Genomic DNA, 57671 nt, shown 5'->3' on the forward strand with positions numbered 1-57671 from the left:
GGTCGGTGGAGAGCTGCGAGAGGTAGCCGGCGCCGCGGTGGACGCTGCCGTAGTACGGGGCGTACGCGGCGACGTCGTCCCAGACCCGCTGGAGGGCCGGGGCGCTGGCGGCGTAGTCGAGGGCGGCGTAGGTGACTTCACCGCCGGTGACGAGCGGAACGGTGACGTCCTGGCCCAGAACGGGCAGCGGGGCACAAACCGACGGGTCGAGGGCAGCGGTGGAGACAGACATGGCGAACTCCCGTAACAGGCAGGCGAAATCTGCGCGCCTGCGGGTACACGGCGGCGCGGAGAGGGAAGGAAAAGGGTGCGCTGAAGAAGGGCGGTCAGCTCAGGGCGTGAAAAGCCCTGGGACGAGCCCTAACGCATTCGCTTGCTCACAGAAGGCTCCCTAGGGACCAGGACCCCGGGGGCTGGCATCCGCTGGATGCCGAGGGGCCCGCGCTTGCCGCAGACCTCGCTGCCTACGGCCTGGTCTTCACCCGGGGCACCCCGCCACGGACGGAGGGTTGCCGGACAGCGGGCCGGGGCCGTAGTCGCTGTCACTCATGACCTGCGCAGCATCTTGCCATACGTATGCACACGCGCAAGGGCGCAGTCCGGCATCCGGACTGCGCCCTGTGTCACACCGTGTGCGCCGGAGGTGTCTCTCAGGCGTTGCTGGCCGCCACCCAGCGCTCCAGGGCCCGCTTGGCCGCCCCGGAGTCGATGGACTCGGCCGCCACCGCGATCTTCGCCGCGAGCTGTTCGGTCAGCGTGCCGGGGCCGGGGTCCAGGGCGACCAGGGCGGCCGCCGAGTTGAGCAGCACCGCTTCCCGTACCGCGCCCCTCTCGCCGTCCAGCAGGCGGCGGGCCACATCGGCGTTGTACGAGGCGTCGGCGCCGCGCAGCGCCTCGACCGGGACGATGGGCAGCCCCACGTCGCGCGGGTCGAACGCCTCCTCGCGGACCGCGCCGTCGCGCACCACCCAGACCCGGGAGGTGGCGGTGGTGGTCAGCTCGTCGAGCCCGTCGTCACCGCGGAAGACGAGGGCGGAGTTGCCACGGTCGGCCAGCACGCCCGCGACGATGGGCGCCATCCGGGCGTCGGCGACCCCGACGGCCTGGGAGCGCACCTGGGCCGGGTTGGTGAGGGGGCCCAGGATGTTGAACGTGGTCTGCGCGCCGAGCTCCTTGCGGGCCTTGGCGGCGTACCGCAGGGCGGGGTGGAACTTCACGGCGAAACAGAAGGTGATGCCCGCCTGCTCGGCGACCTCGACGACCCGCCGCGGGGTCAGCTCCAGGTTGACGCCGAGCTTCTCCAGTACGTCGGAGGAGCCGCTCGCCGAGGACGCGGCCCGGTTGCCGTGCTTGACGACCTTGGCGCCGGTGCCGGCGATGACGATCGCGGACATGGTGGAGATGTTGACGGTCTTGGCGAGGTCGCCGCCGGTGCCGACGATGTCGACGGTGCGGCCGGGCACCTCGATGGTGTTGGCGTGGGCGTACATCGCGCGGACCAGGCCGGTGACCTCGTCGACGGTCTCGCCCTTGGCCCGCAGCGCCACGGCGAACCCGGCGATCTGCGCGTCGGTGGCCTCGCCGCTCATGATGCGGTCCATGGCCCAGGCGGTCTCCTCGGAGCTGAGGTTCTCGCCGCGCAGCAGGGGGTTCAGGAGGCCGGGCCAGGAACGGTCCGCCACGCTGTCGCCGCCGTTCGGGGTCACAACGTTCATGGTCCGCTCCAGGGTCCACAGCCGGTCAGAAGAGTCGGCTCCACCCTATCCAGCCCCGGGGACCGCGAAGAGCCCCGTCCATCGAATGGACGGGGCTCTCACGGTGGCGATCAGGTCAGGGGATCAGTGGTGGCCGTGGCCCTCGCTGATCTCCTTGTACTCCTCGGCGCTCGCCTTGGGGATCTGGTTCCCGTCGGCGAAGTACCCCTTGCTGAGCTTGGCGCGCAGCCTCTGGACCGGGGAGATCTTGCGCTTGACGCCGTTCTCGTCGACCGCGGGGCCGAGTTCGAGCGGCTTGTACTGCTCGTGCGCCGTGAGGGTGTGCAGCTGCCCCTGGCTGAGCGGCTCGTGGATCTCCACGAACTCACCGTGCGGCAGGCGCTTGATGATGCCGCTCTCGCGACCGTGCAGCACCTTCTCCTTGTCGCGGCGCTGGAGGCCGAGGCAGATCCGCTTGGTGACGATGAACGCGATGACCGGTCCGGCGAAGAAGAAGATCCGGACGAACCAGGTGATCGAGTTGATCGACAGGTGGAAGTGCGTGGCCCACAGGTCGTTTCCACCGCCGACGAGGCCGATGAAGTACACCGTGATCCAGGCGACGCCGAACGCGGTCCGGGTCGGGGCGTTGCGCGGGCGGTCCAGGATGTGGTGCTCGCGCTTGTCGCCGGTGATCCAGGACTCGATGAACGGGTAGAGCGCGATGGCACCGAGCACCAGACCGAAGGCGATCAGCGGGATGAACACGCCCAGGACGAGCGTGTGGCCCCACAGGTTGATCTCCCAGCCCGGCATCACCCGGACCAGACCCTCGGCGAAGCCCATGTACCAGTCGGGCTGGGCGCCGGTGGACACCTGATCGACCCGGTACGGGCCCAGGGCCCAGATCGGGTTGATCGTGGCGATGGCCGAGATGGCCGCGATCACGCCGAAGACGAGGAAGAAGAACCCTCCGGCCTTCGCCATGTACACGGGCAGCAGCGGCATGCCGACGACGTTCTTGTTGGTCCGGCCGGGGCCCGCGAACTGCGTGTGCTTGTGGTAGAAGACCAGGATCAGGTGGGCCACCAGCAGGCCGAGCATGATGCCCGGCAGCAGCAGGATGTGGATCGAGTAGAACCGGGCCACGAAGTCGTGGCCGGGGAACTCGCCGCCGAACAGGAACATCGAGATGTACGTGCCGACGATCGGCACGGACAGGATCGCGCCCTGGGTGAAGCGGACACCCGTACCGGAGAGCAGGTCGTCCGGGAGGGAGTAGCCGGTGAACCCGGTGAACATGCCGAGCACGAACAGCAGGAAGCCGAAGAGCCAGTTGATCTCGCGCGGCTTGCGGAAGGCGCCCGTGAAGAAGACGCGCATCATGTGCACGAACATGCCGGCCAGGAAGATCAGCGCGGCCCAGTGGTGGATCTGCCGGACGAGCAGACCGCCGCGGACCTCGAAGCTGATCTTCAGGGTCGAGGCGTAGGCCTCGGACATCCGGATGCCCTGCATGGGCTCGTACGGACCGTGGTAGACGATCTCGCCCATGCTCGGCTGGAAGAACAGCGTCAGATACACACCCGTGAGGATGATGATGATGAAGCTGTAGAGGCAGACCTCACCGAGCATGAAGGACCAGTGGTCCGGGAAGATCTTGCGCATGTTGGCCTTGGCGAGGCCGTAGATGCCCAGCCGGCCGTCCGCCCAGTCGGCAACCCGCTCGCCGGCCGGAGCCTTGCGCCCGCTCGCCGGTTCGGCGGCGGAGGGGTTCTTTGTCGCAGTACTCATCCGCGCTCCCAGAAGGCAGCACCGACGGGCTCGTCGAAGTCGCCGAGCGCCTCGAGGTTGCCCTCGCTGTTGACACCGATCCGCAGCTGCGGAAGCGGGTGGCCGGCCGGACCGAAGATGACGCGAGCGCCGTCGGAGAGGTCGAAGGTGGACTGGTGGCACGGGCAGAGCACGTGATGCGTCTGCTGCTCGTACAGGCTGATCGGGCAGCCGACGTGGGTGCAGATCTTGGAGAACGCGACGATGCCCTCGTGGGCCCAGTCACGCTGGCGCTTGTCCTTGATGTCATCCGGCTCGATGCGGACGATCATCAGGGCGGCCTTGCCCATCTGCGTCTGGAAGTCGTGCGACTCCGGGTCGAGCCCCTCAGGCATGGCGAAGGCCAGCGACCCGACGGTGATGTGCTCGGGGCGCAGCGGCTTCATCGTGTTCATGTTGATGAGCTGCTTGCCCTCCGCCCAGAGAGTGTTACGGAGCTTCTTCTCCGGCAGCGGACCGAGGTCGCGCAGCAGGACCACGCCGGAGAGCGGCACCAGGGCCAGCGCACCGAACATGGTGTTGCGGATCAGCTTGCGACGGCCGATCGCGGACTCCTCGGCGCCGGCCGCGAAGTCGGCCATGACCTGGGCCTTGACCTCGGGCGTCGCCTCGATCGGGTGACGCTCGGCGGCGACCTCGACGTCGGACATCAGGGTGCGCGCCCAGTGGACGGCTCCCGCTCCGATGAAGAAGAGCGCCGCGCCCAGGGTGAGACCCAGGGAGAAGTTGAGCGCGCTCACATGGCCGAACGGCCAGATGTAGACGATCTTGTCCACCGGGAAGATGACGTAGGAGGCGATGAAGCCCACCGTCGCCAGCATCGAGAGGGTGAACATGAGCGCGACGGCCCGCTCGGAGCGGTTCGCGGCGCGTTCGTCCAGGTCCTGGATGCGCGGCTTGTGAGCCGGCAGCCCCGGGTCGGCGAACGGGTCGTCCGTACCCTCGACCGCGCCGTGCGCGGTCTCCTGCACAGCGGGCAGGCTGTCTTCTGGAATCTGTTGGCTACTCATGACTTCTTGGCCTTAGCGGTGTGGGCCGCGACCCAAACGGCGACTGCGACGAGCGCGCCGAGTCCGAAGATCCAGGCGAACAGACCTTCGCTGACCGGACCGAGACCGCCGAGGGCCAGACCGCCGGGGCTCTCCGTCTCGTCACCGTTCACGGACTCGATGTACGCGATGATGTCCTTCTTCTCCTGCTCCGGCATCGTCGTGTCGGGGAAGGAGGGCATGCTCTGCGGGCCGGTCTGCATGGCCTCGTAGATGTGCTTCGGGCTCACACCTTCGAGGTCCGGTGCGTACTTGCCCTCGGTCAGGGCTCCGCCCTTACCGGTGAAGTTGTGGCACTGGGCGCAGTTGGTACGGAACAGCTCGCCGCCGTTGGCGACGTCCGCGCCCGCCGGGTCGACCTGCTTGTCGGTCGGGGTGACCGGACCGGCGCCGAGCGACGCGATGTACGCCGCGAGCTGGTCGATCTCAGCCTGGCTGTAGATGACCTTCTTCTTCGGTACCTGGGCGCCCGGCTGCTGCGCGGGCATGCGGCCCGTACCGACCTGGAAGTCGACGGCGGCGGAGCCCACGCCCACGAGGGACGGCCCGTCGGTGGTGCCCTGACCGCCGGTTCCGTGGCAGCTGGCGCAGCCTACGGAGTAGAGCTTCTTGCCCTCTTCGATGGCGAGGGACTGGGCGGTTTCATCGGCCTGCGCCTTGCCCGCAGGCGCAAACGCGGCGTACAGCCCCCCGGTAGCCGCCAGCGCGAGGAGTAGTACGACGACCGCCGCCAGCGGATGGCGTCGTCGTGCGGAGAGCTTTTTCACGGATTACCCCGGTGTCAGGATCTTCTGCGTCGATGGTGGGCGGGTGCGAGCCCGGGTTACTTGATCATGTAGATCGTTGCGAACAGGCCGATCCATACGACATCGACGAAGTGCCAGTAGTAGGACACGACGATGGCGGCGGTGGCCTGATCGTGGGTGAACCTCTTGGCCGCGTACGTTCTGCCGAGGACCAGCAGGAAGGCGATGAGACCGCCTGTCACGTGCAGACCGTGGAAGCCGGTGGTCAGGTAGAACACCGAGCCGTAGGGGTCGGACGAGAGGGAGAGCCCCGCGTCCTTGACCAGCTCGGTGTACTCCAGGACCTGGCCGCCGATGAAGATCGCACCCATCACGAACGTGATGATGAACCAGGTGCGGAGCTTCTTCACATCGCCCCGCTCGGCGGCGAACACGCCGAGCTGGCAGGTGAGTGAGGAGAGCACCAGGATCGTGGTGTTCGTCGCCGAGAACGGGAAGTTCAGATGATCGGACATCTCCTTCCAGTAATCGGGTCCCATCACCGATCGCAGGGTGAAGTACATCGCGAAGAGGGCCGCGAAGAACATCAGCTCGGAACTCAACCAGATGATGGTTCCGACGCTGGTGAGGTTCGGCCGATTGACCGACGGGTGCGCGTGCCCGGTTTCTACTGTCGTTGCTGTCGCCACGACCGACATTATGTCGGTCGCTTATCCCGCCCTCACCCCGGGGGGTGCCGTTCGGTGTGTCCGTACCGTCCGCAGGGGTCCCACCCTGCGCCGAACGGCCCATCGCAACGTCGTCATTACCGGTGCTGACGGCCGGTCGGGCGGAGTACGATCCGCGCATCGGTGCATGCCCCGAGAGCCCCGACGACGTCGATGTCACGGAGGAACAATGCAGGCGACCGCCACGGTCCTGGTCTACAGCGACGACGCCAACATCCGCGAGCAGGTGAGGCTGGCAGCCGGTCGCAGGCCTGCCGCGGACGTCCCACCGGTGGAGTTCCTGGAGTGCGCGACGCTCCCGGCCGTCCTGAAGGCGCTGGACGGCGGCGGCGTCGACGTCTGTGTGCTGGACGGGGAGACGGCTCCCGTCGGCGGCATGGGCGTCTGCCGCCAGATCAAGGACGAGATCTTCCACTGCCCGCCGGTCCTCCTGCTGATCGGCCGCCCGCAGGACGCGTGGCTGGCCACCTGGAGCCGTGCGGAGTCCGCCGTGACGCTGCCGGTGGACCCGGTGGAGTTCGCCGACGCCCTGGCGGCGCTGCTGCGGCAGCGGCTCGCCGTGGAGGCGTGAAGAGCGGCCTCGGACGCCTGAGGCACGGAGAAGCCCCCACGGCCCGCAGGCGGACGTGGGGGCTTCTCGGCAGCCTGCGGGCCCGGACGGTCAGACGTGGGGCCGCAGCCGGGCGGTCTGGAGCGTCTGCGGGCTGTCCGGCGCGCCTTCGTTCAGCGCGCTGCCCTGCTGCCACTTCTCCCAGGAGAGGTTCCAGTCGCCGAACCCGTTGCCGAACGGGTCCATGTCCTCGCCCTCGCTGCCGACGACCTTGACGATGTCGCCCTCGCGCACGGTGTCGAAGAACCATTCGGCGTTGCTGGTGCTCATGCCGGTGCAGCCGTGGCTGACGTTGGCGTTGCCCTGGGAGCCGGTGGACCAGGGGGCGGCGTGGACGTACTCGCCGCTCCAGGTCACCCGGGTGGCCCAGTAGACCGGCAGGTCGTACGACTCCGAGGAGCCGGCGGCGATGCCGATGGACTCGCCGCGCATCCGTACGAACTGCTCCTTGGCGAGCACCACCTTGACCCCGTTGCGGGTGGAGAAGCCGGGCTTGCCGGTGGTGACCGGAATGGTATTGATCACTTCTCCGTTGCGGAGCACCGTCATGGAGTGGTCCGAGGCGTCGGTGACGGCCTCGATCCGATCGCCGGTGGTGAGCTTGAGGGGCTTGGCCTCGGCTCCGTAGAGCGCGTTGGTCACCTTGATGCCGGCCAGATTGGAGCGCACCTCGACGGTGGCGTTCGCCGGCCAGTACTCCTTCGGGCGGTAGTGCAGCTTCTTGTCGTCGACCCAGTACCAGGAGCCGGTGGTGGCCGGGGTGGAGCGGACCTTCAGGGCGCGCTCGACGGTGGCCCTGGACGCCTTGTCGGTGATCGGAGCGCTGAGTTCCGCCGTGATGGGCTGTCCGACGCCGTAGGTGCCCGCCTCCGGGCCGAAGGCGACCTTCAGCAGCTTCTTGGGCGAGGAGGTGTCGAAGGAGAGCGTACGGACGCCTGGGGCGCCGTCGCCGTTCTCGGTGGAGACCCTGACGGTGTATCCGGTGCCGGCCGCGAGCGGGGCGGTGGAGCGCCAGCGCCTGCCGTCGGCGGAGAGTTCGCCGGCGAGGTGACGGCCGCCGGTGTCCACGGCGCTGACGTCGGTGATGCGCCCGTCGTCACCCTTGACGGTGACTTCCAGTGGCTTGTCCGGGTCGGCCTTCTCGTTGTCGGAGGGGCCGTTGAAGGAGACCTGGTCGCCCGCGTCGTAAGGCTTCGTCGAGAGCGGGTCGCCGTCGGGTGAGCCACATGCGGTCGCACCCGCGGCGAGGGTCACGACCAGGAGGGTGCAGCTCACTACGGTGCGGATGCGTGGCGTGTGGTTCATGCGCTCCACGCTAGGAAGGTTCCCCCGTTCCAGCGCGCTCAGTGACTGCAAACGGGCGAAAGGCCCGCGTCGCTTGCTGCGGCGCGGGCCTTTCGTGGTGTAGCGCGTGTCACCGGCGGTGCGGTGGCACGGGGTGCGGTGTCACTGGGTGCGGTTCTCGCCCCGGTAGTACTCGAAGACCCAGCCGAAGAGGCCGATCAGGAGCAGGGGGGCGGAGAAGTAGAGCAGCCACCAGCCGAAGACGACGCCCATGAAGGCGAAGGCTCCGCCGACCGCCAGGGAGAGCGGCTGCCAGCTGTGCGGGGAGAAGAACCCCAGCTCGCCCGCCTCGTCGGCGACATCGGCTTCCTTGTTGTCCTGGGCCATCGCGTCGACCCGGTTGGCCGTGAAGGCCAGGTAGAAGCCGATCATGATGGCCAGGCCGAAGGCCAGGAAGAGGGCCGTGGTCCCGACCGGCTCCTTCGACCACACGCCGTACACGACGGCCATGCCGAGGATGAAGACGCTCAGCCAGATGAACATCTGTCCCTGGATCTTCACTTGCCTGCCTCCTTGCCGCCGGCCAGAGCCTTGTCCGACTCGGAGTCATGGCCGAGCTGCTCCAGCGCGGTGATCTCCGGGTGGTGCAGGTCGAACGCCGGGGATTCGGAACGGATCCGCGGCAGCGTGAGGAAGTTGTGCCGCGGCGGCGGGCAGGAGGTCGCCCACTCCAGCGAACGGCCGTAACCCCACGGGTCGTCGACCTCGATCTTCTTGCCGTACTTCGCGGTCTTCCAGACGTTGTAGAAGAACGGGAGCATCGACAGGCCGAGCAGGAACGAGGAGATCGTCGAGATCGTGTTCAGCGCGGTGAAGCCGTCGGCGTCGAGGTAGTCCGCGTAACGACGCGGCATGCCCTCGGCACCGAGCCAGTGCTGCACCAGGAACGTGCCGTGGAAGCCCACGAACAGCGTCCAGAACGTGATCTTGCCGAGCCGCTCGTCCAGCATCTTGCCGGTGAACTTCGGCCACCAGAAGTGGAATCCGGAGAACATCGCGAAGACCACGGTGCCGAAGATGACGTAGTGGAAGTGCGCGACGACGAAGTACGAGTCGGAGACGTGGAAGTCCATCGGGGGCGAGGCGAGGATGACGCCGGTCAGACCACCGAAGGTGAAGGTGATCAGGAAGCCGACGGCCCAGAGCATCGGTGTCTCGAAGGACAACGACCCCTTCCACATCGTGCCGATCCAGTTGAAGAACTTCACGCCTGTCGGTACGGCGATGAGGAACGTCATGAAGGAGAAGAACGGCAACAGGACACCGCCGGTGACGTACATGTGGTGCGCCCACACCGTCACGGAAAGGCCGGCGATCGCGATCGTCGCGGCGATCAGACCGATGTAGCCGAACATCGGCTTGCGGCTGAAGACCGGGATGACCTCGGAAATGATTCCGAAGAATGGCAACGCGATGATGTACACCTCTGGATGTCCGAAGAACCAGAAGAGGTGTTGCCAGAGCAATGCGCCGCCGTTGGCGGCGTCGAAGACATGCGCACCGAATTTACGGTCCGCCTCCAGCGCGAAGAGCGCGGCGGCGAGAACCGGGAAGGCCAGCAGGACCAGAACACCGGTCAGCAGGACGTTCCAGGTGAAGATCGGCATGCGGAACATCGTCATGCCGGGGGCGCGCATGCAGATGATCGTGGTGATGAAGTTGACCGAGCCGAGGATCGTGCCGAAGCCGGAGAAGGCCAGACCCATGATCCACATGTCGGCGCCGACGCCCGGCGACCGGACCGCGTCCGAGAGCGGGGAGTAGGCGAACCAGCCGAAGTCGGCCGCACCCTGCGGGGTGAGGAACCCGGCCACCGCGATGAGCGAGCCGAAGAGGTACAGCCAGTACGCGAACATGTTCAGCCGCGGGAACGCCACGTCGGGCGCGCCGATCTGCAGCGGCATGATCCAGTTGGCGAATCCGGCGAACAGCGGCGTCGCGAACATCAGCAGCATGATCGTGCCGTGCATCGTGAACGCCTGGTTGAACTGCTCGTTCGACATGATCTGCGTGCCCGGACGGGCCAGCTCGGCGCGCATGAAGAGCGCCATGAGTCCGCCGATGCAGAAGAACACGAACGAGGTGACCAGGTAGAGCGTACCGATCGTCTTGTGGTCGGTGGTGGTCAGCCACTTCACGACGATGTTTCCCGGCTGCTTGCGCCGCACGGGCAGCTCGTCCTCGTACGAGTCGTCTGCCGGAGCGGCACCCTGAGGTTCGTTGAGAATGCTCACAGTTGGTTCTTCTCCGCATTCCTGGCCGGGTCCGTCTGCGCGATCCCCGCCGGCACGTAGCCCGTCTGGCCCTTCTCAGCCAGCTCCTTGAGGTGCTGCTGGTAACGCTCCGGGGAGACGACCTTGACGTTGAAGAGCATCCGGGAGTGGTCGACGCCGCAGAGCTCGGCGCACTTGCCCATGAAGGTGCCCTCGCGGTTGGGGGTCACCTCGAACACGTTGGTGTGGCCCGGGATGACGTCCTGCTTCATGAGGAACGGCACCACCCAGAAGGAGTGGATGACGTCACGCGAGGTGAGGACGAAGCGGACCTTCTCCCCCTTCGGCAGCCACAGGGTCGGGCCCGGGTTGCCGTTCTGCGGGTTGCGGGTCCCGGGGATGCCCACGTCGTAGACGCCGCCGGCGCCCTCGGGGAAGTCCTTCTGGAACTTGTCGGGGATGGCGTTGAGCTCCTTGGGGACCTCGGAGCCCGCTGCGGGCTGGCCATCCACCTTCTCGATGTAGTTGAAGCCCCAGCTCCACTGGAAGCCGACCACGTTGATGGTGTGGGCCGGCTTGTCGGAGAGCTCGAGGAGCTTCGACTCATCACGCGCGGTGAAGTAGAAGAGCACCGAGACGATGATGAGGGGAACCACTGTGTACAACGCCTCGATGGGCATGTTGTACCTGGTCTGCGGAGGTACCTCCACCTTGGTCCGGCTACGCCGGTGGAAGAAGACGCTCCAGAGGATCAGCCCCCAGACAAGGACACCCGTGACGAGCGCTGCCGCCCACGAGCCTTGCCAGAGGGAGAGGATCCGAGGGGCCTCTTCCGTTACCGGGGTGGGCATACCGAGGCGGGGAAAATCCTCCCAGTTGTATGAACAACCGGAGGCCGTCGCCAGGACCAGGCCCGCAGTCAGCACCTGCGGCAGCTTCCGCCGCATCGGGCGCCGCGACGAGCGGTCGGAGCCGTTGGGACTCACGTAGCGCCTTCCCGAGAGTCTCGCCCGCACGGTCGGCGCGCCCGTATGTCTCTGGTCGGTCGCCGGCCCTGACGCGGGCAGGGGTTTGGATGTTTATGCGGACCAAACCCTACTGGACGCTATTTGGGGTCGCGCGGGGAGGGTGCCCAACGCGCCGCCCGACACCCCCTTGGGGTGGAATGCGGGCCTCCGTACCTCATCTGACGCCCCCTCGCGCGTCCGGGAGGAGGCGGCCCCCGGCGAGGTGAGGCCGGGTGCGGGCTAGCGTGGCGGGGTGCCCTACTTCGATGCCGCCTCCGCCGCCCCCCTGCACCCCGTCGCACGCCAGGCGCTGCTTGCCGCGCTCGACGAGGGCTGGGCCGATCCCGCCCGGCTGTACCGGGAGGGGCGGCGGGCCCGGCTGCTCCTGGACGCGGCCCGGGAGGCGGCCGCGGAGGCCGTCGGGTGCCGCCCCGACGAGCTGGTCTTCACCTCGTCCGGGACGACGGCGGTGCACGCGGGAATTGCCGGGGCTCTTTCGGGGCGTCGGCGTGTCGGCCGCCATCTGGCCCACTCGGCGGTCGAACACTCGTCGGTGCTCCATGCGGCGGCGGCCCACGAGACGGCGGGCGGTTCGCGCACCGAGGTGCCGGTGGACCGGTTCGGGGCGGTGGACCCGTCGGCGTTCGGCGGGGCGCTGCAAGCGGACACCGCACTGGCCTGCCTCCAGTCGGCCAACCACGAGGTGGGCACCGAGCAGCCGGTGGCCGAGGTCGCCGCGCTCTGCGCCGAGGCCGGGGTGCCGCTGCTGGTGGACGCGGCCCAGTCGCTCGGCTGGGGGCCGGTCCCGGCCGGCTGGTCGCTGCTGACGGCGAGCGCGCACAAGTGGGGCGGACCGGCCGGGGTCGGGCTGCTCGCGGTCCGCAAGGGGACCCGCTTCTCGCCTAAAGGTCCGGCCGGGGAGCGGGAGTCGGGACGGGCGCCGGGGTTCGAGAACCTGCCGGCGATCGTGGCGGCGGCGGCCTCACTGCGCGCGGTACGGGACGGGGCGACGGCGGAGGCGGTACGGCTACGGGCCCTGGTGGACCGGATCCGGAGCGTGGTGGCCGAGCGGGTGCCCGATGTGGAGGTGGTGGGCGATCCGGTGCGGCGGCTGCCGCATCTGGTCACCTTCTCCTGTCTCTATGTCGACGGGGAGACCCTGCTGCACGAGCTGGACCGGAGAGAGTTCTCCGTTTCGTCCGGTTCGTCCTGCACGAGCAGCACGCTGACGCCGAGCCATGTGCTGAAGGCGATGGGGGTGCTCTCGGAGGGGAACGTCCGGGTGTCGCTGCCGCCGGGCACGGCCGGGGCGGACGTGGACCGCTTCCTGGAGGTGCTGCCCGAGGTGGTCGCGGAGGTACGGGAGCGGCTCGGGGCCCCGGTGTCCGCGCCCCCCTCCCCCGCGCCCGCCGCCTCCCTGGTGGTCGACGCGCTGGGCCGCCGCTGCCCGATCCCGGTGATCGAACTCGCAAAGGTGATCGGAGAGGTAGCGGTGGGCGCCACGGTGACGGTGCTCGCCGACGACGAGGCGGCGCGGCTGGACATCCCGGCCTGGTGCGAGATGCGCGGTCAGGAGTACGTGGGCGAGGAGCCGGCGGACCGGGGTTCGGCCCATGTGGTCCGCCGGCTCTCCTGATCAGGCCAGGTGCTGCATCAGGCCAGGTGCTGCTGGACCTCGGCGGCGGCCTCGTGGCCGTACGCCTTGGTGAAGCGGTCCATGAAGTGGGTGCGGCGCAGGGTGTACTCCTGGGTGCCGACCGTCTCGATGACCAGGGTGGCGAGCATGCAGCCGACCTGGGCTGCGCGCTCCAGGCCGACGCCCCAGGCGAGGCCGGAGAGGAAGCCGGCGCGGAAGGCGTCGCCGACGCCGGTCGGGTCGGCCTTGGTGTCCTCCTCGGGGCAGCCGACCTCGATGACCGGCTCGCCGACCCGCTCGATCCGGACACCGCGGGCGCCGAGGGTGGTGACGCGGTGGCCGACCTTCGAGAGGATCTCCTCGTCGCTCCAGCCGGTCTTGGACTCGATGAGCCCCTTCTCGTACTCGTTGGAGAAGAGGTAGGTGGCGCCGTCGAGGAGGATGCGGATCTCCTCGCCGTCCATCCGCGCGATCTGCTGCGAGAAGTCGGCGGCGAACGGGATGTTCCGGGAGCGGCACTCCTCGGTGTGGCGGAGCATCGCCTCGGGGTCGTCGGCGCCGATGGAGACGAGGTCGAGGCCGCCGACGCGGTCGGCGACGCTCTTCAGCTCGATGAGGCGGGCCTCGCTCATCGCGCCGGTGTAGAAGGAGCCGATCTGGTTGTGGTCGGCGTCGGTGGTGCAGACGAAGCGGGCGGTGTGCAGGACCTCGGAGATACGGACCGAACCGGTCTCGACGCCGTGCCGGTCGAGCCAGGCGCGGTACTCGTCGAAGTCGGCCCCGGCGGCGCCGACCAGGATCGGCTTCGTGCCGAGCAGCCCCATGCCGAAGCAGATGTTGGCGGCGACGCCGCCGCGGCGGACGTCGAGGTTGTCGACCAGGAAGGAGAGGGAGACCGTGTGCAGCTGATCCGCGACCAGCTGGTCGGCGAAGCGGCCGGGGAAGGTCATGAGGTGGTCAGTGGCGATCGAGCCGGTGACTGCAATACGCACGGGGAGACTGCTCCTGCGGAAGGCGAAGGGCCGTGAGTGCGCCCTCCGGGACGACGTGACAGTTCACGCTACCGGGTGAGCCGACCTCCAGGAAAAGGGAAAACTACCCGATAGTAGGGCTTTCTACCTGAGATCGCCCGTGGTTACGGTGCGGATATGTCGAAGCACACCGCATTGCCCGAGTCGGAATTGAGCCTGGCCGCACTGCGCGGTGACTGCGCGCGGATGGCGCCGCACTGGACGGCGCCGGTGAAGAGCGCCCCGGACCCGGTGAAGCCGTCCCTGATCAGCGGGGTGACGATCCCGCCCTCGTCGGCGCGGCTGATCGACGCGATGTCCGAGTACGGGGACTGACGCCCGCCAAGGACCGGAGAGGGACCGGCCGGGCGGCATCGCTTTTCGGCCCTTCCCCGCCCCTCCGGGCGCACATCGCGTGTGCCCGCGCCCCGCGGCTCCCCCGGCCGGTGGAACCGTACGCTCCTCGGCTCCGTCCCACCGGTGTCCCCGTCCGGGGGACACGCGGTAGGCGCCGCGACGGCAACGCAGGCGAAGGAGCGATCCGGTGAGCACCGAGCGACCCGACAACGACGTGACCGGCCCCCGGCGGCGGCGTCCGCCGCTCGCGGTGGCCTCGGTGGCCGCGGCCGTCCTGCTGGCCGGGGGCGGCGGGGCGTACTGGGCCTCGACCGCTTCGAGCGAGGGCGACAAGGCCGACAGCGGTACGGCGGCGAAGAAGTCGGCCCCCCTGCTGGCCCTGGACGCCCCGGCGGACGGCCCGGGTGGCACGTCCTCGGCCTCGGACTCCCCGCCCGCCGGTATCGCCCCCGGCGAACCGGACCCGGGCGGCCCGCCGGTGATCTACCGGGCCGCGGGCGAGCTCCCCGACGGTCCGGACGAGGCGGCCGTCCACCAGGCGAAGGGCACGGTGGCGTCGGCCGATGTCGCCCGGCTGGCGAAGGCGCTGGGCATTCCGGGCTCGCCGCGAACCGAGGGCACCTCGTGGGTGGTCGGCGACGACGACGGCCCCGGCGCGCTCCTGAAGGTGGCCAAGCAGGCCCCGGGCACCTGGACGTTCGCCCGCACCACCCCGTCCAAGCCCTGCGAGCCGGGAAAGATGTGCGCGAACGGCGCCACGGAGCCCGGCGGTGACCCGGTGAGCGAGAAGGCGGCGAAGGCGGCCGCGGCCCCGGTGCTCAAGGCGGCGGGCCAGGACGACGCGGCGCTGAACGCGGGCCAGCTCATGGGCGACGTCCGCGTGGTGAACGCCGACCCGAAGATCGGCGGGCTTCCGACCTACGGCTGGTCGACCGGGGTCCAAGTGGGCCCGGACGGCAAGGTGACCGGCGGCAGCGGGCATCTCAAGGCGCTGGAGAAGGGCGCCACCTACCCGGCGGTCGGCGCGGACGAGGCGCTGAAGCAGCTGAACGAGGCGAGCAAGGGCAAGGGCGACGGCGGCCGGGACATCGGCGGCTGCGCCACTCCCGTACCGCTGGAGGGCGAGCCGAAGCCTCCCGCCGATCCGCAGTGCGTGCCGTCGAACGGCAAGCGGGCGCCGGTGACGCAGACGGTCGAGGACGCGGTGTTCGGTCTCGCGCTGAACCACGTGGACGGCCGGCCGACGCTGGTGCCGTCCTGGCTCTTCACCGTCCGCCAGGCGCCGGGCGGCCCGGAGAACACGGTCACGCAGGTGGCGGTGGACCCGAAGTTCATCGAGAAGCCGGAGCCGCCGACGACGCCCTCCGGGGACCGGAAGGTGACCTCGTACGGTGCGGACGGGCGGACCCTTGAGGTGACCTTCTGGGGCGGGGTGTGCAGTACGTACACGGCGAGCGCGAAGGAGAGCGCGGGCCAGGTGCGGATCACGGTGACGGAGAAGCCGCAGGAGGGCAAGAAGGCCTGCATCATGATCGCCAAGGAGCTGACCCGGACGGTGACGCTGGAGCAGCCGCTGGGCGACCGCACGGTGATCGACGCGGCCTCGGGCGGCGCGGTGCCGCGCGGCTGACGCGGACCTACGCACCACACGGCGTACGGAGGCGGCCCCGGGAATCACTCCCGGGGCCGCCTCCGTACGCCGTGCTCGCGGCGCTTAGCTGAACGAGTCGCCGCAGGCGCAGGAGCCGGTGGCGTTCGGGTTGTCGATCGTGAAGCCCTGCTTCTCGATGGTGTCGACGAAGTCGATGGAGGCGCCGCCCAGGTACGGGGCGCTCATACGGTCGGTGACGACCTTGACACCGTCGAAGTCCTTCACCACGTCGCCGTCGAGCGAGCGCTCGTCGAAGAAGAGCTGGTAGCGCAGGCCCGAGCAGCCGCCGGGCTGAACGGCGACGCGCAGCGCCAGGTCCTCGCGGCCTTCCTGCTCCAGCAGGGCCTTGACCTTGCCTGCGGCGGCGTCGGACAGGAGGATGCCGTCGCTCACGGTGGTGGTCTCGTCCGATACGGACATCTGCTTCTCTCCCGGGTTGTACGGACTGCTTGCCGACGGTTCAACCGTCTCAGCGCCGGAATCATTCCGGGCCAAGCGCGTGTCTGTTCCTTTTCATGCTCGCACACCCGCTCGCCCGGGGGATGCGTCACATCGACGCTATCGGCATCGTCAAAGTGACACGAAGCGGCTATCATAGATAGCGTCAAACAGACGAAAAGGCGCGTTCGCCGAAGCCGCAGAGCAGAACGCAGAGAAGAAAGGGTGCGTGACGTGACCACGGCCCAGCCCCTGGACGTAACTCCCACACCCCTCGCGCTGCTGCTGCTCGGCCGCGAGGCCGACCCGAGGAGCGAGCGCGGCGTCGAATGCCCCGGCGACCTCCCCTCCCCGTCCGACCCGGACCTGGTGGAGCGCGCCCGTGCCGCGAAGGAGAAGCTCGGGGACAAGGTGTTCGTCCTCGGCCACCACTACCAGCGCGACGAGGTCATCCAGTTCGCGGACGTCACCGGTGACTCGTTCAAGCTGGCCCGCGACGCGGCCGCGCGCCCGGAGGCGGAGTACATCGTCTTCTGCGGTGTGCACTTCATGGCCGAGTCCGCGGACATCCTGACCACCGACGCCCAGGCGGTCGTGCTGCCCGACCTGGCGGCCGGCTGTTCGATGGCCGACATGGCGACCGCCGAGCAGGTCGCCGAGTGCTGGGACGTGCTGACGGAGGCCGGGGTCGCCGACCGGGTGGTGCCCGTCTCGTACATGAACTCCTCCGCCGACATCAAGGCCTTCACCGGCAAGCACGGCGGCACGATCTGCACGTCCTCGAACGCGAAACGCGCCCTGGAGTGGGCCTTCGAGCAGGGCGAGAAGATCCTTTTCCTCCCCGACCAGCACCTGGGCCGCAACACGGCCGTGCGGGACATGGGGATGAGCCTGGACGACTGCGTCCTCTACAACCCCCACAAGCCGAACGGCGGCCTCACCACCGAGCAGCTGCGGGACGCGAAGATGATCCTGTGGCGCGGCCACTGCTCGGTCCACGGCCGCTTCTCGGTCGAGTCGGTCGAGGACGTCCGGGCCCGGATCCCCGGGGTCAACGTGCTGGTGCACCCGGAGTGCAAGCACGAGGTCGTCGCCGCCGCGGACTACGTGGGCTCGACGGAGTACATCATCAAGGCCCTGGAGGCGGCCCCGCGCGGCTCGAAGTGGGCCATCGGTACGGAGCTGAATCTGGTACGCCGCCTGGCGAACCGTTTCGCCGACGAGGACAAGGAGATCGTCTTCCTCGACAAGACGGTCTGCTTCTGCTCGACGATGAACCGCATCGACCTGCCGCACCTGGTCTGGACCCTGGAGTCGCTGGCCGACGGCAAGCTGGTCAACCGGATCGAGGTCGACCCGGAGACGGAGAAGTACGCCAAGCTCGCCCTGGAGCGCATGCTGGCGCTGCCGTAACGGACGCTGTTCCCTGCCGGGAGCCCCGGTATGCCGCAGGTCGGCGTACCGGGGCTTTCACGTGTCCCGGGGGCCGTGGCCGGGATGCGCCCCCGGTCCGGCCGGTTCTTCCATACGACAGCCGATGACACCAGCGCGTAATTACGCTGCTACGCACCGCAGCGAATCTTCGCGCGGGTGAGAACGGCGAGGACGGTGGGGCGGGCATGAACCACGAGGACCGCGGGACGGGTGCGGGCGAGGAGACGGGGGCGGAGGAATCGTCTGCCGACGCGTTGGCACGGGCGGAGGCAGACGTACGGGACCGGCGGAGCGAGGCCGAGCGGGACCCCGCCGCCGGGCTGCCCGCGCTCGCCGGGGCTCTGCACCGGCTCTCCGACCTCCGCGCCGCCGCCGGGGACCGCACCGGCGCGCTGACCCCGGCGAAGGAGGCCGCCCGGATCTACGCCGAGCTCGGCATGAAGCGCCCCGGGGACTACCAGGCGGAACTGGCCCTGACCATGGGCGCCCTGGGTGACCGCGTCGCCGGCACCGGGGACGCGGCGGCCGCCCTGCCGTTCGCGCAGCAGGCCGTACGGCTCCAGCGCGAGCTGGTCGAGGAGCAACAGCCGGGCGCGTCCGTCCCGGCGCTCGCGGCGTACCTCCTGACCTACGCCGCGCGGCTCGCGGACGCGGGGCAGGCCGTGGATGCCGTGCCCGGTGCGGAGGAGGCGGTCGCGCTCCTGCGCGGGCTCGCCGAGGAGGAGCCCGACGCCTTCCTCCCCCGGCTCGCCTCGGCTCTCCATGCCCTCGGCCATCACCGCGCGGCCGTGAGCGACGTCTCCGGGGCGATCGACGCGGGCGAGGAGGCGCGCAGCCGCTTCCGCGTACTCGCCACCCTGCGGCCCGAGTTCCGTCCGGAGCTGGCCACCGCGCTCGACGGTCTCGCTGCTCACCTCACCAGGTCCGGCGACCCGACGGGCCGCCGGACCGCGGAGGACGCCGTCGCCCTGTACCGCGAGCTCGCGGCGGAGCGCCCCGAAGCCTTCGGTGCCGGCCTCGCCGCCGCCCTGGGCACCCTTGCCGGGAGCCCGCCCGTCACGGGTGGCCCGGGGGAGACCCTGTCCCCGGCGCGGGAGGCCGTCGAGCTGCTGCGCGACCGGGGGGACGCCTTGCTGCCCGAGCTGGCCCGCGCCCTCCAGGTGCTCGGCACGCATCTGGAGCGGAACGGGGACGCCGAGGGGGCGGTGGAGGCGTTCTGGGAGGCGGTGGCCCTCCATCGGTCCCTCGCACTGGAGACCCCCGGCAGCACCCCGGACGCTCCCCCGGTCTCCGCTCTCGTATCCGCCCTGGACGACCTGGCCCGGGCTCTCCTCCGTACCGGCGAACACGCGGCGGCGATCGAGGAGTTCGACGAGAGCGTCAAGGAGTTCGCCCAGGCCGATCCGGCGACCGCCCGGCGGCTGGCCGTGGAGCGGAGCGCCTTCCTGCTGCGCTGCCCCGCCCCCTGGCCCGCGACCGGGGTGGTCGAGCTGGTGAACCGGCTCGACGAGGAAGCGGAGGGGGCCGGCGGCCCGGACGCCGTGACCGTACGGGCCCGGCAGGCGCTGCGCGGTCACGGTGACACCGCGGCGGTGCACACGGCGTGGGAGGAGGAGACGTTCACGCCCGTGCCGGACTGGCTCGCGCTGTCCCGGGAGACCCTGGACCTCGTCAGCGCCTGGATGTTCGCGCCGAACTGGCCCCGCTCCCGCGACTTCTGGTCGCGGAACGCCGAGGTCCTCGGCGGCGCGCAGGCGGCGGTGGCGCTGGAGGAGCTGGCCCTTCTGCACCCGGGCGGCGCCCGGCGGCACGCGCTGCTCCGCGAGGCCGTCCTCGTCCACGGGGTGACCGCCGCCTACGATCCGCTGATCCTCCAGGAGCAGTTGGCCCAGTGGCTGGAGTGCGCGGACTGGAAGGAGTCGCGGGCCTATCTGGAGGAGCACCCGCGCCTCCTGGCCGTCCAGCCGCCCGAGGACACCCCGCTGGCGCACGTGGCGATGCTCGACATCGGCCGCGCCGAGGGGCTGGACGCCGCCTACCGTCTCGTCGAGGACCGCGTAGCCCTCCAGGCGTACGTGGCACGGGCGTTGGAGGCCGGGGACGGCGTCGCGCTGATGCACGGCGGGGGCATCGAGGGGCAGGTCTTCGGCGACCGGCTCTCGTCGCTCACCCACGCCCAGGTGGCGCTGGTCCTCGCGGGGGCCACCGAGGGCTTCGAACCGGACGACCTCGCCGCGCTCCTGCACAAGGCCCCGGAGGAGACCCGGGCCCGGCTGGTGCGGGAGACGGTCTCCGTGAGCACCCGGCTCCCCGAGCAGCGCAAGGAGATGGGGCACCGGATCGTCCGGGCGCTGGGCGGGGACGCCTGAGAGCCGCCGTACGGGGCCGTACACGCCGCCGCCGTACGCACGTGAGCGCCGCAGTGTACGCGGCAGGGGCCCGGCCCACGCGGGTGCGTGGACCGGGCCCCTGCCCTCGGGTTGCGCCTGCGGGTCAGGCCTGCGCGGTCTCGGCCTCGCGGGCCTCCTCCGGCTCCGGCTGGTCCGGTACGCCGGCCTTGGCCGCGCGCTTGGCGGCCTTCTTCTTGGCGCGGCGCTCCTTGCGCAGCTCGACCATCGCGTACAGCGTCGGCACGAGCAGCAGGGTCAGCAGCGTGGAGCTGATCAGACCGCCGATCACCACGACGCCCAGCGGCTGCGAGATGAAGCCGCCCTCGCCGGTGACGCCGAGCGCCATCGGGAGCAGGGCGAAGATGGTCGCGAGCGCCGTCATGATGATCGGACGGAAGCGGTGGCGGCCGCCCTCGATGACCGCCTCCATGATCCCGAGCCCCTGGGCCCGGTACTGGTTGATCAGGTCGATCAGCACGATCGCGTTGGTGACCACGATGCCGATGAGCATCAGCATGCCGATCATCGCGGGGACGCCCAGCGGGGTGCCCGTGATGAGCAGGAGGGCCAGCGCGCCGGTCGCCGCGAACGGCACGGAGACCAGCAGGATCAGCGGCTGGACGAGCGACCGGAAGGTGGCCACCAGCAGCATGAAGACGATCGCGATGGCCGCCAGCATGGCGAGGCCGAGCTGCATGAACGCTTCGTTCTGGTCCTCGGTGACGCCGCCGATGGTGGCGGTGGCGCCTTCCGGCAGGTCCAGGGCGTCGATCTTCGTGGCGAGATCGGTGCTGACCGCGCCGGTGTTGTCGCCGACGGGCTTGGCGGTGACCGTCGCGGAGCGCTGTCCGTCGATCCGGGTCATCGAGACCGGGCCGGGGACGACCTTCACGTCGGCGATGTCGCCGAGCTTGACCGGGCCGAGCGGCAGGGCCTTCAGCTCGGCCACGGTGGCGGCGGGCTTCGAGGACCGGATGACGATGTCGCGCTCGGTGTCGTCCAGCGTCGCGGAGCCGGCGGGCGTACCGCGGACGGCCCCGGCGACGATCCCGCCCAGGGCGGCGGAGTCGAATCCGGCGGCGGCCGCCTTGTCGTTGGCGGTGACCGAGATGCGCGGGACGCTCTGCGCCAGGTCGCTCTGGACGTCGGTGACGTCCTTGAGGGTGGCGACCTCGTCACGGACCGCCTCGGACGCCTTCTTCAGGACGTCGGCGTCGGCGGCCTTGACCACGACGCTCAGGTCCTGGGAGCCGAAGCCGTCGCCCGCGGCGATGGTGGTGTCGCCGATGCCGTCGAGCTTGCCGAGGGCCTCGTCGATGCGGTCCTGGGCGTTCTCGTAGTCCGCGGCGTCCTTGAGGGTGACCTGGTAGGAGGCCTGGTTGGAGCCGGTGCCGCCGCCGAAGGCGGCCATGAAGCCGGAGGAGCCGACGGTGACCTGGTAGTCCTTGACTCCCTTGTCGTCGGTCAGGACCTTCTCGACCTTGCGGGCGGCCTCGTCGGCGGCTTCCAGGCTGGTGCCGGGGGCGAGTTCCTGCTTGACGGTCAGGACCTCCTGCTCGCCGGCGTCGAAGAAGTTCGTCTTCAGCAGCGGGACCATGCCGAAGGTGCCCAGCAGCACGGCGACGGCGATGACGAGGCTGGTGATCCGGCGGCGGGTCGCGAAGCGCAGGACCGGGACGTAGATCCGCTGGAGCCTGCTGGCCGCTTCCTTCTCCTCGGCCAGGCGCCGGGCCTCCGCCGCGTCCTCGGAGGTGCCCTTGGGTGCGCGCAGGAACCAGTACGACAGGACCGGCACCACGGTGAGCGAGACCAGCAGGGAGGCCAGCAGCGCCGCGGTGATGGTCAGCGAGAACGAGCCGAAGAGCTGGCCGACCATGCCGCCGACCAGACCGATGGGCAGGAAGACCGCGACGGTGGTGAGGGTCGCGGAGGTGACCGCTCCGGCGACCTCCTTGACCGCGTTGATGATCGCCGCGTGGCGCTCCTCGCCGTAGCCGAGGTGGCGCTTGATGTTCTCCAGGACCACGATCGAGTCGTCGACGACCCGGCCGATGGCGATGGTGAGCGCGCCGAGGGTGAGCATGTTGAGCGACAGGTCGCGGGTCCAGAGCACGATCAGCGCGAGGACGATCGAGAGCGGGATGGAGACCGCGGTGACCAGCGTCGAGCGGATCGAGGCGAGGAAGACCAGGATCACGACGACCGCGAAGACCAGGCCGAGCGCGCCCTCCGTGGTCAGACCCGAGATCGACTTGGAGACCGCGGGGCCCTGGTCGGAGACGACGGTCAGATCGGAGCCGGCGCCGAGGTCCTTGCGGAGGTCGGGCAGCTTGTCCTTGACGGCGTCCGAGATGGCGACGGCGCTGCCGTCCTTGTCCATCGTCGCCATCACGGCGAGGCTCGGCTTGCCGTTGGTGCGGGTGATGGAGACCGCCGCGGACGGCTCCTGCTTCACCTCGGCCACGTCACCGAGGCGCACCGGCTTGCCCGGCGCGTCCGCGCCGCCCGCCGGGTCCTTGGCGACGACCTGGAGGTCCTCGATCTGCTTCAGGGACGTGTAGGAGCCGCCGACCTGGATGGTGCGGCTCTTGCCGGACTCGGAGAACGAACCGGCCGGGACGGTGGCGCCGCCCGACTGGAGGGCCTGGGCGAGCGTGCCCGCGTTCAGACCGGCCGCGGCGAGCTTCCGGTCGTCGGGGACGACGGAGACCTGGAGGTCCTGGACGCCGTCCACGGTGACCTGGCCGACGCCCTCGATGTCCTGGAGGGCCGGGACGACCGTGCGGTCGAGCCGGTCGGCCAGCGTCTGCTGGTCCTCGTCGGAGGTGACGGCGAGGACCACGGTCGGGATGTCGTCCGTGGAACCGGCGACGACCTGCGGGTCGACATCGGCGGGCAGCTGGGCGCGGGCCCGGTTCACCGCCTGCTGGATGTCCGCTACGAGCTGCTTGGTGCCCTCGTCGCCGAAGTCGAAGGTCGCCATGATGAGGGCGTTGCCCTCGCTGGCGGTGGAGGTGATGGACTCGACGCCGTCGACGGCCTTGAGGGAGTTCTCCAGCGGTTCGACGACCTGCTTCTCGACCACATCGGGAGACGCACCCTGGTAGGGCGCCAGCACCGAGACCATCGGCAGTTCGATGGTCGGCAGCAGCTGCTGCTTGAGCTGCGGGATCGCTATCGCGCCGAAGACCAGCGCGACGATCGAGATCAGCCCGATCAGGGCCCTTTGCGCGAGGCTGAATCTGGACAGCCAGGACATGGGTGGGTCTCTCTTCTGTGGCGTACGCGGCGAGGGGCGGGGAGGGGAGAACATCGGGGACCACCCCTCCAGCCCAGTCCTACGATCTCCGCTCCGCGCTGCCGAAACGTCGCCCGCCGGGCTGCTTTCTTATGCCGCGCATACCGCAGGTGGAGTACACCGCCGTACACCCGTGCCGTCTCCGGGTCAGTCCGCGCGGGGACGCACCAGGCCCGATTCGTAGGCGATGACCACCAATTGCGCCCGGTCGCGGGCTCCCAGTTTCGCCATCGCCCGGTTCACATGGGTCTTGACGGTGAGCGGGCTGACCTCCAGCCGCTCGGCGATCCGGTCGTTGGGGTGGCCGCCCGCGACCTGCACCAGCACCTCGCGTTCGCGGCCGGTGAGCGCCGCCAGCCGCTCCGCGTACTCCGCGCTGTCCGGCCCCTCCTGCGAACTGCCGCCCTGGGCCAGGAACGTGGTGATGAGCCCCTTGGTCGCCGCCGGGGAGAGCAGGGCCTCACCGGCGGCGGCGATCCGGATGGCGTTGAGGAGTTCGTCCGGCTCCGCGCCCTTGCCGAGGAAGCCGGAGGCTCCGGCGCGCAGCGACTGGACCACGTACTCGTCGACCTCGAAGGTGGTGAGCATGACCACCCGCACCGCGGACAGCTCCGGGTCGGCGCTGATCATGCGGGTGGCGGCGAGTCCGTCGGTGCCCGGCATCCGGATGTCCATGAGCACCACGTCGGCGCCCGTGGCGCGGGCCAGCTCGACGGCCTGGGCCCCGTCGGCGGCCTCGCCGACCACCTCCATGTCCGGCTCGGAGTCCACCAGCACCCGGAACGCGCTGCGCAGCAGCGCCTGGTCGTCGGCGAGCAGCACCCTGATCGGCGCCTCCCGCGCGTCGGGCGTCGTTGCCGGAGTCGGCTGGGTCATCGGCGGAGCCCCGTCCCGCCCGCTGTGCCCGGCCGCTCCGGTTCACCCGTGCGGGCCTCGACCGGAAGGATCGCATGGACCCGGAAGCCGCCGCCGTAGCGAGGTCCCGCGGTGAGGGCCCCGCCGAGGGCGGTGACGCGTTCCCGCATGCCGACCAGGCCGTGGCCACCGCCGGCGGATCCGTCGTTGTCTCCCGGGCCGCCGTCGGCCGGCCCGGCCCCGGGGCGCCGGCCGGCGCTCCCCCGGCCGTTGTCGAGCACGGTGACCTCGGCGGTGGTGCCCACCCGTACGACGCTCACCTCGGCCTTGGCCCCGGCGCCCGCGTGCTTGCGGACGTTGGTCAGGGCCTCCTGGATGACCCGGTAGGCGGCGAGATCGACGGCGGCCGGCAGCCGGTCGCGGTCGGCGCAGGCCACTTCGACGGGGAGCCCGGCGTTGCGGAAGGTGGTGACCAGTTCGCCGAGGACGGCGAGTCCGGGGGCCGGTTCGGTGGGCGCCTCGGGGTCGCCCTGCTGGCGCAGGAGGCCGACGGTGACCCGGAGTTCGTTGAGGGCGGAGCGGCTGGCGTCGCGGACGTGGGCGAGCGCCTCCTTGGCCTGGTCCGGGCGCTTGTCCATGACGTGGGCGGCGACCCCGGCCTGGACGTTGACCAGGGCGATGTGGTGGGCGACGACGTCGTGGAGGTCCCGGGCGATCCGCAGCCGCTCCTCGGCGACCCGGCGGCGGGCCTCCTCCTCCCGGGTGCGCTCGGCGCGCTCGGCCCGCTCCCGGATGGCGTCGACGAACGCGCGCCTGCTGCGTACGGCGTCCCCGGCGGCGGAGGCGAGACCGGTCCAGGCGAAGACGCCGAAGTTCTCCTGGCTGTACCAGGGGGTCGAGCCGAAGACCATCGCGGCCGCGGTGAGCCCTCCCATGGACAGCAGCCCGACCCGCCAGGTCGTGGGGCGGTCGGTGCGCGAGGCGACCGTGTAGAGGGCGATGACGGTGCTCATGACCACCGGGGCGGGCGGGTCCATCAGGACGTACTCGACGGCCGCGAGCGCCGCGGTGACCGCGAGGACCTGCATCGGGCGGCGGCGCCGCAGGACGAGGGCCGCGGCGGTGAGGGTCATCAGGAGGACGCTGAACAGCTTGGGGGTACGGGCCCCGAAGGCGGGCGGCCCGTGGCCGTCGCCCGGGTCGGTGAACGAGCTGCAGATCATCGCGACGAGGGTGCAGAACGCCAGGGTCGCGTCGAAGGCGAGCGGATGTTCCCGGAGCCAGCGGCGGGCGCGCGCGAAGCCGGACGAGAGGGTGGTCACGTCCAGCAACGGTACGCGGCCGGTCCTCGGCGGCGTGAGCCTTCCCCCACGAGAGAGCCGCCGGAAGCACCGCTGCCCCGCGGCCGGCGGACCGGACGCGGGGCAGAGAGGGTGCTGGGTGCTGGTGGGGTCAGTTGGGGATGAGCCCGTCGTCGCCGAGCATGGCGGTGACGTCTTCGAGGGTGGCGTCGGGCGCCGGCAGGATCAGCTCGGACGGCTCCAGGGAGTCGTCCGGCAGCGGAGTGCCGAGCTCGCGCACCTTGTCCAGGAGTGCGTGGAGGGTGGTGCGAAAGCCGGGGCCGTCGCCGCTCTCCATCTCCTTGAGCAGGACGTCGTCGAGTTCGTTCAGCTCGACGACGTGACTGTCGGCCAGCTTGACCTGGCCCTCCCCCATGATCCGTACGATCATGACGCTGCCCTTACTGCTTGTCGAACTTGTGCGGGGACGACTGCTGCGACTGCTGGGAACCGTCCTGGGCGCCGCCCTCGATGGCCTGCTGCGAGGACGAGGGGCCGCCGGCCAGCTCGGCCTTCATGCGCTGCAGCTCCAGCTCCACGTCGCTGCCGCCGGAGATCCGGTCCAGCTCGGCGGCGATGTCGTCCTTCGCCGTGCCGGTCGGGTCGTCCAGGGCGCCGGAGGCGAGCAGCTCGTCGATGGCGCCGGCCCGCGCCTGGAGCTGCTGCGTCTTGTCCTCGGCCCGCTGGATCGCGAGGCCGACGTCGCCCATCTCCTCGGAGATGCCGGAGAAGGCCTCGCCGATCCGGGTCTGGGCCTGGGCCGCCGTGTAGGTGGCCTTGATGGTCTCCTTCTTCGTGCGGAAGGCGTCGACCTTGGCCTGCAGACGCTGCGCCGCCAGGGTGAGCTTCTCCTCCTCGCCCTGCAGCGTGGTGTGCTGCGTCTCCAGGTCGGTGACCTGCTGCTGGAGGGCGGCGCGCCGTGAGAGCGCCTCGCGCGCCAGGTCCTCACGGCCCAGCGCCAGCGCCTTGCGGCCCTGGTCCTCCAGCTTGGACGACTGGCCCTGCAGCTGATTCAGCTGCAGCTCCAGGCGCTTGCGGGACGTCGCCACGTCGGCGACGCCGCGACGCACCTTCTGAAGCAGCTCCAGCTGCTTCTGGTACGAGTAGTCGAGGGTCTCGCGCGGATCCTCGGCCCGGTCAAGGGCCTTGTTTGCCTTCGCGCGGAAAAGCATCCCCATACGCTTCATGACACCGCTCATGGGCTTCGCGCGCCCCCTTCTGACGGACTGAGCTCCAGCACTCCCGATAGGACCCAGAGTACGGGCCCTGTCTCTATTACCGCACTGTTCAAGTCCTGATGTGCTCCTCCCCAAGGACGACTGCACCCGGCCGGTGCTCCCGCCCAAGGTGTAGGTGAGGCCCCGGGACCGTCCCGTGACGGACTGCGGAACAGCCGGTAAACGCCCGTATCGGCCGGTCGGGGCCCTTGTGGGCACCCCGTCCGTTGCCGGATCGTGCCCGCCCGGGTCACCGGGTCCGCGCGCCGACCCCGTACCCTTGGGTTTTGTGTTCCGTAGCCGTGCCAAGACAGAGAAGGCCCCCACCGACAAGGTGACGGCGGACCTCTCCCAGCAGCCCCGCGACCCGCAGGCTCCCAAGGGTCGCCCCACCCCCAAGCGCAGCGAGGCCCAGACGCAGCGGCGTCGTGCCGCGTCCGCGGCGCCCGCCGACCGCAAGGCGGCCATGAAGCGCCAGCGCGAAGCGCGCCGCGCCGACCTGGCCCGCCAGCGTGAGGCGCTCGCGTCGGGCGACGAGCGGTTCCTCCCGGTCCGCGACAAGGGCCCGGTGCGGCGCTTCGTCCGCGACTACGTGGACTCGCGCTTCTGCGTCGCCGAGTGGTTCCTGCCGCTCGCCGTGATCATCCTGATCCTCAGCGTGATCCAGGTGCAGAACATCCAGAGCATCTCGCTGCTGCTGTGGCTCGGTGTGATCATCCTGATCGTGATCGACTCGATCGGTCTGTCGATCCGCCTGAAGAAGCAGCTCAGCGAGCGCTTCCCGGACACCCCGAAGCGCGGGGCCGTGGCGTACGGCCTGATGCGCACGCTGCAGATGCGCCGCCTGCGGCTGCCGAAGCCGCAGGTCAAGCGCGGAGAGCGGCCCTGAGCACGGAGGCCTCCGGCTTCACCGGGGTCTCCTCGGCGTGGCTGGCGGGTCTCGGCGGCGTACGCAACACGGTCCGCCAGGAGCTGGTCGCCCGGCAGCTGGACGAGCAGATAGCCGGACGGTTCCCGGTGGGCCGTCGGCTGCGCATTCTCGACGTCGGCATGGGCCAGGGCACCCAGGCACTGCGCCTCGCGCGGGCCGGTCACTCGGTGACCGGTCTGGAGTCGGACGCGGAGATGCTGGCCTCGGCCCGGGCGGCCCTGGCGAGCGAGCCGGAGGGCATCCGGGAGCGGGTCCGGCTCATTGAGGGCGACGGCCGGGAGACCGGCGTGCACTTCCTGCCCGGCAGCTTCGACGTGGTGCTGTGCCACGGCGTCCTGATGTACGTCGAGGAGCCGGACCCGATGCTGGCCGGGCTCGCCCGGATGCTGGCACCGGGCGGTCTGCTCTCCCTGCTCGTACGGAACGCGGACGCGCTCGCGATGCGCCCGGGACTCGCCGGTGACTTCGGCGCGGCCCTGGCCGCCTTCGACACCGCCGCGTACACCAACCGCCTCGGCCTCACCGTGCGTGCCGACCGGCTCGACGCCCTGCGGGCCACGCTCGCCGGGATCGCCGCCCCGCTGCACGCCTGGTACGGGGTGCGGGTCTTCACGGACAACGTCGGCAACGACGCGGAGCTGCCGGCCGAGGAGCTGGAGCGGGTCCTGACCCTGGAGGACCGGGCCGGGCGGACCGACCCGTACCGGGGTGTGGCGGCGCTGCTGCATCTGTGCGGGGTACGCGGCTAGCCGAAGGCCGGCGGGCCCGTTCGGCCCATCAGTACGGGCACCCGAACGGGCCCGGCACGAGACTTTCGGACATGGACTCCCACCCCTCCCGCAGCCGGGCGCGCAGGCTGCTGCTCCCCCTGTCCGCGGCCGTCTGCGCCATCGCCCTGGCGGGCGGCTGCTCCGGTACGAGTCCGGCGGCCCCGGCCCCCGAGGCCAGTGCGTCGGGTACGGCGCAGGGTGCGGTGAAGCGCGCCCCCGACGATCTGGAGAACGCCTACCAGGACGTCATCAACGACGTACTGCCGTCGGTGGTGCAGATCGACGCCTCGGAAGGGCTCGGCTCCGGGATCGTGTACGACGACAAGGGGCACATCGTCACCAATGCCCATGTGGTCGGTGACGAGAAGACGTTCAAGGTCAGCGTCGCCACCGGGGAGGCGGTGCTGAACGCCTCGCTGGTCTCCTCCTACCCGGAGCAGGACCTGGCGGTGATCAAGCTCGACGAGGTGCCGGACGGGCTGCGGGCCGCGAAGTTCGGCGACGCGGAGAAGGTCGAGGTCGGGCAGATCGTCCTGGCGATGGGCTCACCGCTGGGCCTGTCCAGCAGTGTCACCCAGGGCATCGTCTCCGCGCTCGGCCGGACGGTGAGCGAGAGCCGGTCGGGCGGCGGCACGGGCGCGACGATCGCCAACATGGTGCAGACGTCCGCGGCGATCAACCCGGGCAACAGCGGCGGTGCGCTCGTGAACCTCGACAGTCAGGTGATCGGCATTCCGACCCTGGCCGCGACCGACCCGCAGATGGGCGACAGCGCGGCGCCGGGCATCGGCTTCGCGATCCCTGTCTCGATGGTGCGGACGGTCGCCGACCAGATCATCAAGGACGGCAAGGTCACCGACTCGGGCCGGGCGGCGCTGAACATCACCGGCCGCACGGTCGTCGACGACAACTACCGCCCGGCCGGGGTGGCGCTGGTCAGTGTGGAGCGGGGCGGCGCGGCGGCCGACGCGGGGCTGCGGCCCGGGGACACCATCACGAAGATCGGGGACGCCGAGGTCACCACGATCACCTCGCTCTCCGAGGCGCTGGCGGGCGAGAAGCCGGGCGGGAAGGTGACCGTGACGTACACACGGGACGGCGACAGCCGGACGGCGGAGGTCACGCTCGGGGAGATCTGATCCCCGGAGCCGGGCCGGATCCGGGGAGGGGCGGTACGGGGTCTCCCGTACCGCCCCTCCCCGTGTGCCGGGCGTCAGGCGCCGTCGGCCTGCAGGCTCATCGGGCCGTAGATCTTGGTGGTGTCCTCGAAGAGCGTCACCTGTGCGGCACCGCCCTCCAGGAGCTCTTTCCAGTACTCACCGATCCAGGACTCCGCATCGCCCTGGGTGGTGAACTCCTCCGGCTGCAGCGCCGGCTCCGTCTCCGTACCGTCGGACTTCTCGAACCGCCACGTCCACGCCATGTCCGCCTCCTGGGTCACGTTGCTGCCCGAAGCCTAGCCGGGCGGGCGGCCTGAGCGGGGACACGGGAGGATCAAGGTGTGGAACTGACACTGCTCGGCACCGGAGCCCCCGACGGGCTGCCGCGCCCCTCCTGCCCCTGTGCGGTCTGCGCCTCGGCCCGCGGCCCGTGGGCGCGGGCCGCGACGGCGTTGCTGGTCGACGACGCGCTGCTGCTGGACCTCACCCCCGGCGCGATGTTCGCCGCCGCCCGGGCGGGGCGCTCACTGGGCGCGGTCCGCCAGGTGCTGCTGACCCACCCGCACGACGGGCCCGCCGTCGAACTGCCCGCCCTGCTGCCACCCGCCGGGCGGGTCCCGGACGGTCAGGTCCTGACGCTGATCAGCGGGCACCGGGTGCGGGCGGTGGCGATGGACGCCCCGGGGACCGGGTACGAGGTGACCGCCCCGGACGGCGAGCGGCTGCTGTACCTGCCGCCGGGCGCCGCCCCCTCCGGGCTGCCCGAGCGGGTGGAGGCGCCGTACGAGATGGTCGTCCTCGATGCCATCGGGCGCCCCGACGCGGTGGCCCGGCTGCGGGCGGTGGGCGCGGTCGGGCCGACCACCGAGGTGATCGCGGTCCACCTGGACCACGACGCCCCGCCGGGCCCGGCGCTGGAGCGGCGGCTCGCGGCGGCCGGGGCGCGGGCGGTACCGGACGGGACGACGCTGGTGGTGGGCGAGTACCACGCGGTGCCGGACGTGCCGCGCCGGGTGCTGGTGACGGGGGGCGCGCGGTCGGGGAAGTCGCTGGAGGCGGAGCAGCGTCTGGAGACGTTCCCGGAGGTGGTGTACGTGGCGACCGGCGGCCGCCGCGACGGGGACCCGGAGTGGGCGGCCCGGATCGGACTGCACCGGGAGCGCAGGCCGGGCGCCTGGCGGACCGAGGAGACCTGCGAGCTCACGGAGCTGCTGGGGGCGGACGGGCCGCCGCTGCTGATCGACTGCCTGTCGCTGTGGCTGACCGACGCGATGGACCGGGTGGGGGCCTGGGAGGACGAGCGGTGGCACGACGGCGGCGAGGCGGCGTTGCGGAAGCGGGTCGCGGAGCTGGTCGCCGCGGTGCGCGGGACCCTGCGGCCGGTGGTGCTGGTGACCAACGAGGTGGGGTCGGGGGTGGTCCCGGCGACGGCGGCCGGGCGGCGGTTCCGGGACGAGCTGGGGCGGCTGAACGCGGCGGTGGCGGCCGAGTGCGAGCAGGTGCTGCTGGTGGTGGCGGGGCAGGTGCTGGTGCTGCGGGGGTGAGGGGGTCGACGGCCGGGTGAGGGGGCGTCAGTGTTCGGGGCCCCGGCTCCCGTGGGGTGCGGCGGGATGGCCGCTTCCGCAGCTCGCGGCCCGTTCCTCCCCCGGGGCCGACCGGTACTGTTCCCGGCAGGGCGTGTCCGGCGGACACGCCCCGGGGCCCGCCGCCGGGTCCCCCGACCCGGATCCGACCTGACGACCCGCGAGGCAGACCTCCGTGAACCTGGACGACTTCTCCGACCTGATCCAACGCCCCGACGGGGGTGTGCGGCGCGATGCCGAGGAGCGGCGCGAGCGGCTGACCGTCCCCCCGGGAGCGCTCGGGCGCCTGGACGAGCTGGGCGAGTGGCTCAGCGCCGCGCAGCAGTCCGTGCCGGTCAGGGCCGTCGAGCAGCCGCGTCTGGTGCTCTTCGCCGGTGACCACGGGGTGGCGGAACTGGGCGTCTCGGGCCGGTCGGCAGGCAGTGCGTACGAGCTGGTGCGGGCGGTCCTGGACGGGTCGAGCCCGGCCGCGGTGCTGGCCCGGCGGTTCTCGGTGCCGACGCGGATCGTGGACGTCTCCCTGGACTGCGATCCGGAGCTGCTGCCCGAGTCCGTGGTGCGGCACCGGGTGCGGCGGGGTTCGGGGCGGATCGACGTCGAGGACGCGATGACCGCCGAGGAGGCCGAACAGGCCATCCGCCTCGGCATGGCGATCGCCGACGAGGAGGCGGACTCCGGCACCGATCTGGTGGTGCTCGGCGACCTCAGCGTGGGCGGCACCACGGCAGCGGCCACCCTGGTCGCCGCCCTCTGCGGAACGGACGCCTCCGTGGTGACCGGGCGCGGCGGTGCGGGCATCGACGACCTGGCGTGGATGCGCAAGTGCGCGGCGATCAGGGACGCGTTGCGCCGGGCCCGGCCGGTGCTGGGCGACCAGGTGGAGCTGCTGGCCACGTCGGGCGGGGCGGACCTGGCGGCGATGACGGGGTTCCTGCTGCAGAGCGCGGTGCGCCGGATGCCGGTGATCCTGGACGGGGTCGTCTCGGCGGCCTGCGCGCTGGTGGCGCAGCGGGCGGCGTTCCGGGCGCCGGACTGGTGGCTGGCCGGTCAGGTCAGCGGGGAGCCCGCGCAGTCGAAGGCGCTGGACCGGATGGCGTTGACCCCCCTGCTGGACCACGGGGTGACGGTGGGCGAGGGCAGCGGTGCGCTGCTGGCCCTGCCGCTGGTGCAGGCCGCGGCGGCGCTGGCCGCCGAACTCCCGGAGCGTGAGCCGGAGAAGGCTGTGGAAGCGGACGACGAGACCGAGGCCGAGGAGGCGTCGGAGGCCGAGGACGCGGCGGCCGTCGACCGGGCCTGAGCGCCGCTCCCCCACCGCGCGGACGAGAGCGGCGTCACTCCGGCGCCGCTCAACTTCTCGCCGCCCCGGCCCGTCTTCGGTAGGGATCCGACCGACGCCTGACGAACCGACCGACTGACCGACCGGGGGCCCGTTCCATGCTGTTCGTGACGAGCGGATGAGCCTCTCCCCGGCGCTGCGCCGGGCGGCCGTACGCGAGTGGGGCCCGCTGTTCACCGCCGTACGGCAACGGCTCGCCGAACACGGGGTGCGGGCGCTCGCGCTGACGCTGAGCGCGGTGGCGCTGACGGCCGTGATCCAGGTGACGCAGAACCAGGCGTGGGGCTACGGACCGGTGCGGAGCCTAGGAGCCGTACGGGCCGAGGACCCGCTCCCGCTCGCCCTCCTGCGGACCCCGCTGTCGCTGTTCGTGCCCGCGCTCGATCTGCCGGTGTGGGGCGCGCTGGCCCAGATCCTGCTGGTGTTCGGGGTGGCGGAGGTGTGCCTGGGGCGGTGGCGCACGCTCGCGGTGGCGTACGGGGCGACGCTGGCCGGGACGCTGTACGCCCGGATCGGCGTCGCCCTCGGGCCGGGGACGTTCCCGGGGCTGCCCGCCTCGGACGCGCAGGTGGTGGACACCGGCCCGTCGGCGGCGGTCGTCGGGCTCGCGGTGTACGTCTGCCACCAGCGGCGCGCCTGGATCACCGGGGCGCTGGTGGTCCTCGCGATGGTGGTGGAGGTCCTGGTCAAGGACAACCTTGCGGGCCGTGAGCATCTGGCCGCGATCGCCGCCGTCCTGGTGGTGTGCGGCGTACGGGAGTGGCGCGGGCGGCGGCGTGATCCCCGGGACCCCGGCGCGGCGGTCAGGACTTACCGGCGGGCGGCAGCGGGACCCGGTCCGGGGCGCCGCCGATGAGGTCCTGGAACTTCCGGCGCGGCCCGGCCCACCGCACGTCGTGGTGGTAGGCCCGCAGCATCGCCCGGGAGCGGGCCCGGTGGCGGTGGCGGTAGAAGCGCCGGGCCCAGAGCGAGGTGGGGCGGGCCAGCCGGATCGCGCCGACCAGTGCGACGAACGGGACGAGGGTGCCGAGCACCGCCATCCGCAGTTTGCCCTTGAACAAGGAGATCAGGACGAAGCAGAAGTTGATCACGTACGTCGCGATGAGGCCGAGCCTGCCCTGCTGTTCCTCGTCGGTGACGTCGTCGACGCCGAGCGGGGAGAAGCCGGCCAGGACCAGCAGCACCAGCGAGGCGGTCAGCACCACCACCTCCACGCTCTGGCGGCCCTCCTCGGTCCAGTACACGTCGTCCAGATGCAGAATCAGGGCGAACTCGTCGAGCACCAGACCGGCCCCCACCCCGAAGATCACCGCGAACACCCCGGCGGCCACCCCGTGCCGCCCGCTGGCCACCGCGCCGAACCCGCCGACGACGGAGAGGACGACCCCGGGCACCACGTGGTGGATGTGCATCCCGCCGGGGGTGATGTTGCGGAACGGGCCCTTCCCGGCGCGGATCATGCGGGTGATGGTGCGCGTGATCGCGAAGGTGAGGACGAAGGCGGCCAGCGCGAGGAGCAGCGGCAGCTTGCCCGGCTCCGCGATGTTCTCGTACCACCAGTGACCCATGCCACCCACTCCCGATACGTCAGGTTTCGCGGCGTTCGGCGCGTTTCGCCCAATCTATCGGTGCGGCCCAGCGACTAGCCTGCGCGCGGTGACCTCCCTGAACAGCCACGGCATACGTTTCGCCTTCGGCACCCTGACCGTGCTGCCGGTCCGGGTGACCCGCTGGGACCGCGCGACCGCCCGCTCCGGCATGCTCTGCGCCCCGCTCGCCGGGCTCGTCGTGGGGCTGCTGGCCGCCGCCCTCGGCTCGCTGTCGCTGCTGGCCGGCTCGGGGCCGCTGCTCGCGGCGGTGGCCTCCGTCGCGGTGCCGGCCGCCCTCACCCGGGGGCTGCATCTGGACGGTCTCGCGGACACGGCGGACGGCCTCGGCAGCGGGAAACCGGCCGAGGACGCGCTGCGGATCATGAAGCAGTCCGACATTGGGCCGTTCGGTGTCATCACGCTGCTCCTGGTGCTGCTGGCGCAGGTCGCGGTCCTCTTCGAGCTGTACGGGGAGGGCTGGGCGCACGGAGCCCTCGGGACCGTCGTCGCGGCCGTCGCCGCCCGCCTGGCGCTGACCCTGGCGTCCCGTCAAGGCGTCCCGGCGGCCCGGCCGGAGGGGCTCGGGGCGACGGTGGCGGGCACGGTTCCGGCCGGGCGGGCGCTGCTCGCGGCGACGGTGACGGTCGCCTTGTGCGCGGCGGCGGGCGCCCTGTTCGGGCCGTACGGAGCGCTGCACCACGGGCTCGCGGTGCTCGGCGCCCTCGCCGCCGCCGAACTGCTGCTGCGGCACTGCGTACGGCGGTTCGGCGGGGTCACCGGGGATGTCTTCGGCGGCGTCGAGGAGACCGCGGCGACGGCGGCCCTGGTGGTGCTGGCGCTCGGGGGCTGACGGGGCGGCACTCCCCGCAGGGCGGCCGTTTCCCGACCGCCTTACCGGTCAGAAGGACCGTCGGGAAGGCCGCCGCCGTCACGGAGCAGGAACTGCGCGCGTAGGCTCATTCCCGGCACATCGTCGGGGCGTCTACGATGCGCCGGGCACGGTCGGCCCACCCCTCGGCCGCACACGAACTCAACGGAAGCGAGATTTCACCACCGTGACTGCTCTCACTCTCAGCACTGCCGGTGCGGCGACGCTGCGCGCCGACGCACTCGTCGTCGGCGTCGCCAAGGGCGTCAAGGGACCGGTCCTGGCACCCGGCTCCGAGGCCGTGGACAAGGCGTTCGACGGCAAGCTCGCCGCCGTCCTCGCGACCCTGGGTGCCACCGGTGCCGAGGGCGAACTGACCAAGCTGCCCGCCGCGTCCGGCCTCAAGGCCCCGGTCGTCGTCGCGGTCGGCCTCGGTCCGGTCCCGGACAAGGAGGACGCCTACGACGCCGAGGCGCTGCGCCGCGCGGCGGGCACCGCGGCCCGTGCGCTGTCCGGCTCGAAGAAGGCGGGCTTCGCGCTGCCCGCCGGCTCCGTCGAGGACGCCGCCGCCGTCGCCGAGGGCGCGCTCCTCGGCTCGTACGCCTTCACCGCCTACCAGGGCGGCGAGAACAAGCTGGCCCCCAAGGACGCCAAGTCCAAGGACAGCGGCCCGAAGCAGCCGCTCGCCGAGGTGACCCTGCTCGGCGGCAAGCCGCGCGACAAGGGCTACAAGGCGGCCGTCGAGCGCGCCCTGGCCCTGGTCGAGGAGATCAACCGGGCCCGCGACCTCATCAACACCCCGCCGAACGACCTCTACCCCGAGTCCTTCGCCGCCGTGGCCACCGCCGCGGGCAAGGAGCACGGCATCAAGGTCCAGGTCCTCGACGAGAAGGCCCTCGTCAAGGGCGGCTACGGCGGCATCCTCGGCGTCGGCCAGGGCTCCGCGAACGGTCCGCGCCTGGTGAAGCTCGCCTACACCCACCCGAAGGCGGAGAAGACCCTGGCCTTCGTCGGCAAGGGCATCACCTACGACTCGGGCGGCATCTCGCTCAAGCCGGCCGGCCACAACGAGACGATGAAGTGCGACATGAGCGGCGCCGCCGCCGTGTTCGCCGCCGTCGTCACGGCCGCCCGCCTCGGCCTGAAGGTCAACGTCACCGGCTGGCTGGCGCTGGCCGAGAACATGCCGTCCGGCAACGCCACCCGCCCCGGTGACGTGCTGCGCATGTACAGCGGCAAGACCGTGGAGGTCCTCAACACCGACGCCGAGGGCCGGCTCGTCCTGGGCGACGCGCTCACCCGCGCCTCGGAGGAGAAGCCCGACGCGATCGTCGACGTGGCGACCCTGACCGGCGCGATGGTGCTGGCGCTCGGCAACCGCACCTTCGGCATCATGGCCAACGACGACGCCTTCCGTACGTCGATCCACGAGATCGCCGACGAGGTCGGCGAGGCCTCCTGGCCGATGCCGCTCCCCGCCGACCTGCGCAAGGGCATGGACTCCCCCACCGCCGACATCGCCAACATGGGCGAGCGGATGGGCGGCGGCCTGGTCGCCGGCCTGTTCCTGAAGGAGTTCGTGGGCGAGGGCATCGCCTGGGCGCACCTGGACATCGCGGGCCCGGCCTTCCACGAGGGCGCCCCGTACGGCTACACACCGAAGGGCGGCACCGGCTCCGCGGTCCGCACCCTGGTGCGGCTCGCCGAGCGCACCGCCGACGGCGACCTGGGCTGAGCGATCAGCCGTGTACGGCCCCGGGCATAGGTCCGGGGCCGTACGTGTTGTCCGGGCGGAACCGGTGAGAAGGAGACAGGGTTTCGCTCTCGACGAACAGCAGCGGAATCCGTAGGTACCTACGCAGCAGTAACCCTCCGGAACGGACGATCATCCGTCCCGGACCCGGGCCCCGCGTCCCGCCCACCGTCGACAAGTGCGAAGATGGGTTCTCGGCAGGACAGGGCCCCCACCACAGGGCCGAAGACAAAAGCGGCCGCACACCAGCCGACCGGCCGGTCACACCCCAGCGACGGGGCCCGGCGTACGGCGCACATGCATGGAGGACGTGACGTGGCGAACGACGCCAGCACCGTTTTCGACCTAGTGATCCTCGGCGGTGGCAGTGGCGGTTACGCCGCGGCCCTGCGCGGAGCGCAGCTGGGCCTGGACGTCGCCCTGATCGAGAAGGGCAAGGTCGGCGGTACCTGCCTGCACAACGGCTGCATCCCCACGAAGGCCCTGCTGCACGCGGGCGAGATCGCGGACCAGGCCCGCGAGTCGGCCCAGTTCGGCGTGAAGGCCACCTTCGAGGGCATCGACATGGAGGCCGTCAACAAGTACAAGGACGATGTGATCTCGGGCCTGTACAAGGGTCTGCAGGGTCTCATCGCCTCGCGCAAGGTCCACTACATCGAGGGTGAGGGCAAGCTCTCCTCGCCCACCTCGGTGGACGTGAACGGCCAGCGCATCCAGGGCCGCCACGTGCTGCTGGCGACCGGCTCCGTGCCGAAGTCGCTGCCCGGCCTGGAGATCGACGGCAACCGGATCATCTCCTCGGACCACGCGCTGAAGATGGACCGCGTCCCGAAGTCGGCCATCGTCCTGGGCGGCGGCGTCATCGGCGTCGAGTTCGCCTCGGCGTGGAAGTCCTTCGGCACCGAGGTCACGATCGTCGAGGGCCTCAAGCACCTCGTGCCGGTCGAGGACGAGAACAGCTCCAAGCTTCTTGAGCGCGCGTTCCGCAAGCGCGGCATCAAGTTCAACCTCGGCACCTTCTTCGACAAGGCCGAGTACACGCAGGACGGCGTCCGTGTGACGCTGGCCGACGGCAAGACCTTCGAGGCGGAGATCCTCCTCGTCGCGATCGGCCGCGGCCCGGTCTCGCAGGGCCTCGGCTACGAGGAGCAGGGCGTCGCGATGGACCGCGGCTATGTCCTGGTCGACGAGTACATGCAGACCAACGTCCCGACGATCTCGGCCGTGGGCGACCTCGTCCCCACCCTCCAGCTCGCCCACGTCGGCTTCGCCGAGGGCATCCTGGTGGCGGAGCGTCTGGCCGGTCTCAAGACCGTCCCGGTCGACTACGACGGCGTGCCCAAGGTGACGTACTGCCACCCCGAGGTCGCCTCCGTCGGCATCACCGAGGCGAAGGCCAAGGAGATCTACGGCGCGGACAAGGTCGTCGCCCTCAAGTACAACCTCGCGGGCAACGGCAAGAGCAAGATCCTGAAGACCGCGGGCGAGATCAAGCTCGTCCAGGTCAAGGACGGTGCCGTGGTCGGCGTCCACATGGTGGGCGACCGCATGGGCGAGCAGGTCGGCGAAGCCCAGCTGATCTACAACTGGGAGGCGCTGCCCGCCGAGGTCGCCCAGCTCATCCACGCACACCCGACGCAGAACGAGGCGATGGGCGAGGCTCACCTGGCGCTGGCCGGCAAGCCCCTCCACGCCCACGACTGATCCCCCGGTCCCGGGCGCGACGACCGACCACTTCCGCATTTTCGTAAGGAGCAACTGAAACCATGTCGGTTTCCGTAACCCTTCCGGCGCTCGGCGAGAGCGTCACCGAGGGCACTGTCACCCGTTGGCTGAAGGCCGAGGGCGAGCGCGTCGAGGCCGACGAGCCGTTGCTCGAGGTCTCGACCGACAAGGTCGACACCGAGATCCCGGCCCCCGCGTCCGGCGTTCTGTCGTCCATCAAGGTCGCCGAGGACGAGACCGTCGAGGTCGGCGCCGAGCTGGCCGTCATCGACGACGGCTCCGGCGCTCCGGCCGAGGCCGAGGCTCCGGCCGCCGAGGAGGCCCCGGCCGCCGAGGCTCCGGCCCCCGCCGCCGAGGAGCCCGCCGCCCCGGCCCAGGAGGCCCCCCAGGCCGAGGCCCCGGCCGCCTCCGGCGGTTCCGCCGAGGGCACCGACGTCACCCTCCCCGCGCTCGGCGAGAGCGTCACCGAGGGCACCGTCACCCGCTGGCTCAAGGAGGTCGGCGAGGAGGTGGCCGAGGACGAGCCGCTGCTCGAGGTCTCCACGGACAAGGTCGACACCGAGATCCCCGCCCCGGTCGCCGGTGTGCTGCTGGAGATCGTGGTCGGCGAGGACGAGACCGCCGAGGTCGGCGCCAAGCTCGCCGTCATCGGCGCCCCGGGCGCGGCTCCGGCCGCCGCTCCGGCGCAGCCCGCCGCCGCCCCGGCCCAGGAGGCCCCGAAGGCCGAGGCCCCCAAGGCCGAGGCGCCGAAGCAGGAGGCCCCCGCGGCTCCCGCCCCGGCTCCGGCCGCTCCGGCTCCGGCCGCTCCGGCCGCCCCCGCGGCTCCGGCACCGGCACCGGCTGCCCCGGCGCAGCCCGCCCCCGCCGCCCCGGCACCGGCCGCCCAGGCCGCGCCCTCCGGTGACGACGGCGCGTACGTCACGCCGCTGGTCCGCAAGCTCGCGTCCGAGAACAACGTGGACCTGAGCTCGGTCAAGGGCACCGGCGTCGGCGGCCGTATCCGCAAGCAGGACGTCGTCGCCGCCGCGGAGGCCGCCAAGGCCGCCGCCGCAGCCCCGGCGCCCGCCGCTGCTCCGGCCGCCGCCAAGGCGCCGAAGCTGGAGGCCTCCCCGCTGCGCGGTCAGACCGTCAAGATGACCCGGATGCGCAAGGTCATCGGCGACAACATGATGAAGGCCCTGCACTCGCAGGCCCAGCTGACCTCGGTCCTCGAGGTCGACATCACCAAGCTGATGAAGCTGCGCAACCAGGCCAAGGCCGCGTTCGCCGCCCGTGAGGGCGTCAAGCTGTCCCCGATGCCGTTCTTCGTGAAGGCGGCGGCCCAGGCGCTGAAGGCCCACCCGGTCATCAACGCCCGGATCAACGAGGACGAGGGCACCATCACGTACTTCGACTCGGAGAACATCGGCATCGCCGTGGACGCCGAGAAGGGTCTGATGACCCCGGTCATCAAGGGTGCGGGCGACCTGAACATCGCCGGTATCGCCAAGAAGACCGCGGAGCTCGCGGGCAAGGCGCGCGGTGGCGGCCTGACGCCGGACGACATGTCCGGCGCCACCTTCACCATCAGCAACACCGGTTCGCGCGGCGCCCTGTTCGACACCGTCATCGTCCCGCCGAACCAGGCCGCCATCCTGGGCATCGGCGCGACGGTCCGCCGTCCCGTGGTCATCGACCACCCGGACCTCGGCGAGACCATCGCGGTGCGCGACATGACGTACCTCTCGCTCTCCTACGACCACCGTCTGGTGGACGGCGCGGACGCCGCCCGCTACCTGACGTCGGTCAAGGCGATCCTGGAGGCGGGTGAGTTCGAGGTCGAGCTCGGCCTCTGAACGCCCCGGCTGTAACCAGCCTCACCAGCGGCGCCCCCGCCCGGAACCCTTCCGGGCGGGGGCGCCGCCGTATTGTCTAAACACCACGGGCGACCTGCCGCGCCCGTGATGATGTAGGCAGCACCGGTCTGCCCTGAAGGAGCCCTCCATGACCCCGCCCGTCGTCCACTCGCTGCGCGAACAGATCCGCGAGCACATCGTGGAGGGGATCGTCAGCGGGCGCTGGAAGCCGGGTGAGCGGATCGTGGAGCGCCGCATCGCCACCGAGCTGGAGGTCAGCCAGACCCCGGTGCGTGAGGCGCTGCGGGAGCTGGAGACGCTCCGGCTGATCGAGTCGGCCCCCAACAAGGGCGTCCGGGTCCGCAATCTGACCGCCGCCGACCTGGAGGAGAGCTACCCGGTCCGGGCCGGCCTGGAGCAGATCGCGGCCGAGCTCGCGGCCCCCCGGCTCGGCCGGGACTGTTCGGCGCTGGAGCCGCACGTGGCGGCGCTGTACGAGGCGGACCGGCTGGCCGACGGCGAGGCCCAGGTGCGGCACACGGTCGGCTTCCACCGGGAGATGGTGCGGGCCGCCGGGAACGCGGTGCTGCTGCACACCTGGGAGGGCCTGGGCATCGAGGTGTTCACGGCGCTGTCGATCCGCTGGCTGGGCACGGTGCAGAAGTCGTACGCGGAGGAGCACCAGGCGCTCATCGACGCGTTCCTCGCCGAGGACCCGCAGATCGGGGCCCTGGTGAAGGCGCACGTCCTGGGCTGCGCGCCGCGCGCCTGAACCACCGGATCATCTGGCGTGCGGCCTGCTCTTCCGTGCAGGTCAGCGCCCTTTTTGCGCGCTATTTGGCGTCACTCCGTGCCCTGTTTCGAGGCACCCCATGCCACTTTTCTTCGTATCGAGAAGTTTTGCCTTCAATCCTTTGATCGATCATCGATCAGCGTCTTACAGTTCATTCCGCGGGCCCACCGGCCCCATCGCTCTGTCCTGCCAGATAGAGCCTTCTCCACCCCCCTCCTCTCCGGAAGGCGGCGATCATGACCGACCCCGTAGGAAAGCTTCCGAGCGAGCTCGACCAGCTCCCGGACCGTGACCCCGAGGAGACCGCCGAATGGGCGGCCTCCCTCGACGCCGTCACCAAGGCTGCCGGCCCGCACCGTGCCGCGTACCTGATGCGCCGCTCGCTGCAGCACGCCGAGGGCGCCGGTCTCGCGCTGCCCAAGCTGCTGGAGACCGATTACGTCAACACCATCCCGACCGCAGCCGAGCCCGCGTTCGACGGCGACCTGGAGATGGAGTCGAAGATCACCGCGTGGAACCGCTGGAACGCGGCCGCGATGGTGACCCGGGGAGCCCGGTACGGGGTCGGCGGCCACATCGCCACCTTCGCCTCGGCGGCCTGGCTCTACGAGACCGGCTTCAACCACTTCTTCCGCGGCAAGGAGGGGGACGGCTCCGGCGACCAGCTCTACATCCAGGGCCACGCCTCCCCCGGCATCTACGCCCGCGCCTTCCTCGACGGGCGGCTCACCGAGCAGCACCTCGACAACTTCCGCCAGGAGTCCGGTGGCGAGGGCCTGCCCTCCTACCCGCACCCGCGGCGGCTGCCCTGGCTGTGGGAGTTCCCCACCGTGTCGATGGGCCTCGGCCCGCTCTCGGCCATCTACCAGGCGCGCTTCAACCGCTATCTGGCTAACCGCTCCATCAAGGACACCGCCAACTCGCACGTCTGGGCGTTCCTGGGCGACGGCGAGATGGACGAGCCCGAGTCGACCGCCGCCCTGGCCCTCGCGGCCCGTGAGCAGCTCGACAACCTGACCTTCGTCATCAACTGCAACCTGCAGCGCCTCGACGGCCCGGTCCGCGCCAACTTCCGCGTGGTCCAGGAGCTGGAGGCGCAGTTCCGCGGGGCCGGCTGGAACGTCGTCAAGACGCTCTGGGGCAACGCCTGGGACGAGCTGTTCCAGCTGGACACCCAGGGTGCGCTGCTGCGCCGCCTGCGCGAGGTCCCGGACGCGCAGTTCCAGACGTACGCCACCCGCGACGTCGCCTACATCCGCGAGCACTTCTTCGGCACCGAGCCCGCCCTCGTCGAGCTGGCGAAACTGCTCACCGACGCGAAGATCGCCGAGTGTTTCTACACCTCGCGCGGCGGCCACGAGGCCCGCAAGGTCTACGCGGCGTACAAGGCGGCCGTCGAGCACAAGGGCGCGCCGACCGTGATCCTGGCCCAGACGGTCAAGGGCTACACGCTCGGCAAGGGCTTCGAGTCCAAGAACGCCAACCACCAGATGAAGAAGCTGTCGATCGACGAGTTCAAGGGCATGCGCGAGCTGCTCGGCCTCCCGATCCCCGACAGCGCCTTCCAGGACGGCCTGGTCCCCTACGGCCACCCGGGCGCCGACTCCCCCGAGGTCCGCTACCTCCAGGAGCGCCGCGCCGCGCTCGGCGGCCCCGCCCCGGCCCGCCGGCTGCACGCCTCGGCGCCGCTGCCGCAGCCCGAGGAGCGCGCGTTCAAGGCCCTCTACAAGGGGTCCGGCAAGCAGGAGATGGCCACCACCATGGCGTTCGTCCGCCTGGTGAAGGACCTGATGCGGGACAAGGAGACCGGCAAGCGCTGGGTGCCGATCGTCCCGGACGAGGCCCGTACCTTCGGTATGGAGTCGCTGTTCCCGTCGGCCGGTATCTACTCGCCGCTGGGCCAGACGTACGACCCGGTCGACCGCGACCAGCTGATGTACTACAAGGAGGCCAAGGACGGCCAGATCCTCAACGAGGGGATCACCGAGGCCGGCGCCATGGCCGACTTCATCGCCGCCGCCACGTCGTACGCGACGCACGGCGAGACGATGATCCCGTTCTACATCTTCTACTCGATGTTCGGCTGGCAGCGGACCGGCGACCAGATGTGGCAGCTCGCCGACCAGCTCGGCAAGGGCTTCATCGTCGGCGCCACGGCGGGCCGTACGACCCTGACGGGTGAGGGCCTCCAGCACGCGGACGGCCACTCGCACCTGATCGCGGCCACCAACCCGGCCTCGCTCAACTACGACCCGGCGTTCGCGTACGAGGTGGCGGTGATCGTCAAGGACGGTCTGCGCCGGATGTACGGCCCCGACGCCGAGGACGTCTTCTACTACCTGACGGTCTACAACGAGCCGAAGCCCCAGCCCGCGATGCCCGAGGGCGTCGAGGAGGGCATCGTCAAGGGCCTGTACCGCTTCAAGGAGGGCACGCCCGCGACGGCGGACGCGCCGCGTCTCCAGCTGCTGGCCTCCGGTACGGCGATCCACTGGGCCCTGGAGGCCCAGGAGCTGCTGGCCGCCGACTGGGGTGTCACGGCCGACGTCTGGTCCGCCACCTCGTGGGGCGAGCTGCGCCGCGACGCGCTGGAGGCCGACGAGGCGCTGCTCCGCGGTGAGGTGCAGGTCCCGTACGTGACGCAGGCGCTCTCCGGGGCCCCGGGCCCGGTGCTCGCGGTCAGCGACTGGATGCGCCAGGTACCGGACCAGATCAGCCAGTGGGTGGAGCAGGACTGGTCCTCGCTCGGCACGGACGGCTTCGGCCTCTCCGACACCCGCGACGCGGCCCGCCGCCACTTCGGCGTCGACGCGCAGTCGATCGTGGTGGCCTCGCTGGCCCAGCTCGCCAAGCGCGGCGAGGTCCCGGCCTCGGCGGTCAAGGAGGCCCGGGAGCGCTACGGCCTCTGAGCCGTCGGCGTGACCTGACCCCCGGCCGCCGGGGCGGAAGTGCCCGACAGCGCTTCCGCCCCGGCGGCCGGGGGTTTTCGCCACCGTCACAATGGGCCCATGCGCGCTGCCCGGCTGATCAAGATGGTGCTGCTCCTGCAGGCCCGCCCCGCGATGACCGCCGCCGAGCTGGCGGCCGAGCTGGAGGTGTCGGAGCGTACGGTCACCCGGGACGCGCAGGCCCTCTCCGACGCGGGCGTCCCGGTGTACGCGGAGCGCGGCCGGGCCGGCGGCTACCGGCTCGTCGGCGGCTACCGCACCCGGCTGACCGGTCTCGCCCGGGACGAGGCGGAGGCGCTGTTCCTCTCCGGGCTGCCCGCCGCGCTGCGCGAGATGGGCCTGGAGGACGCGGCGTCGGCCGCCCGTCTCAAGGTGTCGGCGGCGCTCATGCCCTCCCTGCGCGACGCCTCGTCCTCCGCCGCCCGCCGCTTCCACCTGGACGCGCCCTCCTGGTACCACGAGCCGGAGACCCCGGAACTGCTGCCCGCGATCGCCGACGCGGTCTGGGACGACCGGCTGCTGCGGGTGCGCTACCGCCGGGGCGGGGGCCGCGACCACACGGGGGCGGAGGTGGCGCGGGAGCTCGCTCCGTACGGTCTCGTCCTCAAGGCCGGTATCTGGTACCTCTGCGCCCGGGCGGGCCAGGACTTCCGGGTCTACCGGATCGACCGCTTCACCTCGGTGGAGGCTGCCGACGAGCGCTTCGACCGGGACGAGAGCTTCGACCTGCCCGGGTTCTGGGCGGAGCGGGCCGCCGGGTTCGCCCGGTCCCTGCTGCGTACCGAGGTGACCGTACGGGTGTCCGAGCGCGGCGGGCGGATGCTCGCGTACGCCGGTGACCGGGCGGCGGCCGCAGCGGCGCTCGCACAGGCCTCGGAGCCGGGCCCGGACGGGTGGCGGACGCTGACGCTGCCGGTGGAATCCCTGGATGTGGCGTACGGCCAGCTGCTGGCGCTGGGGCCCGAGTTGGAGGTGGTGGCGCCCGAGGAGCTGCGGGCGCGGTTCACCGAAGCGGCCGAACGCCTGCGCGAGTTGTATCGCTGAAAGGCGTCAATTCGGTGTCTGCGCGTGCGGGAGCCCCCGGCAGGCTGGATGCTGGACCCGTGATGGACGAAACGGAATTCTGGGAGATCATCGACAGCACCCGCGAGGCCGCCGACGGCGACCCCGAGGACCATGCCGACCTGCTGGTGGAACGGCTGACGCAGCTCGATCCCGATTCCGTGCTGGACTTCGCCCGGCACTTCGAGGCCCGCTACAACCGCGCCTACGTCTGGGACCTGTGGGGCGCCGCGGCCGTGCTGCTGGGCGGGGCGAGCGACGACGCCTTCGACTGGTTCCGCTGCTGGCTGATCGGCCAGGGCCGGGAGGTCTTCGAGGGGGCGCTGCACGATCCGGACGCCCTGGCGGAGCTGCTGGACGACTTCGACGAGGAGGTCGACGGGGACGGCGAGGAGCTGGGCTACGCGGCCGACGAGGCGTACGAGCAGCTCACCGGGGTGGTCGCGCCGGACCTGGGGCTGCCGCCGCAGTCCGCCGAGCCGCTGGGCTCGCCCGTCGACTTCGAGGACGAGGGGGCGCTCGCCGCCCGCTTCCCCGAGCTGTGGGACCGCTTCGGGCCGCGGTGACGACCCGCGCTCAGGCGGGGCCGAGCGAGCGGCCCATGCAGACGTCGTCGACGTAGGCCCCGTTCAGGAAGAACTCCCCGGGCAGCACCCCTTCGACGGCGAAGCCCTCGGAGGCGTAGAGCGCGCGGGCGGGGGTGTTGTGGCCGAGCACCCGCAGCGTGATCCGGTTGGCGCCCTGGCGGCGGGCCTCGGCGAACGCGGCCCGCAGCAGGGTCCGCCCGACCCCGGCCCCGCGCGCCCAGGTCGCCACGGCGAGCCCCTTTATCTGGCGGACGTGGGCGTTGGAGACGAGCGGGGTGGGCGGGACGAGCCGGATGTACCCGGCGATGCCCACCTGACCGTCCGGCGTCTGTGCCTCCACCACGAGGAAGTCCTCCGGCCCGTGGCCCGCGTCGAAGAAGGGCTCGTACGGAGGCACCGGCCTCGGCAGGACCGCGTGCAGCGTCGACCAGGTGGACCGGTCGAGCTCGGCGAGCGCGTCGTCGTCGGCGAGGAGGGCGGGGCGGACGGAGCGGAGTACGGGGGCGACCATGGGCTCACTGTGTCATGGGGTGTTCCCCGTGTTCGAGGCGTTTGATGGGGCAGGATGGGCCCATGCCGAGCTCCCGTATCGCCGTCAGCGGATCGTCCGGACTCATCGGAGCGGCGCTGGTGCGCTCGCTGCGCGCCGACGGGCACGAGGTGGCCCGCCTGGTGCGCCGACCCGCGAGAACCGGCGACGAGGTCGAGTGGGACCCCCAGCGGGGTTACGTGGACGTGGCCGGCCTCGTCGGCTGCGACGCGGTCGTGCATCTGGCCGGGGCCGGAGTGGGCGACCACCGCTGGACCGAGGACTACAAGCGGGAGATCCGGGACAGCCGGGTCCTGGGGACCGCCGCCGTCGCCGAGGCCGTCGCCTCGCTCGACACCCCGCCGCGGGTCCTGCTCTCCGGATCCGCCATCGGCTTCTACGGCGACACCGGAAGCTCCCCGGTGGACGAGAGCGCGCCGCCCGGGGACGGGTTCCTGCCGTCGGTCTGCGAGGAGTGGGAGGCGGCCACCGCCGCCGCCGAGGAGGCGGGGGTGCGTACCGTGCACGCCCGGACCGGACTGGTCGTCGGCCGCGAGGGCGGTGCCTGGGGGCGGCTCTTCCCGCTGTTCAAGGCGGGGCTGGGCGGAAAGCTGGGCAGCGGCCGCCAGTACTGGAGCTTCATCGCCCTGCACGACCATGTCGCGGCGCTGCGCCACATCCTGGACACGGAGTCGCTGGCCGGGCCGGTGAACCTGACCGGCCCCAGGCCGGTCACCAACGCCGAGGTGACCGCCGCCATGGGCCGGGTGCTGCGCCGTCCCACGCTGTTCCCCGCGCCGGCGCCCGCGCTGAAGCTCGTACTCGGGGAGTTCGCGGAGGACGTGCTGGGCAGTCAGCGGGTGATCCCGGCGAAGCTGCTGGACTCCGGCTTCTCCTTCGCGTTTCCCGACATCGACGGGGCGATTCGCGCCGCGCTGCGGTGAGCGGGGCGCGTGGCCGTCCGGAATCACACCTGTGGGGTGATGTGCCCCTAAGGTTCCGATGGGCAGGATTCCTCTGTAACTAGGTGGGATGTCATGGGCGACTATGTCCTGGTGCACGGGGCCATGCACGGTGGATGGTGCTGGCGCTCCGTGCGCGACCTGCTCTCCCGGGCCGGCCACCGGGTGTTCACGCCGAGCCTGACCGGTCAGGGCGAGCACCGTCACCTTCTCGGCCCGGACGTCGGCGTCGCCACGCACGTGCAGGACGTGGCCGGTCTCCTCCACTACGAGGATCTCGGCGAGGTGCACCTGGTCCTGCACAGTTACGCCGGAGTCCTGGCGGGCCCGGTGGCCGAGCGGGCGGCCGGGCGTCTCGCCTCGGTCACCTTCCTCGGAGCGTTCGTGGTCCGGCCGGGCGAGTGCCTTCTGGACGTCGAACCGCCCGAGACGGCGGACCGGTACCGCGCCTTGGCCGCCGCGAAGGGTGACGGCTGGTATCTGCCCGCCGACGCCTCCTTCCTCACCCAGTGGGGCATCACGGACGAGGTGCTGAGGGCCTGGGTGGCGCCCCGTCTCACCGACTTCCCGCTGCGCTGCCAGACGGACGCCGTCGACTTCGACCCCGGCCCGCTCGCCGGGCTTCCGACGGCGTACGTGCAGCACACCCGGCCGCCGCTTCCCAGCCTCGAACCGTCCCTGGAGAGAGCGCGGGCCCACGGCTGGGACATCCACTCCGTCTCGGCCGGTCACGACATGATGCTCGAAGCTCCGGAGACCACGACGCGTCTGCTGACCCGCATCACCGAGCGCGGGGAATCCGGTCCGTAGGCGGTTCGGCGGTCCCGGGGCGGCGTGTGCGACCCCGTGCCCCGGTGCTCCCCGGCGCGCGTCTGACCCAGTATCAGCCATCCTCCTAGCCTCGATGCGAACTCCGGCTTTCCGGGGACCTGTTGGGGGCAAGAACCCCCCACCAGTCGCACCGACTCGGGGAGGGGCACGTGCGCAGCACGGCACATCACGCAGACGTGATCATCATCGGGGCCGGGATAGCCGGCCTGTCAGCGGCTCATCTGCTGACCGGGGCGGGGCTCGGCGTCAGTGTTCTGGAGGCCGCGCCCCGGGTGGGCGGCCGGCTCGCCACCGACGCGGTGGACGGCTTCCGGCTCGACCGCCTCGGCCCGCTGCTCTGCACCTCCTGGCCCGAGCTGACCGGCACCCCGGGGCTCGGCGCCCCGGAGCTGCGGGAGTTCGCGCCGGGGGTCCTGGTCCACAGCGAGGGACGTCGCCATCTCACCGGCGACATACGGAGCGCGAGGGGCGCACTCAAGGCGGCACGCACCCGATCGAGCGCCCCCTGGGCCCACCGCGCTCCACGCACGCCCCGCGTACTCCGGGGTTCCGCGGTTGCCGGGGCTCCTGCGGCTTCGGGCGCCGCCGGTTCGGCGCAGGGCGTGTACGGGCACGAGATCGGCGCTCCGGCGCGCGGCGGCGGCCGGGGCGGCGTGGTGACCGGCGCGATCGACCGGGCCCGGCTGGGTGCGGCGCTGCACCGGCTGGCCCTCACCCCGGAGGCCCGGCTGCTGGCCCGCCCGGAGCGAACGGCCGCCGACGCCCTGGCGGGGGTGGGGCTGCCCGGCCGTACGGTGGACGGCATCCTGCGCCCGCTGCTGGCCGCGCTGCTCAGCGACCCCGCCCTCACCACGTCGAGCCGGTCCGCCGATCTGGCGCTGCGGGACTACGCGCGCGGCGGCCTGTGCGTACCGGCGGGCGGATCGGCCGCGCTGCCGGAACTGCTGGCGGCCGCGCTGCCGGCGGGCACGGTCCGGACCGGGGTGCATGTGACGGCCGTCGGCATCACCTCCGTACGCACCAAGGAGCACGGCGAACTGGGGTGCCGCTCGCTGCTGCTGGCGACCGGGGCGGGGGCCGCGGCCGAGCTGCTGCCCGGGCTGCGGGTGCCGTCCTTCCGCCCGGTGACGGTCCTTCACCACACCGCGCCCGCCCCGCCGCCCACGGGCAGGTCGCTGGTGCTGGACGGTGACCGGTCGGGCCCGGTGGCGTACACCTCGGTGATGAGCGAGGTCGACCCCTCGCGCGCGCCGGAGGGCCGGGCGCTGATCACCTCGACGGTGCTCGGGACCCCGCCGCCGGACCTGGACCGTTCGGTGCGGGCGCATCTGGCGGCGCTGTACGGCGTACCGACGGACGGCTGGGAGCTGCTGGCGGCCCATCACGACCCGGAGGCGGTGCCCGCGATGGAGGCCCCGCACGATCCGCGCCGCCCGGTGCGGGTGCTGGCCGGTCTTTACGTGTGCGGCGACCACCGCGACACGAGCACGGTCCAGGGCGCGCTGCACTCGGGCCGCCGGGCGGCCGGGGCGATCCTCACGGACCTGGGCGTGCCGGGCGCGCACGAGGGTGGCCTGCCCCGGGCCGCATGAGGCCGGGGCTGCCGGAGGCGATGGGGCCGCACCGCGCGTGGGCCCCCGCCGCATGAGGCCGGGCTGCCGGAGGCGGCGTGCCGCGGTCGCCGTGCGGACGCCGGGCCCGTGTCGCTCGCCCCGCCCGGCCCCTGCGGGCTCAGCCGAGGGCCGCGACCCGGTCGCGGTAGCCGCGTACGGCGACCGCGTCCCGGTACGGCTCCAGGCTGCGCTCGAAGGCGCGGACGTACTCCGTGGCGCGCACCGAGCGCATCTCGGCCGCCTGCTGGGCCGCCTCAGCACCGAGCTGGCAGGCCTGCTCCAGCTCGCCGAGGCCCAGGCGGGCCGAGGCGAGGACCACCCGGCAGAACAGCCTGCTGCGGGCGTACGCCGGGGCGCGCAGCTGGAGCGAGCGCTCGGCGTGCTGGGCGGCGGCCCGGTACTGCTGGAGGTCGCGGTGGCAGTGGCCCAGCTCGTCCGCGAGCTGCGCCTCGTCGAAGGCGCGGGCCCAGTGCGGCGCCTCGTCGCCGGGGCGCGCGGTCTCCAGGGCGTGTTCGGCGCGGGTCAGCGCGGCGGTGCAGGAGCGGGCCTCGCCGAGCACCGCGTGGCCGCGCGCCTCGACGGCGTGCAGCAGCGACTGGACGAGGGGCGGGGCGGCCGAGCCGATGCCCTGCTGGGCGACGCGGGCGAGCTGGACGGCTTCCCTGCCGTGCCCGAGGTAGACCGCCTGGCGGCTCATCGTGAGCAGCACGTAGGCGCCGTAACCGCGGTCCCCGGCGGCCTGGGCGAGCCGGAGCGCCTGGACGAAGTACCGCTGGGCGAGGCCGTGGGCGGCGATGTCGTACGAGGTCCAGCCGGCCAGCCGGGTCAGGTCGGCGACCGCGGCGAACAGCCGCCGCCCGGTCGTCTCGCCGTACGTGCCCCGGAGCATCGGCTCGGCCTCGTGCTCCAGATACCGCACGAGGGCCTGCCGGGCGTGGCCTCCGCCGTAGGCGTGGTCCAGGGTCCGGAAGAGCTCGCCGACCGAGCGCAGCGCGGCGACGTCCCCCGATCCGACCCGCTGACCGGGGCCGCGGTCCGTCTGGCGCTGGCGCGGGACCACGGGCAGCGCCCCGGCCCCGGGGTGCGCCCCGGCGGCGGGCGGGTGCGTCGCGGGCGGGTGCGTCGCGGCGGGCCCCGACGGGGTGGGCCGGTGCGGCCCGGCGGGAGGTCGGGCCAGGGTGCGGGCCTCGGTGCGCGATGCCCCGTCCGTACGCCCCGGGTCCATGCGCCCCGCAGCCGCGCCCCCAGCCTCTCCCCCGGCGCGGCGGGTGGCCCCGCCGTCGCGGGCCACCCATTCGTCGGCCCGGCCGATCAGCCAGTCGCGGCTCGGGACGACGAGTCCGGCGGGCGTGAAGGCGATCTTGCGCAGCTCCGTGTGCGTACCGGAGTCCTTGCGCCACAGGCCGCTGACGATGTCGACGGCCTCGGCGGGGGTGGCCGCGAACTCCAGTCCCGCGTAGACGGGGGCGCAGGCGTCGAGCCCGAGGTCCTGCGCGGAGAGCCGCCGGCCGAGCCGCCGGGTGAACACCTCGGCGATCAGCGCGGGGGTGGTGCCGCGCGGCTGCTGTCCCCGCAGCCAGCGGGTGACCGAGGTCTTGTCGTACCGCAGGTCGAGGCCGTGTTCGAGGCCGAGCTGATCGACCCGGCGGGCGAGGCCCGCGTGGGAGAACCCGGCTTCCGCGATGAGTGAGGCGAGTCGGCGGTTGGGCGTGCGCTGCGAGGGTCGTTCCGACATCAGCTGTACGGTCTCCTGCCTTCGGGGCCGGACGGGCAGCCCTCATGGGAACGGCGCGAATTTAGCGGCCACCGGGGCGGTCACTGCCACCCTTTGCTCCACGTTCATCCGATCGTGTGAGGATTCCGGACAGAGCTGACGGAAACGCCCGACACATGAGTGCGCGCCCGCCGGGCGCGCGGAACAGCCTTTCCACCTGCCGGAGGGCTGTTCGGGCGACGGTCGTACAGTGGATGGGGGCGCGATCAGTGCAGGGCACCGTCATCCCGGGGACACCCCTCCGGGCCTGCGGGGCCCACAGAGGGAGGCATCGGTGAGCGAGCTGCGGTTCGTCCGTCTGGGCTTCGGCGAACAGGCCGTCGAATACACGGAGGCCTGGCAGAAGCAGCGCGAGGTGCACGCGGACCGGTTCGAGGACCGGGTGCCGGACACCTGTCTGCTCCTGGAACATCCGCCCGTCTACACCGCGGGGCGCCGCACGGCCGACAGCGAGCGTCCGCTCGACGGCACCCCCGTCATCGACGTGGACCGCGGCGGGAAGATCACCTGGCACGGTCCGGGCCAGCTCGTCGGCTACCCGATCCAGAAGCTGCCGCGTCCGGTCGATGTCGTCGCGCATGTGCGGCGGCTGGAGGACGCGCTGATCCGCACGGCCGCCGACTTCGGCGTGGAGACCACCCGGGTCGAGGGCCGCAGCGGGGTCTGGGTGCTCGGCGACCCGGTCGAGCAGCGCCAGGCGCTGGGCGGGCTCTCGCTGGACTTCGACCCGAGGCTCGAGGACGAGGAGTTCGACGCCCGGCTGAACGGCCCGGAGTACGCCCCGTCCAACGCCGGGCAGCGCCGCGAGGACCGCAAGCTGGCCGCGATCGGCATCCGGGTGGCCAAGGGCGTCACTATGCACGGATTCTCGCTCAACGTGAACCCGGACAACACCTGGTTCGACCGGATCGTCCCGTGCGGCATCCGGGACGCCGGGGTCACCTCCCTCGCCAACGAACTGGGCCGGGAGATCACGATCGAGGAGGTGCTGCCGGTCGTCGAGAAGCATCTGCGGGACATCCTGGAGAACGCGGACCTCGCACCGCGCGAGATCGAGCGGCCACAGGCTCCGGTGCCGGCGCCGCAGGCTTCGGTCCCGGCGTGAGAAGCCACCGCCGTAGGGGCCGCCCGGGGCGCCACGGCCGTACCGGTCAGTAGCCCGGCCATCGCCATCGGCCGGGGAATAGGCCCCGTCGGCCGCAGGTTGGCCAGACGTAAGGCCGTTCGATGTAGGGGCGTACCCTGGTGTTCGCCGAAGAATCCAAAGTGAATCCCTCGCGCATCGCTCGCGCATCCCACGCGAACCCGACGCGAATCCAACGCAGCAGAGAGCAAAGGGGAGCCGGAGTGTCCGCTGTCGCACCCGACGGGCGCAAGATGCTGCGCCTGGAGGTCCGGAACAGCCAGACCCCCATCGAGCGCAAGCCCGAGTGGATCAAAACGCGGGCGAAGATGGGCCCCGAGTACAAGCAGCTGCAGCAGCTGGTGAAGGGTGAGGGCCTGCACACGGTCTGCCAGGAGGCGGGCTGTCCCAACATCTTCGAGTGCTGGGAGGACCGCGAGGCCACCTTCCTCATCGGCGGCGACCAGTGCACCCGGCGCTGCGACTTCTGCCAGATCGACACCGGCAAGCCGCAGGCGCTGGACCGTGACGAGCCCCGCCGCGTCGGCGAGTCCGTCGTCACGATGGACCTGAACTACGCCACCATCACCGGCGTCGCCCGCGACGACCTGGAGGACGGCGGCGCCTGGCTGTACGCGGAGACCGTCCGCCAGATCCACACGCTCACCGCGGAGCGGGAGGCCGGCGCGACCAAGGTCGAGCTGCTGATCCCCGACTTCAACGCGGAGCCCGAGCAGCTCGCCGAGGTCTTCTCCTCGCGTCCCGAGGTGCTCGCGCACAACGTGGAGACGGTGCCGCGGATCTTCAAGCGGATCCGCCCCGGCTTCCGCTACGAGCGTTCCCTGGAGGTCATCACCCGGGCCCGCGAGGCCGGTCTGGTGACCAAGTCGAACCTGATCCTCGGCATGGGCGAGACCCGCGAGGAAGTCAGCGAGGCGCTCCAGGACCTGTACGACGCGGGTTGCGAGCTCATCACGATCACGCAGTACCTCCGCCCCTCCGTACGGCACCACCCGGTCGAGCGCTGGGTGAAGCCGATGGAGTTCGTCGAGCTGAAGGACGAGGCCGACGCGATCGGCTACTCCGGTGTGATGTCGGGTCCGCTGGTGCGGTCCTCGTACCGCGCGGGGCGGCTCTTCCAGCAGGCGATGGACGCGCGCGGTGCCGCCGCAGGGACCGTCCAGGCCGTGTGAATCCGCTCACGAGTGGCCACCACGCCCGCGCCGCATGACCGAAGCGGTCCGGACGCTCCCCGCAGGTGAGGGACGCGTACGGACCGCTTCGGCGTGCGCGGCGCCGGAATCAAGGCTTCATTGGTGTTTGACCGCCCGGTCACGCGCTGGTAACACCGAGCAGTGACCCTAGGTACACGTGCGGCAGCGACTCCAGCCGCCGCCGTCACTGCTTCCCGCACTCATCCGCGCCCCTGGGGCGCATCGTTTCCGAGGGGGAACACCACGATGCAGGCCGCACCGGTCCGCGCCCACGCCCTTCCGTCCGTCACCACCGCCCTGCGCGCCGTCGAGTCGCTGCTGCTGAGCAGCGGCCAGCGCACCGCCCGCCGCAACGCCTGGACGGCCGTCCTGGAGGACCGCCGCCGCGCCAAGGACCGGGTGGAGGCCCAGCACGTGCTGGACGCGGTGGCCGGCCACCGCTCCTAGCCCGCTCCTCCCCTCCCGGGGTCGCTCGCGCGTACCCGGACCGCTCCCACGTTCCTGGGTCGCTCCCTCGCCACGTAAACTTCAGTACATGGCGAGGAAGGCAAAAACTGAAGGCGCGGACAGCGCCGAGAACGCGGGGCGACTCAAGCAGATCGCCCTGACCTACAAGATGACCAGGCGGACCGACAGCAAGATCGGTCTTGTCGTCGCAGGTGTCGGAATCGTCACGTTCGGTGTCCTCCTCGGCATCGGCTTCGCGATCGGCCACCCGGTCTATCTGGGCATCCTGGGCTTCGTCCTGGCCGTCCTCGCGATGGCGATCGTCTTCGGCCGACGCGCCGAGCGGGCGGCCTTCGGTCAGATGGAAGGCCAGCCCGGAGCGGCGGCCGCCGTCCTGGACCGGATCGGACGCGGCTGGACGACCACCCCCGCGGTGGCGATGAACCGCAGCCAGGACGTCGTCCACCGGGCGGTCGGCAAGGCCGGCATCGTCCTGGTCGCCGAGGGCAACCCGAACCGGGTGAAGGGCCTGCTGGCGGCCGAGAAGAAGAAGATGGCCCGCATCGTGGTGGACGTGCCGGTGCACGACATCATCGTCGGCAACGGCGAGGGCCAGGTGCCCCTGAAGAAGGTCCGCACCAAGATGCTGAAGCTTCCCCGCGTCCTGACCGGCCCGCAGGTGACCTCCACCAACGACCGGCTGCGCGCGATGGGCGACCTGATGAGCAACATGCCGCTGCCGAAGGGCCCGATGCCGAAGGGCATGCGGATGCCGCGCGGCGGAAAGATGCGCTGACCGCGACCTACGTGAACGGGGCGGCCCCGGGACCTTCACCGGTCCGGGGCCGCCCCGTTTCTCATGTCCGTACGTCTCAGGAGCTCCCGGGAGGGGTCACATCCGGACCTGGACGGACCGCGACAGCCGGTCGTGCAGGCCGCGCCCGTCGCGGTCCCAGACGAGCGCGGGGATGACGAGCAGGAGCAGTACGGTCCGCACGGCCACGCGCACGAACCCGAGCCGCCCGCCGTCGTCGGCGACCACGCGCACGCCCAGCAGCCGCTTTCCGGGCGTGCAGCCGACGGTGCCGACGGTCAGCAGGCTCATCACGAGGAAGACCCCGAGGGCCCAGTTGCCCGCCGCCTGCTGGTCACCGCGAGCGAACAGCCCGTATGCGATCAGCATGCAGAGGGTCCAGTCGATGAAGATGGCCCCGAAGCGCCGGCCGAGCGGCGCGATCGAGCCGGGCCCTTCCTCGGGCAGGCCGAGGCCCTTGCCCCGGTAGCCGAAGTCGGCGCCCATCTCCTCGGCGGCCGCGCGGGGCCCCGAGAGCCACGATCCGATTGCTTGCCTGTTGTCCACCCGTCCACGGTACTGCGCCCGGGTTTGGGCCCGGCCGGGCGGGGCACGGAAACAGCCGCACGGAGACCGCCGCTGAGATGCCGCCCACCACCGCCCCGGTTAACTTGGGCGAAACAAATGGGTCACGCTTGAGAAATCGAGCCTGCCTATGGTCGGGTCCAGCGTGCGCCACCGCACTGGCCGCACCACGAGCTACACAACCCCCGCCCCTCCCGGGTCGGGAGGAGGAGGAGTTGGATGTTCCAGAACGCCGACGAAGTGCAGAAGTACGTAGCGGACAACGACGTCAAGTTCATCGATGTCCGGTTCTGCGACCTGCCCGGGGTGATGCAGCACTTCACGATCCCGGCAGCGTCCTTCGACCCGGCCGAGGAACTGGCCTTCGACGGTTCGTCGATCCGCGGCTTCCAGGCCATCCACGAGTCGGACATGGCGCTGCGTGCGGACCTGTCGACGGCTCGGGTGGACCCCTTCCGCCGCGACAAGACCGTCAACATCAACTTCTTCATCCACGACCCGATCACGGGCGAGCAGTACAGCCGTGACCCGCGCAACATCGCCAAGAAGGCCGAGGCCTACCTCGCCTCGACCGGCATCGCGGACACCGCGTACTTCGGCCCGGAGGCCGAGTTCTACGTCTTCGACAACGTCCGCTTCCAGACGTCGGCGAACGAGAGCTTCTACCACATCGACTCCGAGGCCGGCGCCTGGAACACCGGTGCGGTCGAGAACAACCGCGGTTACAAGGTCCGCTACAAGGGCGGCTACTTCCCGGCCCCGCCGGTGGACCACTTCGCCGACCTGCGGGCCGAGATCTCCCTGGAGCTGGACAAGAACGGCCTCCAGGTCGAGCGCCAGCACCACGAGGTCGGCACCGCCGGCCAGGCGGAGATCAACTACAAGTTCAACACGCTGCTCGCCGCGGCCGACGACCTGATGCTCTTCAAGTACATCGTGAAGAACGTCGCCTGGCGCAACGGCAAGACCGCGACCTTCATGCCGAAGCCGATCTTCGGCGACAACGGCTCGGGCATGCACGTGCACCAGTCGCTGTGGCAGGGCGGCTCGCCGCTCTTCTACGACGAGCAGGGTTACGCCGGCCTGTCGGACATGGCGCGCTACTACATCGGCGGCATCCTGAAGCACGCCCCGTCGCTGCTGGCCTTCACCAACCCGACGGTGAACTCCTACCACCGCCTGGTCCCCGGCTTCGAGGCCCCGGTCAACATGGTGTACTCGCAGCGGAACCGTTCCGCCGCGATGCGTATCCCGATCACCGGCTCGAACCCGAAGGCCAAGCGCGTCGAGTTCCGCGCCCCGGACCCGTCCTCCAACCCGTACCTCGCGTTCTCCGCGCTGCTGATGGCGGGCCTGGACGGCGTCAAGAACAAGATCGAGCCGGCCGAGCCGATCGACAAGGACCTCTACGAGCTGGCTCCCGAGGAGCACGCCAACGTCCAGCAGGTCCCGACGTCCCTCCCGGCCGTGCTCGACGCCCTGGAGGCGGACAACGAGTACCTCCAGGCGGGCGGCGTCTTCACGTCCGACCTGATCGAGACCTGGATCGACTACAAGCGCACGAACGAGATCGCCCCGATCCAGCTGCGGCCGCACCCGCACGAGTTTGAGCTGTACTTCGACATCTAGGAAGACCTCTCGGGCCTCCGCGCTCCGAAACACCGTGGGCCCGCCACCTCCAGCTGGAGGTGGCGGGCCCACGGCCGTACGGTCTCCGGGCGGGCTGCCGAGTTACGGCTGATCCTTCTCCGGCACCGCATAGCCCGGCACGGAAGGCCAGCGGACCGTCAGCACCACCGACTCCTCCTCCGCGAACCATGAGTGATCGACTCCGCGCCCCCACACGACGTAGTCGCCCTGCTCCTTCAGCAAGACGTCACGGCCCGGCAGTTCGACGCGGAAGCGGCCACTGATGAGGACCAGGAGAGCCGTGCGTTCCTCGCCCCTCACCCACTGCGCTCGTCTGTCGGCACGAGGGTGGACGCCCCATTTGATCTCCACGGCCTCGCT

51 protein-coding genes and 1 riboswitch (2 of these 52 running past the window's edge) are annotated in these 57671 nt (G+C 71.4%); of the genes, 28 read left to right on the forward strand and 23 right to left on the reverse strand.

The features are described from left to right. The 6 genes from WQO_RS08500 to ctaE all read right to left on the reverse strand — a co-directional run. Positions 1–232 carry the start of an aminotransferase class V-fold PLP-dependent enzyme gene (locus tag WQO_RS08500; RefSeq protein ID WP_010057815.1) on the reverse strand. 1148 nt of this gene lie to the left of the window's left edge, so 232 of the gene's 1380 nt are visible here — the first part of the coding sequence; the start codon lies at positions 230–232; its stop codon lies beyond the left edge, outside the window. Positions 233–436: 204 nt separating this feature from the next. Beyond that, a riboswitch (SAM riboswitch) is annotated at positions 437–554 on the reverse strand. Positions 555–650: 96 nt separating this feature from the next. After that, on the reverse strand, positions 651–1715 hold the full coding sequence (trpD, locus tag WQO_RS08505) for an anthranilate phosphoribosyltransferase (RefSeq protein ID WP_010057814.1): 1065 nt from the start codon (positions 1713–1715) through the stop codon (positions 651–653). Positions 1716–1838: 123 nt separating this feature from the next. Continuing rightward, on the reverse strand, positions 1839–3488 hold the full coding sequence (qcrB, locus tag WQO_RS08510; RefSeq protein ID WP_010057813.1) for a cytochrome bc1 complex cytochrome b subunit: 1650 nt from the start codon (positions 3486–3488) through the stop codon (positions 1839–1841). After that, positions 3485–4537, reverse strand: coding sequence for a cytochrome bc1 complex Rieske iron-sulfur subunit (gene qcrA, locus WQO_RS08515; protein WP_029182027.1), 1053 nt, complete (start codon positions 4535–4537; stop codon positions 3485–3487). The genes qcrB and qcrA overlap by 4 nt, the downstream gene beginning before the upstream one ends. Next, positions 4534–5343, reverse strand: a complete 810-nt coding sequence (gene qcrC / locus WQO_RS08520; RefSeq protein ID WP_010057811.1) for a cytochrome bc1 complex diheme cytochrome c subunit — start codon at positions 5341–5343, stop codon at positions 4534–4536. The genes qcrA and qcrC overlap by 4 nt, the downstream gene beginning before the upstream one ends. Before the next feature lie 56 nt (positions 5344–5399). Beyond that, positions 5400–6020 (reverse strand): aa3-type cytochrome oxidase subunit III, encoded by a 621-nt coding sequence (gene ctaE / locus WQO_RS08525; protein WP_003969635.1) that lies wholly within the window; start codon positions 6018–6020, stop codon positions 5400–5402. A gap of 199 nt (positions 6021–6219) precedes the next feature. Between ctaE and WQO_RS08530 the strand changes: the two genes are divergently transcribed. Then, entirely contained in the window at positions 6220–6621 is a 402-nt protein-coding gene (locus WQO_RS08530; protein ID WP_010057808.1) for a DNA-binding transcriptional response regulator, read from the forward strand. Positions 6622–6711: 90 nt separating this feature from the next. On the opposite strand, the gene WQO_RS08535 is transcribed toward WQO_RS08530, so the two are convergent. The 4 genes from WQO_RS08535 to ctaC form a co-directional block, all read right to left on the reverse strand. Further along, on the reverse strand, positions 6712–7965 hold the full coding sequence (locus tag WQO_RS08535; RefSeq protein WP_010057807.1) for a L,D-transpeptidase: 1254 nt from the start codon (positions 7963–7965) through the stop codon (positions 6712–6714). A gap of 141 nt (positions 7966–8106) precedes the next feature. After that, a complete protein-coding gene (locus tag WQO_RS08540; protein ID WP_010057805.1) occupies positions 8107–8505 on the reverse strand; it encodes a cytochrome c oxidase subunit 4 in 399 nt (132 codons plus the stop codon). Further along, positions 8502–10238, reverse strand: a complete 1737-nt coding sequence (ctaD, locus tag WQO_RS08545) for an aa3-type cytochrome oxidase subunit I (RefSeq protein WP_058953918.1) — start codon at positions 10236–10238, stop codon at positions 8502–8504. The genes WQO_RS08540 and ctaD overlap by 4 nt, the downstream gene beginning before the upstream one ends. Then, a complete protein-coding gene (gene ctaC / locus WQO_RS08550; RefSeq protein ID WP_029182026.1) occupies positions 10235–11203 on the reverse strand; it encodes an aa3-type cytochrome oxidase subunit II in 969 nt (322 codons plus the stop codon). The genes ctaD and ctaC overlap by 4 nt, the downstream gene beginning before the upstream one ends. A gap of 274 nt (positions 11204–11477) precedes the next feature. Here ctaC and WQO_RS08555 point away from each other — a divergent pair, with 274 nt between their 5' ends. Further along, positions 11478–12860: a cysteine desulfurase/sulfurtransferase TusA family protein gene (locus tag WQO_RS08555; protein ID WP_010057799.1), complete on the forward strand. Its 1383-nt coding sequence runs from the start codon at positions 11478–11480 to the stop codon at positions 12858–12860. A gap of 17 nt (positions 12861–12877) precedes the next feature. On the opposite strand, the gene WQO_RS08560 is transcribed toward WQO_RS08555, so the two are convergent. Then, on the reverse strand, positions 12878–13852 hold the full coding sequence (locus WQO_RS08560) for a carbohydrate kinase family protein (protein WP_010057798.1): 975 nt from the start codon (positions 13850–13852) through the stop codon (positions 12878–12880). A 156-nt stretch (positions 13853–14008) separates the two neighbouring features. On the opposite strand from WQO_RS08560, the gene WQO_RS08565 reads away from it, so the two are divergent. Further along, positions 14009–14206: a hypothetical protein gene (locus tag WQO_RS08565; RefSeq protein ID WP_029182025.1), complete on the forward strand. Its 198-nt coding sequence runs from the start codon at positions 14009–14011 to the stop codon at positions 14204–14206. A 208-nt stretch (positions 14207–14414) separates the two neighbouring features. Further along, entirely contained in the window at positions 14415–15857 is a 1443-nt protein-coding gene (locus WQO_RS08570) for a hypothetical protein (protein ID WP_010057796.1), read from the forward strand. A gap of 84 nt (positions 15858–15941) precedes the next feature. On the opposite strand, the gene WQO_RS08575 is transcribed toward WQO_RS08570, so the two are convergent. Beyond that, a complete protein-coding gene (locus WQO_RS08575) occupies positions 15942–16298 on the reverse strand; it encodes a HesB/IscA family protein (RefSeq protein ID WP_010057795.1) in 357 nt (118 codons plus the stop codon). 243 nt (positions 16299–16541) lie between these two features. Between WQO_RS08575 and nadA the strand changes: the two genes are divergently transcribed. Beyond that, complete coding sequence (gene nadA, locus WQO_RS08580; RefSeq protein ID WP_073821411.1) at positions 16542–17729, forward strand: quinolinate synthase NadA; 1188 nt, start codon at positions 16542–16544, stop codon at positions 17727–17729. A gap of 206 nt (positions 17730–17935) precedes the next feature. After that, positions 17936–20119 (forward strand): hypothetical protein, encoded by a 2184-nt coding sequence (locus WQO_RS08585; RefSeq protein WP_010057793.1) that lies wholly within the window; start codon positions 17936–17938, stop codon positions 20117–20119. A 124-nt stretch (positions 20120–20243) separates the two neighbouring features. Here WQO_RS08585 and WQO_RS08590 read toward each other — a convergent pair whose 3' ends face one another. The 5 genes from WQO_RS08590 to WQO_RS08610 form a co-directional block, all read right to left on the reverse strand. After that, positions 20244–23399: an efflux RND transporter permease subunit gene (locus tag WQO_RS08590; RefSeq protein WP_010057790.1), complete on the reverse strand. Its 3156-nt coding sequence runs from the start codon at positions 23397–23399 to the stop codon at positions 20244–20246. Between the two features lie 186 nt (positions 23400–23585). Further along, complete coding sequence (locus WQO_RS08595; RefSeq protein ID WP_029182024.1) at positions 23586–24314, reverse strand: response regulator; 729 nt, start codon at positions 24312–24314, stop codon at positions 23586–23588. Continuing rightward, on the reverse strand, positions 24311–25615 hold the full coding sequence (locus WQO_RS08600) for a sensor histidine kinase (RefSeq protein WP_029182023.1): 1305 nt from the start codon (positions 25613–25615) through the stop codon (positions 24311–24313). The genes WQO_RS08595 and WQO_RS08600 overlap by 4 nt, the downstream gene beginning before the upstream one ends. Before the next feature lie 130 nt (positions 25616–25745). After that, positions 25746–26024 (reverse strand): PspA-associated protein PspAA, encoded by a 279-nt coding sequence (gene pspAA / locus WQO_RS08605; protein WP_010057786.1) that lies wholly within the window; start codon positions 26022–26024, stop codon positions 25746–25748. A 10-nt stretch (positions 26025–26034) separates the two neighbouring features. After that, positions 26035–26820: a PspA/IM30 family protein gene (locus WQO_RS08610; RefSeq protein WP_029182022.1), complete on the reverse strand. Its 786-nt coding sequence runs from the start codon at positions 26818–26820 to the stop codon at positions 26035–26037. 319 nt (positions 26821–27139) lie between these two features. On the opposite strand from WQO_RS08610, the gene WQO_RS08615 reads away from it, so the two are divergent. The 3 genes from WQO_RS08615 (at position 27140) to WQO_RS08625 (ending at position 29690) form a co-directional block, all read left to right on the forward strand. After that, positions 27140–27739 (forward strand): DUF3043 domain-containing protein, encoded by a 600-nt coding sequence (locus WQO_RS08615; protein WP_029182021.1) that lies wholly within the window; start codon positions 27140–27142, stop codon positions 27737–27739. 128 nt (positions 27740–27867) lie between these two features. Further along, complete coding sequence (locus tag WQO_RS08620; protein WP_010057783.1) at positions 27868–28530, forward strand: class I SAM-dependent methyltransferase; 663 nt, start codon at positions 27868–27870, stop codon at positions 28528–28530. A gap of 71 nt (positions 28531–28601) precedes the next feature. Then, entirely contained in the window at positions 28602–29690 is a 1089-nt protein-coding gene (locus WQO_RS08625) for a S1C family serine protease (RefSeq protein ID WP_010057781.1), read from the forward strand. A 74-nt stretch (positions 29691–29764) separates the two neighbouring features. Here the strand turns inward: WQO_RS08625 and WQO_RS08630 are convergent, their stop codons facing one another. Continuing rightward, positions 29765–29974, reverse strand: coding sequence for a hypothetical protein (locus WQO_RS08630; protein WP_010057779.1), 210 nt, complete (start codon positions 29972–29974; stop codon positions 29765–29767). Positions 29975–30052: 78 nt separating this feature from the next. Between WQO_RS08630 and WQO_RS08635 the strand changes: the two genes are divergently transcribed. The 3 genes from WQO_RS08635 (at position 30053) to WQO_RS36540 (ending at position 33486) form a co-directional block, all read left to right on the forward strand. Continuing rightward, positions 30053–31255: a bifunctional adenosylcobinamide kinase/adenosylcobinamide-phosphate guanylyltransferase gene (locus tag WQO_RS08635; protein ID WP_010057777.1), complete on the forward strand. Its 1203-nt coding sequence runs from the start codon at positions 30053–30055 to the stop codon at positions 31253–31255. Between the two features lie 214 nt (positions 31256–31469). Beyond that, positions 31470–32591, forward strand: coding sequence for a nicotinate-nucleotide--dimethylbenzimidazole phosphoribosyltransferase (gene cobT / locus WQO_RS08640; RefSeq protein WP_010057775.1), 1122 nt, complete (start codon positions 31470–31472; stop codon positions 32589–32591). A 157-nt stretch (positions 32592–32748) separates the two neighbouring features. Continuing rightward, positions 32749–33486, forward strand: coding sequence for a hypothetical protein (locus WQO_RS36540; protein WP_010057773.1), 738 nt, complete (start codon positions 32749–32751; stop codon positions 33484–33486). Here the strand turns inward: WQO_RS36540 and WQO_RS08650 are convergent. Continuing rightward, a complete protein-coding gene (locus WQO_RS08650) occupies positions 33434–34198 on the reverse strand; it encodes a hypothetical protein (RefSeq protein ID WP_010057772.1) in 765 nt (254 codons plus the stop codon). The genes WQO_RS36540 and WQO_RS08650 overlap by 53 nt on opposite strands. Positions 34199–34286: 88 nt before the next feature. On the opposite strand from WQO_RS08650, the gene WQO_RS08655 reads away from it, so the two are divergent. From WQO_RS08655 to WQO_RS08690, 8 genes are all read left to right on the forward strand, one after another. Next, positions 34287–35069, forward strand: a complete 783-nt coding sequence (locus tag WQO_RS08655; protein WP_010057771.1) for an adenosylcobinamide-GDP ribazoletransferase — start codon at positions 34287–34289, stop codon at positions 35067–35069. 205 nt (positions 35070–35274) lie between these two features. Next, positions 35275–36822 carry a leucyl aminopeptidase gene (locus WQO_RS08660; RefSeq protein WP_010057770.1) on the forward strand — a complete coding sequence of 516 codons (1548 nt, stop codon included), beginning with the start codon at positions 35275–35277 and terminating at the stop codon, positions 36820–36822. A 333-nt stretch (positions 36823–37155) separates the two neighbouring features. Next, positions 37156–38544, forward strand: coding sequence for a dihydrolipoyl dehydrogenase (gene lpdA, locus WQO_RS08665; RefSeq protein WP_010057769.1), 1389 nt, complete (start codon positions 37156–37158; stop codon positions 38542–38544). Positions 38545–38606: 62 nt separating this feature from the next. Next, positions 38607–40400, forward strand: a complete 1794-nt coding sequence (gene sucB / locus WQO_RS08670) for a 2-oxoglutarate dehydrogenase, E2 component, dihydrolipoamide succinyltransferase (RefSeq protein WP_010057768.1) — start codon at positions 38607–38609, stop codon at positions 40398–40400. A 148-nt stretch (positions 40401–40548) separates the two neighbouring features. Further along, a complete protein-coding gene (locus tag WQO_RS08675) occupies positions 40549–41172 on the forward strand; it encodes a GntR family transcriptional regulator (protein ID WP_010057767.1) in 624 nt (207 codons plus the stop codon). 257 nt (positions 41173–41429) lie between these two features. Beyond that, positions 41430–44102 carry a pyruvate dehydrogenase (acetyl-transferring), homodimeric type gene (aceE, locus tag WQO_RS08680; RefSeq protein WP_010057766.1) on the forward strand — a complete coding sequence of 891 codons (2673 nt, stop codon included), beginning with the start codon at positions 41430–41432 and terminating at the stop codon, positions 44100–44102. 99 nt (positions 44103–44201) lie between these two features. Then, entirely contained in the window at positions 44202–45185 is a 984-nt protein-coding gene (locus WQO_RS08685; protein ID WP_010057764.1) for a helix-turn-helix transcriptional regulator, read from the forward strand. Positions 45186–45247: 62 nt separating this feature from the next. Then, positions 45248–45769: a DUF4240 domain-containing protein gene (locus tag WQO_RS08690; protein WP_010057763.1), complete on the forward strand. Its 522-nt coding sequence runs from the start codon at positions 45248–45250 to the stop codon at positions 45767–45769. Between the two features lie 10 nt (positions 45770–45779). On the opposite strand, the gene WQO_RS08695 is transcribed toward WQO_RS08690, so the two are convergent. Next, complete coding sequence (locus tag WQO_RS08695) at positions 45780–46301, reverse strand: GNAT family N-acetyltransferase (protein WP_010057762.1); 522 nt, start codon at positions 46299–46301, stop codon at positions 45780–45782. 62 nt (positions 46302–46363) lie between these two features. Here WQO_RS08695 and WQO_RS08700 point away from each other — a divergent pair, with 62 nt between their 5' ends. The 3 genes from WQO_RS08700 (at position 46364) to WQO_RS08710 (ending at position 49704) form a co-directional block, all read left to right on the forward strand. After that, on the forward strand, positions 46364–47263 hold the full coding sequence (locus WQO_RS08700) for a TIGR01777 family oxidoreductase (RefSeq protein ID WP_058953919.1): 900 nt from the start codon (positions 46364–46366) through the stop codon (positions 47261–47263). A gap of 93 nt (positions 47264–47356) precedes the next feature. Then, positions 47357–48091 carry an alpha/beta fold hydrolase gene (locus WQO_RS08705; RefSeq protein WP_010057759.1) on the forward strand — a complete coding sequence of 245 codons (735 nt, stop codon included), beginning with the start codon at positions 47357–47359 and terminating at the stop codon, positions 48089–48091. A gap of 170 nt (positions 48092–48261) precedes the next feature. Continuing rightward, positions 48262–49704, forward strand: coding sequence for an FAD-dependent oxidoreductase (locus WQO_RS08710; protein WP_010057758.1), 1443 nt, complete (start codon positions 48262–48264; stop codon positions 49702–49704). 139 nt (positions 49705–49843) lie between these two features. Here WQO_RS08710 and WQO_RS08715 read toward each other — a convergent pair whose 3' ends face one another. Beyond that, positions 49844–51460 carry a hypothetical protein gene (locus tag WQO_RS08715; RefSeq protein ID WP_010057757.1) on the reverse strand — a complete coding sequence of 539 codons (1617 nt, stop codon included), beginning with the start codon at positions 51458–51460 and terminating at the stop codon, positions 49844–49846. A gap of 313 nt (positions 51461–51773) precedes the next feature. Between WQO_RS08715 and lipB the strand changes: the two genes are divergently transcribed. From lipB to WQO_RS08735, 4 genes are all read left to right on the forward strand, one after another. Beyond that, complete coding sequence (gene lipB / locus WQO_RS08720) at positions 51774–52604, forward strand: lipoyl(octanoyl) transferase LipB (protein WP_010057755.1); 831 nt, start codon at positions 51774–51776, stop codon at positions 52602–52604. Between the two features lie 242 nt (positions 52605–52846). Continuing rightward, positions 52847–53815 (forward strand): lipoyl synthase, encoded by a 969-nt coding sequence (gene lipA / locus WQO_RS08725; protein WP_010057753.1) that lies wholly within the window; start codon positions 52847–52849, stop codon positions 53813–53815. 267 nt (positions 53816–54082) lie between these two features. Then, complete coding sequence (locus tag WQO_RS08730) at positions 54083–54283, forward strand: SCO2195 family GlnR-regulated protein (protein ID WP_010057752.1); 201 nt, start codon at positions 54083–54085, stop codon at positions 54281–54283. A gap of 88 nt (positions 54284–54371) precedes the next feature. Then, the gene (locus tag WQO_RS08735; protein ID WP_030718702.1) at positions 54372–55079 is read left to right on the forward strand and encodes a DUF4191 domain-containing protein; all 708 of its coding nucleotides are present in this window, start codon (positions 54372–54374) and stop codon (positions 55077–55079) included. A 96-nt stretch (positions 55080–55175) separates the two neighbouring features. On the opposite strand, the gene WQO_RS08740 is transcribed toward WQO_RS08735, so the two are convergent. Beyond that, on the reverse strand, positions 55176–55583 hold the full coding sequence (locus WQO_RS08740; protein WP_010057748.1) for an RDD family protein: 408 nt from the start codon (positions 55581–55583) through the stop codon (positions 55176–55178). Positions 55584–55880: 297 nt separating this feature from the next. Here WQO_RS08740 and glnA point away from each other — a divergent pair, with 297 nt between their 5' ends. Further along, complete coding sequence (glnA, locus tag WQO_RS08745; RefSeq protein ID WP_010057746.1) at positions 55881–57290, forward strand: type I glutamate--ammonia ligase; 1410 nt, start codon at positions 55881–55883, stop codon at positions 57288–57290. A 102-nt stretch (positions 57291–57392) separates the two neighbouring features. On the opposite strand, the gene WQO_RS08750 is transcribed toward glnA, so the two are convergent. Beyond that, a protein-coding gene (locus WQO_RS08750; protein ID WP_010057744.1) for a cupin domain-containing protein crosses the window boundary here: on the reverse strand, positions 57393–57671 show its 3' portion. The gene runs 99 nt beyond the window's last position; only the last 279 of its 378 coding nucleotides appear in the window; its start codon lies beyond the right edge, outside the window — the gene reads right to left on this strand; the stop codon is at positions 57393–57395.

Source organism: Streptomyces globisporus C-1027 (assembly GCF_000261345.2).
In the GTDB taxonomy this organism is placed as follows: Bacteria; Actinomycetota; Actinomycetes; order Streptomycetales; family Streptomycetaceae; genus Streptomyces; species Streptomyces pakalii.

Coding starts and splice junctions, on each gene's coding strand:
- trpD (WP_010057814.1), bottom strand. CDS start 1,715: ATGAACGTTGTGACCCCGAACGGCGGCGACAGCGTGGCGGACCGTTCC.
- qcrB (WP_010057813.1), bottom strand. CDS start 3,488: ATGAGTACTGCGACAAAGAACCCCTCCGCCGCCGAACCGGCGAGCGGG.
- qcrA (WP_029182027.1), bottom strand. CDS start 4,537: ATGAGTAGCCAACAGATTCCAGAAGACAGCCTGCCCGCTGTGCAGGAG.
- ctaE (WP_003969635.1), bottom strand. CDS start 6,020: ATGTCGGTCGTGGCGACAGCAACGACAGTAGAAACCGGGCACGCGCAC.
- WQO_RS08530 (WP_010057808.1), top strand. CDS start 6,220: ATGCAGGCGACCGCCACGGTCCTGGTCTACAGCGACGACGCCAACATC.
- WQO_RS08535 (WP_010057807.1), bottom strand. CDS start 7,965: ATGAACCACACGCCACGCATCCGCACCGTAGTGAGCTGCACCCTCCTG.
- WQO_RS08565 (WP_029182025.1), top strand. CDS start 14,009: ATGTCGAAGCACACCGCATTGCCCGAGTCGGAATTGAGCCTGGCCGCA.
- WQO_RS08575 (WP_010057795.1), bottom strand. CDS start 16,298: ATGTCCGTATCGGACGAGACCACCACCGTGAGCGACGGCATCCTCCTG.
- WQO_RS08585 (WP_010057793.1), top strand. CDS start 17,936: ATGAACCACGAGGACCGCGGGACGGGTGCGGGCGAGGAGACGGGGGCG.
- WQO_RS08590 (WP_010057790.1), bottom strand. CDS start 23,399: ATGTCCTGGCTGTCCAGATTCAGCCTCGCGCAAAGGGCCCTGATCGGG.
- WQO_RS08595 (WP_029182024.1), bottom strand. CDS start 24,314: ATGACCCAGCCGACTCCGGCAACGACGCCCGACGCGCGGGAGGCGCCG.
- pspAA (WP_010057786.1), bottom strand. CDS start 26,024: ATGATCGTACGGATCATGGGGGAGGGCCAGGTCAAGCTGGCCGACAGT.
- WQO_RS08610 (WP_029182022.1), bottom strand. CDS start 26,820: ATGAAGCGTATGGGGATGCTTTTCCGCGCGAAGGCAAACAAGGCCCTT.
- WQO_RS08625 (WP_010057781.1), top strand. CDS start 28,602: ATGGACTCCCACCCCTCCCGCAGCCGGGCGCGCAGGCTGCTGCTCCCC.
- WQO_RS08630 (WP_010057779.1), bottom strand. CDS start 29,974: ATGGCGTGGACGTGGCGGTTCGAGAAGTCCGACGGTACGGAGACGGAG.
- WQO_RS36540 (WP_010057773.1), top strand. CDS start 32,749: ATGAGCCTCTCCCCGGCGCTGCGCCGGGCGGCCGTACGCGAGTGGGGC.
- WQO_RS08650 (WP_010057772.1), bottom strand. CDS start 34,198: ATGGGTCACTGGTGGTACGAGAACATCGCGGAGCCGGGCAAGCTGCCG.
- sucB (WP_010057768.1), top strand. CDS start 38,607: ATGTCGGTTTCCGTAACCCTTCCGGCGCTCGGCGAGAGCGTCACCGAG.
- WQO_RS08675 (WP_010057767.1), top strand. CDS start 40,549: ATGACCCCGCCCGTCGTCCACTCGCTGCGCGAACAGATCCGCGAGCAC.
- aceE (WP_010057766.1), top strand. CDS start 41,430: ATGACCGACCCCGTAGGAAAGCTTCCGAGCGAGCTCGACCAGCTCCCG.
- WQO_RS08685 (WP_010057764.1), top strand. CDS start 44,202: ATGCGCGCTGCCCGGCTGATCAAGATGGTGCTGCTCCTGCAGGCCCGC.
- WQO_RS08690 (WP_010057763.1), top strand. CDS start 45,248: ATGGACGAAACGGAATTCTGGGAGATCATCGACAGCACCCGCGAGGCC.
- WQO_RS08695 (WP_010057762.1), bottom strand. CDS start 46,301: ATGGTCGCCCCCGTACTCCGCTCCGTCCGCCCCGCCCTCCTCGCCGAC.
- WQO_RS08700 (WP_058953919.1), top strand. CDS start 46,364: ATGCCGAGCTCCCGTATCGCCGTCAGCGGATCGTCCGGACTCATCGGA.
- WQO_RS08705 (WP_010057759.1), top strand. CDS start 47,357: ATGGGCGACTATGTCCTGGTGCACGGGGCCATGCACGGTGGATGGTGC.
- WQO_RS08715 (WP_010057757.1), bottom strand. CDS start 51,460: ATGTCGGAACGACCCTCGCAGCGCACGCCCAACCGCCGACTCGCCTCA.
- WQO_RS08730 (WP_010057752.1), top strand. CDS start 54,083: ATGCAGGCCGCACCGGTCCGCGCCCACGCCCTTCCGTCCGTCACCACC.
- WQO_RS08735 (WP_030718702.1), top strand. CDS start 54,372: ATGGCGAGGAAGGCAAAAACTGAAGGCGCGGACAGCGCCGAGAACGCG.
- WQO_RS08740 (WP_010057748.1), bottom strand. CDS start 55,583: ATGGGCGCCGACTTCGGCTACCGGGGCAAGGGCCTCGGCCTGCCCGAG.
- glnA (WP_010057746.1), top strand. CDS start 55,881: ATGTTCCAGAACGCCGACGAAGTGCAGAAGTACGTAGCGGACAACGAC.